The following is a 55,457-nucleotide window of genomic DNA, read 5'->3' on the forward strand; positions in this document are numbered from 1 at the left end:
AAATAAATAAAGAGGCGAGCGATGAGCGGTTGGCAGTCTTTGAAAAAGCTCCTTTTAAGGGGCAGCGAATGGCGACCTCTTCTAGAGGTGATAAAAAGCCACCCGTTTTCACGGGTGGATAATTACTACCATTTGCAGTTGTTTTTGTATAGAAATGCTTCACTACGAAAAAGTTTTGCTTCAAGTCAGCCGTGGAACCAATCAAATTGGCAACTGACCCTAATTCACATTGAATTCTAGGCACGGCGACAACGCAAATCTTTCTCTTCGTTACGCTAAAGGTAACCTTTCGATGACTACTAATAAGAATAATCTCTTTTTCATACTTAGCGAAACGTAACGACAAGGCTGCGACGTCACCGTGCCCAAGAGCCAATGTGAATTACTGGAACTGGTCGCTTCAGCGATTAGTTCCAGTTTGAAGCTTGGCAACCTTGAGACTTCAGGCTCAAGGTGGTCTCACGGTTGACAAAAGCAGACTTCGTTGTGTAGTGTAGCGATTCTAATAAAACAACCACGAATTCAACTCTTTCCACTGCTTACTTCGTATCGATTTGATACTTTTTGATTTTTCGATATAAAGTAGTTCGCGAGATATTCAAGATCTCTGCTGTTTTGGTCATATGGAAATTGGTTTGTTTTAATACACGCAAAATCAAATCCTGCTCATGCTCTGCTTTTGTCTTCATAGAAGCAGATTTATCAACTGGACGTTCATGAAGGCTTGGAAATTCCGTAAGTGTCCTATTTACCGACTGTGCCGCTTCTTTGCGAGGCTGTTCTTGTTGCTGCAGATCGATCAAGGTGACTTCGATCAGCTGGCGAATCTCACTGATCGTCGGTTTTCGGTGACTATAAAGCAAATACAAACGTTCCATAAAATGATTGAATTCTCGGATATTCCCATGCCATGGATATTGCTGGGCGACCTCTTCAATCTCTTTTTGCCAGTTTATTTGCCAACTGTGTTGCTGGCAGAATCGGCGGATCAACGGCAAGATATCCTCTCTGCGTTCACGCAATGGTGGGATCGACAAGGGGCAGACATACAATCGGTAAAACAGGTCCTGTCTAAAACGCTTCTCTTGGACAGCAGCCTTCAAATCCTGATTCGTCGCAGTCACGATTCGAAAGGATACCGGGATTGCTTCATTTCCCCCAACTGGCGTCACTTGCTTTTCTTCTAGTACACGCAGTAGTGCTGCCTGCATCTTTAATGGCATCGAATCGACTTCATCAAGAAATAATGTCCCACCGTTCGCCTGTCGAATTTTTCCCATGTAACCTTTCGGACTGGCATTGGTAAAAGCACCCGGAGCGTAACCAAATAATTCACTTTCCAACAGGTTTTCACTGATGGTCGCACAGCTCAAGCTGATCAATGGATTCTTTTTAAAGGGACTATTGTAATGGATCGTTTTGGCGATCACTTCTTTCCCAGTTCCAGACTCTCCAAAAATATGAATCGGGATCTCGCTGTCAGCAACCTGAAAGACCTGATCTAAGAATTGCGTATAGGCTGTGTTTTGACTCGTAACTCCTGGATAATAGCGATCATTCTCGACCTTCGTAGAATAAAAAGTATAGGTAAAACCAATCAGCTCACCTTCATGATACACTTCCTCCGAATCAAAGAGCCCTTGAAACTGGCGACAAAAAGCCAAAATCGATTCACCGATTTTCAATTGATGGTGCCCTCTCCATTCAGGTGGAAGATAGACGATTCGTGAACCTTCGTCACACAAGATCGCATTCGGCTGATCATCGACAACATAGGTCAACAGTGCCTGTTTATGATCCAGACGTTTTTTTAACAAACGATTCATCACTCGCTCAGCAATCAGTTGGATCACCGCCTGATGGGTGACCTCATCTTGTCCATAAACAGAGACGTCTAGTACAGCGACCAATTCATTGTCGTCAAAAATTGGACAGGCAAAACAGCTCCAATCATGTGATGCAACGGAATAGTGCTCAAACATAGAGAAGCTAGACGGCTTCTTAGTACGTAAGGTCACTCCGATGGCATTGGTTCCTACATCCAGCTCGCTCCAGCGACTCCCTTCGTAAAAACCCATGGTATTCGCATGCTCTTTGGCTCGAGGATTGCCATTTCGCCACAACACATAGCCTTCGTCATCTGTCAAAATAAAGATCGACTCACTCAATCGAAAATAATCAGCAATTTTTTTTGCCTCGTGGTCGACAGAGTCAATAATCGTTTGATTGATCCGTTTCTTGTTGCGTAGCTGCGCACTGGTCAGCAACGTTTTTCCAGCTTTTTGATAGGGATTCACCTGGTTCAATCGACAAATATCCCAGGATTCGGCTACTTTTTCTGGTAGTCTGATAGCAATATTTCCATTGTTTTCAACATACTGTTTCCATAGTTTATCCATGCTTGATCACACCCTTTGGTAATGGATAAAGCCTTGCGTTTTGAACCAACTATCTTTTCTTGAGTTACTCTAAAAAACAGAAGTTGTGCACGCTTACAAATAAAATTAATCATTCAGATCTGAACGACTCTCCATTGTTCATTATACTACAATGCTTCTCGTTTAAACACGGTCTTTCTATAAACTTTAGAAATCCGTCACTAATTCCAAGTTGTTTTTTCGGACTCTAACTTTGACCTTGCTACCTGAAAGAATCTCTTCAGCAATGATCCCTTCAGCAACCGCCGTCTCGATCTCTCTTTTGATCAAACGCTTCAAATGGCGTGCACCGTAGACTGGATTGTAGCCACTGTCAGCCAACCATTCAACTGCTTCAGCATCTAAAGACAATTCGATCTGCTGCTCAGCTAATCTCGCACTGACATTGGCCATCATTTTATGAACGATCTGCACCATGTCATTTCGACTAAGTGAAGCGAAAAACAAAATGTCGTCGATTCGGTTGAGAAATTCAGGCTTGAAATGCTCTGTCAGATTCTGATTGACTGCTACGATCGTTTGTTCATCCAGTTGTCCCTCGTTATTGGTTCCTTTTAAAATCAATTCTGAGGAAAGATTGCTTGTCATGATCAAAATCGTGTTTTTAAAATCAATCAAACGTCCCTGCGAATCTGTCAATCTCCCTTCGTCTAAGACTTGTAGCAGAAGATGGAAAACATCCGGATGTGCTTTTTCAATCTCATCCAGTAAAAGAATCGAATAGGGTTGGCGTCTGACAGCTTCTGTCAACTGCCCCCCTTCTTCATGTCCTACATAACCGGGAGGTGAGCCGATCAGGCGGGAGACATTGTATTTTTCCATATACTCCGACATGTCTAAACGAATCAGTTGATTTTCATCATCAAACAGTTCCTCTGCCAGAGACTTCGCCAGCTCTGTTTTTCCTACCCCTGTTGGTCCAAGAAACAGAAAGGAACCAATCAATTCTTGGGGATTTTGCATCCCTGCTCTTGCTCGTATGACCGCTTGTGTCAAACGCAAGACAGCTTCATCTTGACCAACGACTCGCTGCTTCAACCTGTCTGACAATCCTAAAAGTTTACTTCTTTCGGAGGCGATCAATCGCTTTAGAGGAATGCCCGTCAGACGTTCTACGACCTGTGCAACCTCTGAACCAGTGACCTGAGCTTGGATCAACCACTTTGCTTCATTCAGCTGTTGTTCAAGAGCAGAGAGGTTCTTCTCCAAACTAGGTATTTCCTGATGCTGAATACTCGCTGCTTGTTCATATTGATGACGCAGCTTTGCTTCATCCAAACGTTGCTGTGCAAATTCGATCTGCCGTTTCAAATTCAAGATTTGATACAGCAATTCGATCTCGTGTTTCCAGTTTCTTCGCAAATCATTTAGTTGCTGTTCCAAATCTTGACGTTCCTGCTCCAAGTCTCGTATTGATTCAACTTCTGCATCCTTTAGCTGTGTATTCGCGATCTCAATTTCCAATGCAATCAACTGCTGATTGAGTGTCGTGATCTTTTCAGGAACAGAATTCAGTCGCACTCGAATCGTTGCACAGGCTTCGTCGATCAAATCGATGGCTTTGTCTGGTAAAAACCGATCCGTTAAATACCGCTTTGAAAGTTTGGCAGCAGCTTCTAAACCATCCTCCTCGATGATAATCCCGTGATGCAGTTCAAAACGCTGTCGCAGACCCTGCAAGATTTTTAAAGTGTCCTCGACAGTCGGCTCTTCCACCTGCACTCGTTGAAACCGACGCTCTAAAGCCTTGTCTTTCTCAATATTTTCTCGGTATTCATCCAAAGTCGTTGCTCCGATACAATGCAGATCTCCCCTTGCCAACATGGGTTTCAATAGATTTCCTGCATCCATCGCTCCTTCTGTTCTACCAGCTCCAACGATCATGTGGATCTCATCGATAAATAAAATGATTCGACCGTCCGCCTGTTTGATCTCTCTTAATACAGCTTTCAAACGCTCTTCGAATTCTCCTCGATATTTTGCTCCAGCTACCAATTGTCCCAAGTCTAAACTGACAATGATCTTGTCTTTTAAATTTTCAGGCACCTTTTGTTGGCTGATCAAATGAGCCAAGCCATCCACGATCGCCGTTTTTCCGACTCCTGGCTCGCCGATCAAGATCACATTGTTCTTGGCTTTACGAGACATGATCCGTACGACATCTCCGATTTCAGCAGTTCTACCGATTACTGGTTCTAGCTTGTTTTCCTTAGCAAGTTCATTCAAATTGGTGCCAAACTGATTCAACGCTGTAAATTCAGACAGCTTTAAATCTGTCAAAGTCGTTTCTGAAAGACTCCACTGATCCAAATGACCTGTCAATACAGATTCATTCACTCCTGCTTTCAGAAGGTTTTTTACCATCGGCAGCTCTGGATGTTGGAGAGAAACAGTCAGCAAATCCTCGACCGTCACGCTTTCAGCCTGCCTTTCTTGTGCTAGATGCTCTGCTGTTTTCAAAAGCTCCTGTAATTTCCGACTATTTTTCTGACCATAAGTGACTGTTTTACCATAAGCAATCGCTAATTTTTTTAACTCTAGTTCAGTAGCGCTTTGCAGCTGATCGATCGGCAAGGATAAGCCTCCCAGCAAACGAAAGACACTGTGTTCTGGCTGTAGCAATATCAGCCAGACATGTGCAAGGTCCACTTCTTGATGCTTACGGTCAACCGCTGCTTTCCTTGCCTGTCTCAAGGTTTGACGCAATAACGGACTAAAAAGAAGATTGCTTGAACTATTTTCAGGAAACTGTTTATTTGTCATTCTTGATCGTTTCCTTTCTCTACTATTTTTCTTTACAGCACAGAAAACCACGTCGAGTTCTTCCCGGCGCGGTCTCCCTGCTTCATTCTACTCCTTGCATGTTTTGAACAAGGTCATCTATTCCCGCAAAAACTCTTTCACAGCATCAACAGATAGGGGTTTTCCAAATAATAGATAATACTGTTAAAGAACTCTGCTGAAGGTGTGCCATCCAGGATCTGATGATCGGTTGTTAAGCTCAGTGGTAATTTCACTTTTTCCGTTACGTCTCCTTCTGCAGTCAACGCAAGCTCCTTCAACAAGCCGCCGACACCGAGAATACCTACTTCAGGTGTATTCAATACCGGTGTAAAGTATTCGATCTGCAAACTACCCAGATTAGTGATCGTAAAGGTCGATCCAGATAACTCATCACTCGTTAAGCTACCTTGACGACTACTGCTGGCCAAACGTTCCACACTCTGGCTGATCTGTGTCAAGGTCATTCGATCCGCATCTTTGATCACAGGTACGATCAGACCGTCATCCAAAGCAACCGCCATACCAATGTGAACTTCTTTGTGCGTCACTAATTCTTTGCCATCATACCAAGAATTTACATTTGGATGATCCTGCAATGCCAAGACGACTGCCCGGGTGAGTAAAGCCGTGATTCCCAACGGATTTCCCTTAAGAGGCGAATTCACTGAATCTTTGATTGTTTTCCGGAAAGCCATCAGCTCCGTGATATCTGCTTTACGATGGAAGGTCAATTGAGCGGTATTCGCAAGACTGTTGTACATTCTTTGCGCGATCGTTTTTCTCATTCCTTCAAGTCCCGCACCGATTTGAACTGGAGCTGCTACTTGCCCCTCAGCTGTTTTGGTGGTTGCCACTGGTTGATAGCTCTCCACATCACGACGAGTGATCCGACCATTGCCACCAGTTCCATTGATCAGGGCTAGGTCGTAGCCTTTTTCAGAAGCAATTCTTCGTGCCAATGGTGTAGCAAAGATTCGTTCTCCAGCTTCACGAGTTGGTGCTTCCGACGTTGTTGTCGGAGGTGCTTCAACGGTTGACTCTTCTTCCTCCACAGTTTCCGATGTTTCAGTAGTTTCTGCTGTATCAATATTTTCTCCTGGTGAACCGATATAACCGATCGGTGTGATACAAGGAACTTCTGCGCCAACGTCAGCTGTTATTTTGATCAACGTACCCTCTTCGGGTGCTTCTACGTCGTAGGTTAATTTCTCAGAACTGATGGTACAGATCGGCTCGCCTTTTGTTACAGCATCCCCTTCTTGCTTCAACCATTCATCAACAGTTCCTTCAGTCATTGTTAGGCCTAATTTCGGCATTAAAACTTCTACTGCCATCTATCTTTCACCACCTTTATTATTTTTTTAGATCATCGATCAACTCTGCTGCTTGTTGAAGAACTTTATCAGCAGACGGTAAATATTCTTGCTCCAGATTTGCTGCAAATGGAACCGGTGTGTTTGGTGCGCAAATACATTTGACTGGACCATCCAGATAATCGAATGCTTTGTCACCCACCACCGAAGCAATGTCAGTTGCTGTATTATTATGAGGATTGGCCTCATCGATTACTATCAGACGACCGGTCTTCTTCACAGAATCGATGACTGTTTCCTGATCCCATGGAGCGACGGTGATCAAATCGATCACTTCCACTGACAGACCTTCTTTTTCCAGCTTCTCAGCTACTTCTAAGGCAATATAGACCATTTTACCGATTGTAACGATCGATAAGTCAGTTCCTTCTCGTTTGACTTTCGCCTTACCAATCTCTACGGTATAATACCCCTCTGGAACTTCATCTTTTTGACCATAAAGTGTTTTATCTTCAAAAAACATCACTAGACCGTCATCTTCGATCGAAGACAACATCAAGCCTTTAGCATCATGTGGATTAGACGGTACTACAACCTTGACTCCCGGAATCGAACCAAACATTCCATAATAAGAGCCTGAATGTTGGGCTGCGGCAGACGCTCCTGCCCCATGACAGGTCCGCACAGTCATTGGGATTTTTGCTTTCCCGCCAAACATATACTGCATTTTGGAGCCTTGCGTAAGGATCGTATCGAAACACCAGCCCATAAAGTCATTGAACATCAATTCAGGTACCGGTCTCAACCCAGTAGCTGCTGCACCAACTGCGGCGCCCATATAGCCCATTTCTGAAATCGGTGTGTCGATTACCCGCTCACGGCCATGCTTTTCAACTAAACCCTTTGTCACACCAAAAACACCGCCCCAAGCGCCTTCATTTTTTTCTTCCAAATGGTCTACATTTGCTCCGCCTGCAATGTCTTCTCCTAAAAGAATGACATGATCGTCTCTTTCCATTGCGATGTCTAGACCTTCGTTGATTGCTTGTAAAAATGTAATCTTTCTACTCATTATTTTTTTCACTCCTGTCTTTTTCTCTTAATGGTGTACGTCTGCATACAACGCTTCTGCGTCTGGCAAAGGACTTTCTTTGGCAAACTCAATAGAATGTTCCACTGCATCGTGTGATTCCTGTTCTATTTGGTCAGCTTCATCATCTGTCAGCAAACCTTGACGAATCGCTGACTCACGGAATTCTACAATACCATCGCGTTCGGCAAGAGCTTTTTCATCGCCTTCTTGAGCTTTGTATTTTTGTTCATCGCCTTCAAAGTGTCCATAATTACGGTAAGTCACACATTCAACGATCGTTGGGCCTTCGCCATTTCTGGCACGGTCGATTGCTTCTCCAGCAGCTTGATACACCGCTTCGACATCTTTTCCATCTACTCGAACTCCAGGAATGCCATAGGCGACCGCTCGTTCAGCGATCGTTGGTGATCCAGAAGAATAGTGCTGCGGTGTCGCTTCAGCAAAGCCATTATTCTCACAGACAAAGACAACTGGCAGTTTCCAGATAGAAGCCATATTGATCGATTCATGGAAGGTTCCTTCGTTCGCGGCACCATCACCAAAGAAACAGACGGCCACACTGTCTGTCTTCAGATATTTATTACGCAGAGCGGCGCCGGTCGCGATCGGAAAACCACCGCCAACCATTCCGTTGGCACCGAGCATCCCTTTATCGATATCAGCAATATGCATCGAACCGCCCTTACCTTTACAAAGACCGGTAGCTTTTCCATAGATTTCTGCCATCATGCCATCCAAATCACAGCCTTTAGCGATACAATGTCCATGCCCACGGTGCGTACTAGTAATATAATCTGCATCTGTCAAATGAGCACAAACGCCGGTTGCAATCGGTTCTTCACCTGCATACAAATGGACAAAGCCAGGAATTTCTCCTCGTACAAAAATCTCATGAACTCGATCTTCAAAATTACGAATGTCTAGCATGTTTCGATAAATCCACTGTGCTTTTTCTTGACTGATCGGTTTCACAGCCGTTTCTTCTTTGACTGCCACCTTCTCGATCGTTTCAGTCTTTGTTTGTTTTTCTTCATTTGTTTTCATATATATCCTCCTCGTATATCCTTTAGTTGTTGCTTTTAAGGAAAGTCGACAAATTATTTATTCATGCAAGGCTTTGAACAGTACACTTTTGGCTGATTCACCCATAACTTCACTCAAAGTAGGATGAGCAAACACCATGTCGGCTAGTTCATGGACCGTTCCTTCTGATTGCTTGATAGCTAACGCCGTATGGATCATTTCGGTCGCATGTTCTCCAACGATCACGACTCCTAAAATCTGCTGGTACTGCTGTTCGGTGATGATCTTAACAAAGCCTGTCGTTTCTGAAGCAGAAATCGCTTTGCCATTAGCAGAAAAGGGTAGCTTGCGGACACTCACTTGATATCCTTGGGCCTCTGCCTCGGCTTGATTCAAACCAAAACTGGCAATTTCAGGCGCTGTATATAAACAGCGTGGAACCAATTCTGCTGCCAGCGGACGTTGCGGCTGTTGGCGAATCGCCTGCACTGCTCGCAGTCCTTCCTCACTTGCTACATGAGCAAGCATGTAGCTATCAGTCAAATCTCCAATTGCATAGATATTCGGTTGGCTTGTCTGATAGTGATGATCGACTTTTACAAAACGTTGACCCTCTGTCAGCTCCACATCAAGCTGTTTTGCCAAACTTAAATCCGGTTTGCGACCTGTTGCTACTAGCAGTTGATCAAAAGCGATCTTTTCAGATGTCTGTAAGTCGATCGTCTCTTCGGTTACTTGTTCGATCGATACATCTGTATGGATCTTGATCCCCATTTTGATCAATTGCTGCTTCACGATTTGACGAGCCTCTGGATCTTCTGTCAGCAAGATATCCTTGGCTACTTCGACAACCGTGACATCGACGCCTAAAGGTTTCATTGCAAAAGCCAATTCGATGGCTATGATCCCACCACCGATGATCGCCAGACGGTCTGGTAATACATCACGGTCAAAAAATGTATCTGTCGTATCGAAGGCTATTTGATCCAATCCTTTGATCGGTGGCACAAAGGGTTGGCTGCCTGTTGCTAGAATCAGATGTTCATAAGTCAATCTTTGGTCGGAAATAATGACTTGCTTTTGATCGATCCTGGCTGTCCCCTCATAAAACTTGATCTGATGTTTGCTGAATAAATGCTGGATCCCTCCTTGTAAGGTTTGGATCACTTGGTTTTTGCGTTCCACTAATCGTTGAAAATCCAGCTCCTTCAATTCATAAGTGATTCCAAACTTACCTGCTTCCTCGGCAGACAATACCCAGTTGGAATGTTTGATATAGCTTTTAGAAGGAATACATCCTACATTCAAACAAGTTCCCCCAATGGCTTTTTTCTCGATAACTGCAACTTTCATTCCATATTGAGCAGCCCTGACGGCAGCAATATAACCGCCTGGTCCAGCACCAATGACAATTAAATCATAGTGTGCCATACTCACCATCCTTTCTAAAAATTAATCGTTGATCCATATTTTTCTATTCCTTCAACTTTTCATTTGCTCCTTTCACTCTTCTTTACACTTTATATTTAGCAAGTACTGTGCCAATTTTCTACCACTTGAATTGTAGGCGTTTCCAACTTTTTGTATCAAAAAAGGAGTGGAACAAAACGTTGCATTTTGTTCCACTCTGATACAATCGTGATACAAAGTAGTTGTATGTTACAACTTGATACTTTGTTCACAATACAAAAAAAGAAATGGTTTGTCTCTCGTACAAAACAAGAGGCAAACCATTCTGTCAGCTAGATAAAACCCCCGTGTAGGTTCAGCTTCACCACTACTAACTCTTTATTTACTTATCCACATTTTTATTTTCGTCCAAATTTTTTTCTACAGGTTTCACAGAATTTTTCGGCTATTTTCGACAAGAAAAACGTTTCATTTGGTCACTTGTTCCGCTTTCAACCTTTTGTGTTTCATTATTCTCGTGAAACAATAAGAATCAATCAAAAAAGTCAGTTGTCAAACTGTATTGTTTTCCTTCAACGATGTCGTATTGGATCAGTTCGTATTCTTGATAGATCTCTTGCTCTTCCTGACTTAAGGACAATTCTTTTTCCCATACATCCTCTTTCAAATACATTCCTTTTTCAAAAGCAGGCAACACTTCCTCTAATTTCAACAATAGCTCGTAAAATGCGGTAGTTCTGATCCCACTACGTTGAAACAAGTTGGGTGCAAAATAAAAGGGACTGGTGATCTGGTCAACTTCATAAGACCAATCGTTTTGAGAATCCCACATCAAAAATTCTGTCTCTCGTAAAGTAGTTGCTTCATTTTCTTCCTGAATCTCTTCAGAATACAGACCCGGTAAATGATCGCCCCAAAAAACAAGCAATGTCCTTCTTGGCAATGAGTCTATTTGTTCGATGAACTCTTTTAAGAAACGACTGCTGTAGGCAATATCCTGTAAATAATTCTTCATACTTTCTGTATTCATACCGCTGGCACTATAGTCCAAATCCGAATATTTTCCTTGATACGGCATATGGGTCTGCATCGTGACCAAATGGATGAATTGTGGATCCTCACTGTTCTCAAGAATATCAAGAATTTGATGATAAGCAGCTTCATCAGAAATATACGGATTGTTGTCAATCGTGTCCCTATAATGCATAGAATCCTGATCAAAGAAATAATCGAAGCCAAGTGTATCGTAGACGTCTTTTCGTTTATACATCGTAGTGTCATACGGATGGATAGCGATCGTATCGTAGCCTCTTTCTTTTGTTAACGAAACGAGCGAAGGAATTTGATCCATCTTGGGAACCAGCATCGTGTAAGGTGTCGTCATTTGCGGATTGAACAGCTCCATTGAAAAACTAGTCAACGCCTCAAATTCGATATTGGCTGTGCCGCCGCCATAATTTTGAGAGAGCATTTTGCCACTGTAGGTTTGCTGGGCTTTTTCATAATACTCAGCTAAAGGTTCTCCCAATACCTCGATCCCGGTCAAATGATCTGGATCAGAGAAGCTTTCACTCATGACATAGATAATATTTGGCTCCTCAGTCTCCGATGATTCACTCTTTGTTTGATATTTTTCGGCAATCTTTTCAATCGTAGCTTCTGAGTAGCCCTCTGGTTCAGCCATCGCTTCCACTCGTAGATTAAACAAAAAACCGCCAACAAATCCTGTATTATAGTAATTCATTTTTTGTGAATAGGGAATCCAGAGTGCCGAACGATTGTAGGCTTTTCTCAAAAGATTGGCTTCGTTGTTAAAATGACTGATGTAAAGCAGTCCGATGATACTCAAGCCCAGTGTGATCAGTCGTAGTCGCTGTTTGTTCTTGTCTAAGCGAATACTGCGATACAACTGCCAGAAAAACAGTGCGATCGCCCCAATGATCGCCAGAAGTGCCAAAAGAAAAGGTAGGGTACCGATCATTTCTCTCAACAGTCCAAATTGAGTGACCATTTTCAAGTCATCTGGATAAATAGGTTCTTGTCGATACAACATTTTTAAATAGGTTGCGTAACCTAAAAGACTAATAAACACTCCATAAAAAGTTGCCCCAGCAATCAGTGAACCTGCCAAGCTGGCTAAAAATAAGTACAAAATCAACAGTACCAGACTACCTAGAAAAAATTTTTCTGCATGCCAGGAAAAAGCAAATTTGAGCATCAGCTCCGTGGACAAGTTATTCTGACACCACTGCAAATATAAATTGCTCAAAATAACCCCTATGACGACGAGGAGTCCGATCCCCAGATAACGTATCACAGGATGAATCTTCTTCAAATAAAAACCTCCTTTTGTTCTCATGTAGTTTATTGTAATCTTCCAGCAACCGAAAGTAAAGAATCCTGAGAGCTAGAGAATAATCCCTTATCATTTGTTTACAGTCACCTTTTATTAGAGCTGCTACTCTTCGTTACGTTCATATTTTCAATCATAAATAACATTCATGATGAGGAGGACTACAGACTCACGTTGCTTTTAGGACTGACTTGAATCAGCCCCTCTCCTAAGTGAAACAATTAAAAAAGAACCTTATGAAATCTATTTTAAACCAATGATTTCATAAGATTCTTCAATTTCTACTATTCAAAAAATAGTAAATTTTGGCTGTTCACGCGGTAGTTTAACTATTTCTTATTTCCAAAAATCGTCAAAACGAGTAATTGGTAGATGGCGTTTGTGCTCGCCTTTTTTCCACCAATTTTCTAGTCTTTCTTGTGCTTCGCTGGAGATCGTCTTCCCTTCAAGGTAGTCATCGATCTCATCATAGCGTAGTCCCAAAGCCGTTTCGTCAGCAATCAATGGCTTGCCATCTTCCAAATCAGCTGTTGGTGTCTTCGTGTAGATTTCTTCAGGCGCTCCTAGCTCAGCCAACATTTGTTTTCCTTGGCGCTTGTTGATGCTCCCTAGTGGCAAAATGTCGGCCCCGCCGTCACCAAACTTCGTGAAGAAGCCAGTAACATTTTCTGCCGCATGGTCTGTTCCGATCACTGCACCGGAATATTCTCCTGCAATCGCGTACTGTGTCACCATCCGTTGTCTAGCTTTCATATTTCCTTTATTGAAATCTGAAACACTCATACCGACTTCTTCTAAAGCGGCAACCTCTGCATCAACTGCCGGTTTGATGTTTACCCGTAGTTGACTGTCTGCGTTGATAAATTCCATCGCACGTTTTGCATCTTCCTCATCTGCCTGCTCACCATAAGGCAGACGGACAGCAATAAAGTGGTAGTCCGCATCGTTGGTTTCTTGACGTAGTTCTTCCATTGCCAGCTGTGCCAAACGACCCGCCAATGAAGAATCCTGTCCTCCACTAATTCCCAGTACATAGGTTTTTAGAAAAGGATGTTTCTTCATATAGTCCTTCAAAAACTCTATACTTTTGCGAATCTCCTCGTAAGGCTCGATCGCTGGTTTAACATTTAGTTGTGCAATGATTTCTTCTTGTAAACTCATATTTTCGTCCTCCTTATTCCGTTAATTCCCTGACTTGCTGGCGAACCTTATCCATGATCGCCATTTTATGATTCCAGCATTCTGTAGACAGATCTACTGGGTAAGGCTGCGGATTCAAATCACGCTTGTATTCCTCCCAAAGTGAATCTAGACACTCATGAGAATAAGCTTTGATGTGTTCAAGATCCGGCAGCTCGTAAATTAGTTGTCCATCAATAAATATATCATGCAACAATGGGCGTGCCTCAAAATCCGTGACCGTTTTATTGATGTAGGTATGGACCGGATGGAACATATAGATACTTTCCTGCTCGACCGGATTTTCATCCCACAAAGTCACATAGTCTCCTTCTGACTTACCATCAGATTTGCGAGTAATTCTCCAAACTTGCTTTTTACCTGGTGTCGATACTTTTTCAGCATTGCTTGACAGCTTAATCGTATCCATTAATTCCCCTTGGTCGTTTTCAATAGCAACCAGCTTGTACACAGCTCCTAATGCCGGTTGATCGTAAGCCGTGATCAGCTTGGTTCCTACCCCCCAAACATCGATTTTTGCCTTTTGCATCTTCAAACTCAAGATCGTGTTTTCATCCAAATCATTTGAAGCGTAAATCTTCGCTTCGGTAAAACCAGCTTCATCCAGCTGCTCACGAACCTTTTTGGAAATATAAGCCATGTCACCACTATCGATTCGGACCCCAAGGAAATTGATTTTATCTCCCATTTCTTTTGCCACTCTAATCGCGTTTGGTACACCTAATCTCAAGGTATCGTAAGTATCTACTAGAAAAACACAATCCTTGTGCGTCTTAGCATAGGCTACGAAGGCATCGTAGTCATTCCCATAGGATTGAACAAGTGAGTGAGCATGTGTACCGCTCGCAGGGATGCCAAAGATTTTCCCAGCTCGGACATTACTTGTTGCATCTGCTCCGCCAATAAAGGCTGCTCTTGTACCCCAGATCGCTGCTTCTAATTCCTGCGCCCTTCTGGAACCAAATTCTAACAATGGATCTTCGCCGATCACAGATTTGATACGTGCTGCCTTTGTTGCAATCAATGTTTGGAAATTCACCATGTTCAATAATGCCGTCTCGATCAGCTGTGCTTGTGCCAAAGGACCCTCCACCTGAATCAATGGTTCATTGTTAAAGACTAAATCTCCCTCTTTAACCGAACGAATCGTACAGGCAAACTCAAAGTTTTTCAAATAGTCCAAAAAATCTTCTGGATAGCCACCGATCTCTCTCAAGTATTCGATGTCTGTATCTGTAAACTTCAACGTCTCAAGATAATGGACCAAGCGTTCCAGTCCAGCAAAAATGGCATAACCATGTTTGAAAGGCATTTCTCTAAAATAACATTCAAAAATGGCATGCAGATCTGCCCGTCCTAACTCCCAATAGGTTTGCATCATATTGATCTGATATAGATCCGTGTGTAAGGTCAAACTATCATCTGTATAAGTTTTTTGCATACCGCAGTAACTCCCTCATTAAATTCTAGTACTATTATAACAAAAAAAGTCGAAAACACCTAAAAAGCGACAGAATATTTTTCTTTCTCCCGCTTTTTATCATTTGTTCCATTTACTAAAACTGCTTTTGCTCTTGATTAAACAAACTTAAAAAAATCTCGACAATCATTGGGTCAAACTGTGTTCCTGAATTGTGCTTGATTTCCTCCAAGGCCACTTCTTTACTACTGGCTGACCGATAGACACGATTGTTTGTCATCGCATCAAAGGTGTCCGCAACTGCCAAAATACGACAAGCAAGCGGTATTTCTCCAGCCTTCAAGCCATGAGGGTAACCTTTACCATCCCAACGTTCATGATGAGACAAGATCAAATGTGCAAAAGGTGCTAATTCTGGCGTCGCCTGAGCAATCCGATAGCCGATCTCCGGATGGGTCTTCATTTCCTTCCATTCGTCTTCTGTCAGTTTTCCTGGTTTATTCAAAATAGCTGGATTGATCCCAACCTTGCCGATATCATGGAGTAATGAAAGTAGCGCAAGATCATCCATTTCCCGTGATGACAAACCCAATTGACGACCAATACCATGGCAATGATGCAGTAAGCGTTGGGAATGTTCCTCAGTCTCCGTACTATTTTCAAAAAGGGTAGCCAATAACGTATTAATGATCGAATTTCGGTAACTTTGTCCATCTAACAGCTTTTGGTGATACATGTGTTCTTCCGCTTCCTTCAAAGTTCGAACTATCGTTTTGTCCTCAGAATGTGCAGTTGCAAAACCTAAAGAAACACTGGCATCCAAACCACCATTTTGTGATAATACGATCTTGGTTTCACGAATTTTACCAACGATTTCTTCTGCCTCACCGGGAGAAGTTTTGGGTAAAATCAACACAAACTCATCTCCGCCCCATCGAGAAACAATGTGATGTTCTTGACAGGCTGACTTGATGGCTTTCGCTGTTGCCTTCAAAAGCTCGTCCCCCGCTTTGTGCCCAAAAACATCATTGGTCAGTTTCAACCCGTTGACATCTGCCATGACCACCGTGATTGGATAGTTTTCTGCTTGGGTAAAACAGGTGAAATGTTCTTCAATGTAGTGTCGATTGTACAATTTCGTCAAAGGATCATGATAGCTCAAAAATTCGATTTGTTTCAGATGTTCGTTTTCTTTTTTCGTGTCTCGAAAAACCATGACCGCTCCCTGGATCTTTTGGGACTGGTCTTTGATCGGCGCAATACTATTAGCGATCGGGATCCATTGGTTCTGTTTAGTCGAAAGCATCGCCGTATTGCCAGAAACGATTTTTTCACCTTTATGGATCACTTGATCAATCGGTAACTTAACCTTTTCTTTTATTCTTTCATCATACATAGTGAAAATGTCTGAGAAAAGTTGTTGCTGGACTTCTTCGCTACTCCAGCCAGTAATTTTTTGCGCAGCATTATTCAAACTAGTAATCCTGCCCTTGCGATCCATCGTAAGCACACCGTCTGCGATCGACTGCAAAGTCGTTCTCAATAGCTCTTCTTCGTGAACGAGCATTTGGCGCAGTGTTTCTCGTTCCGTCACATCAAAAGCGATCGAGAAGCTAAACTGCTGAGTGCCATCCCAGATCAAACTTGAATAAATATCAAGCAGTCGAACACTGCCATCTTTTAAAATGTGTGGCAGTGAAGAAAACAGAATACTTCCGTGCTCTTGCTTTTTTTGATGATCTTTTTGCAGATCCACGGGATTCAAATTCAGATCTTGGATATTCAATTGTAGAAACTCTGCTTCTGTATAGCCGTAAAAGGCACTGGCAGAAGGATTGATATCCAAGACTTTCCCCGTGTTCACATCAAAAATGATTTTGATCGCTGCGTGCTGATTGAACATCGCACTCAAGCGATTGTTGAGCTGCTGGTTTTCTTTTTTGAATTTGTTTATTTCCGAAATATCTTTACTGTAGGACAAAATAAAGGGAATGCCTTCACTACTTAAAATAGAGGTCAACTCTGTTTGTAACGTAAATTTTCTATCTCCCAACTCATAATCCCGTTCAAAATGGACCAGTTCTGTGCTGCTGATCGCTTGATCCATCGTCTGTTTCACAATTTGGAATAAGTCCCCTTTGAAAATCTCTGAAAGTTTTTTCCCCGTGATCTCAGATACTCCAGTCAATTTTAAGTGCAACGGATTGTTTTTGATGTAGCGGTATTCTCCGCCAGTAAACTCAATCAAAGCCACCGCAAAATTTTTGCTACTAAATAAAGGCTCAACCATTCGCAGTACTTCTTTGCGTGCATTTTGTTCCTGTTGCTCTGCAGAAAGCACATCATTCGGACGCAAAAAGAGTACTAGCTTTTCTTCATTCAAAGGAATTGCGGTCATGGTAGATACTCGACCGTCTTCTGACATCCAATAAGTCAGCTCCTGTGTTTTTTGCATAGACACGGCATTCGTACACAATGCCTGCCATTTTTTGAAATCCTGTGGCCATTGTCTAAAGACATCAGACCCCTTCAAATCTTCGCTTTGGTTCCCCTGCCAATTGAGCAAAGACAAGAAAGTATCGTCCATCTCTAGGAAACGAAAGTCTTTACTTTCTCCTTTTGAATCCAAAATCAACTCAATGTAACAGCTTCCTGCTTGATAATCTCTTTGTTGAGCATTGATCGTTTCGTTTCCCATTATTTACCACCACTTTACAATTTTTCAGAGTCGTTCTGTAGGTGTACTCACAGTTTCATTTATTTTATCAAGCGCCTTTGATAAAAGCAATTCTTCCTTACTGAACGCTCACTTTTTCCTCACTTATAATCGATAAAAAAGCCGATCACTTGAAGGCGCTCCTTCTCAAGTGATCGGCTTTTGATTAGTATTCTTTTATCTCTTTTACGATATTAGGCCGAATTATTTTCTAATGTAAATAATTCTTCCACTGTCGTTTCCAACAATTTAGCCATCTTCATCGCCAATTCAAGTGTCGGATTGTATTTATCATTTTCGACAGCAATAATCGTTTGCCGAGTCACAGACAGTTTTTTTGCCAGATCTTCCTGACGTAGACCCTTTTCCTTACGTAATTGCTTGATTTTATTCTTCATCGCTCAATTGACCATTTTTTTGGATAGATAAATTTTATATCCAAAAAAGAGCATATTTTGCACAAAACTAAGGATTAGCGGTATAACCAACAGTTCTCCACTAAGAATTTTATGAAGCATCACCCAAAGAATCAAAAAAATATTTACAGCAATCCAAGAAAATCTTGTTGCTTTAAAATTTATTGTCATTTCCATTTCATCCGCTTTTTTCATATTGACCTCCTAAAAAGTAAAAACTTCTTTACATTAATGATTTTAGTGAATTATCTGCAAAATGTCAAGAATCTTTTACTTTTAATGATACGAGAATGGACAATTTTTTCTCAAACGATGAAGATGGATTGGCTTAGAGATGTTTCCCTTTTTATGACTCTACTCATGGCCACTTCAGCACCAGAAGATCCTGTTGTGCCCCTTTTAGATGAAGATAAACAAAAATAAAACGACAAACCCTTGATAAATTAGGGTTTGTCGTTAGTGATTACATCATGCCGCCCATCATTGATGGATCCATTGCTGGAGCTGCTGCTGGTGCAGCTGGCTCTGGCTTGTCTGCAACGACTGCTTCAGTTGTTAACAACAGTGCCGCAACAGAGGCTGCATTTTGCAAGGCTGAACGAGTCACTTTCGTTGGATCAACAATTCCTGCATCTAGCATGTTTACCCATTCACCAGTTGCTGCATTGAAACCAATGCCTAATTCTGCATTTTTCAAACGATCGATAATGACAGAACCTTCGTAGCCTGCATTTTCAGCGATTTGACGAACAGGTTCTTCCAATGCGCGTAAAACGATTTTCACACCGGTTGCTGCATCGCCTTCTGCTTCAAGTTCCGCTACTTTATTGATCACATTGACCAAAGCAGTACCCCCACCTGAGACCATGCCTTCTTCAACCGCTGCGCGTGTTGCGTTCAAAGCATCTTCAATGCGTAATTTTAATTCTTTCAATTCGGTTTCAGTCGCTGCGCCGACTTTCACTACTGCGACACCGCCAGCTAGTTTTGCTAAACGTTCTTGTAATTTTTCACGGTCAAAATCAGAAGTTGTTTCTGCGATTTGATTTTTGATTACTTGAACACGTGCGTCGATGGCTTCTTTGGTACCCGCACCTTCAACGATTGTTGTGTTATCTTTGTCAACAACCACTTTGCTTGCTTGACCCAAAGTATCGATCGTTGCATCTTTCAATTCTAAACCTAAGTCTTCAGTAATGACAGTTCCGCCAGTTAGAACAGCGATGTCTTCTAACATTGCTTTACGACGATCACCAAAGCCTGGTGCTTTCACTGCCACGACGTTGAATGTTCCACGAATTTTGTTCAAGACTAAAGTTGGCAATGCTTCACCATCAACATCGTCTGCAATAATCAACAATGGTTTTGATTGTTGTAAAATTTGTTCCAATAAAGGTAAGATATCTTGAATATTTGAGATTTTCTTGTCTGTGATCAAGATGTATGGATTTTCTAGGTCTGCTTCCATTTTGTCGCTGTTCGTTACCATGTATTGAGAAAGGTAACCACGATCAAACTGCATTCCTTCAACTACTTCCAACTCTGTTTCGATTCCTTTTGATTCTTCAATAGTGATCACGCCGTCATTGCCGACTTTTTCCATAGCGTCTGCAATGTATTCTCCGACTTGTTCGCTACCAGAAGAAACGGCAGCTACTTGAGCGATTGCTTCTTTAGAATCAACGATAGAAGAAATAGTGTGTAATTCTTCCACTGCTGCTTTAGTTGCTAATTCGATCCCGCGGCGAATGCCTAATGGGTTCGCACCAGCTGTCACATTTTTCAAACCTTCACGAACGATTGCTTGCGTTAGGACAGTGGCAGTCGTTGTACCGTCACCAGCGATATCATTGGTTTTAGATGCTACTTCAGAAACTAATTTCGCACCCATATTTTCAAAATGATCTTCTAGTTCGATTTCTTTTGCGATCGTTACCCCATCATTTGTGATCAATGGTGATCCATAAGATTTTTCTAAAACAACGTTACGACCTTTTGGGCCTAAGGTAACTTTTACTGTATCTGCTAATTTATCTACGCCACGCAGCATTGCTGCACGAGCATCTTCTGCAAATTTGATTTCTTTTGCCATGATTTGATTCACCTCAAAATTTTTTTATTATTCTACAATTGCGACGATATCTTTTGCTGAAAAAATTAGATATTCTTTACCGTCGTATTTCACTTCAGAACCAGCATATTTTTCAAATAACACTGTATCGCCAACCTTGACTGACACAGCTGCTAATTCACCATTATCCAAAACTCGGCCTTCACCGACAGCGATAACCGTTCCTGTTTGCGGTCTTTCTTTGGCTGCAGATGCTAAAACAAGTCCTCCGACAGTTTTTTCTTCTTCTTGTGCGACTTCGATCATCACACGATCACCTAATGGCTTCAACACGATAAATCCCTCCAATTAATCTTTTGATACTTTTTTATCATTAGCACTCTCTTAACTAGAGTGCTAACTTACAAAACTAATATTACTCATTTTCCATTCAGATTGCAAGTCTTTTGAATCATTTTTTTCATAAAAGTCAAAATTGGTTAAACTCAATAGCTGATCCAAAGGCTACCCCGTTTTTCGTCTATTTGCTATAATAAAACAAATAGACGAAAGGGGGTTCCCTATGTCGATCAAAAAATACAGTCTACTGACCATCGGCATTTACGCAGTTGCTTATTATCTCCCTTCGATCGCTACAGATTTAGACGGTCAAGTAATCCTGACAACGATCACTTATTTATTAGGGGCAGCTTGTTTGACGGGGCTGTATCTCAAACAAAAGAAAAAACTTTCCTTTGAGACCACTCAGTTCTCATGGATCCTGTGTCTTCTTTTAGGTTTTTTAGGGATTTTTGCAGCGATTTATTTACAAAATATTGTCTTGTATATCGAGCAATTTTTGGGACAAGACATCACTTCTGCCAATACCTCTGGTGCAATTCAGATCATCCTGCAACAACCGCTATTCATGACAGCGGTGATGATCGGTGGACCGATCATGGAGGAATTCGTGTTTCGCCGAGCCTTGGTTGGGTTGATGGAATCATCTATCAATGTCTGGCTAGCAATAGGAATTAGTTCGGTTTTATTCGCCTTGATCCATCAAGACGGACATCTGCTGCTTTACTTTTCACTTGGTTTTTTTTTCAGTTCGCTCTACTATTTGACCGGCAGGATCTGGACACCGATCCTGGCCCATGTCGGGATGAACAGCCTTGTGGTGATCGTACAACTGTTTTATCCATTTTAATTTCGACAAAAAAACACCTCAATCCTGCAGGCCTTGAAAGTTACAAGCGTCTTACAGAATGAAGGTGTTTTTTTATTTAACATTTAGTTCACAACAGACAATTCCTCTATTGAGATGTTTTCAAACGTATCTCAAGCATCCTTGAGATAACCAAAATGTTCATGAATATAGGTCTGAATTCGATACATAGATTTTTTACTAGGGATATTTTCCCAATACAAAATTTTATTCTTATCAAATTCAATGTCTTCGTATTTACGGTCTGTAATCACCAAATCGGTCGTATCATCAATGTCACCTGACACAATCACCTCAAAATCCATTCCCTGAAACGCATGCCTCTTGATCATATCCAAATACTCTTCACCAAACACGGACAATACGCAGACAGACAAGGTTTTTCGCTCTTGCTCAATGTATTGACTAATCAAAAAACGATAATTGTCCAGCAAGAATTGTTTGTTTTTCAATAAGCCCGGAGAATCCTGAGCTAATTGATCAAAAATACGCACGATCCGTCGATTCATCTCAGGATGAACATAGACGGAGGCTCCTAGATCAATGCCACTCAAACTCCCTGCTCCTTTAAAAGTCAAGGCCTTTACATGTTTGTGTATCAAATTAGCATAAAGCAGACTGTAATCTTTGGCAGACGTAGTCAAAGGAAAATTCTGATAGAACATTTGAAACCAACGATTTGTTATTTCTCCAGCTTGCAAATGATGCGTCTGGCAATAAAACAACATTTCTCCAATATTTTTGTTGTCTTCCATATGATACTCTTGTGCAAATAAAAAGATATAGGCAAAAGCGATCTCCGCTTTCATTTGAACATTGCTAATGCTTCTAATATCCGATTCAAACAATGGCTGGAAGAAACGCTCAATATAGTTGAATTGCCAGCTATCTTTCAAAAATTCATGTCTTAATATAGACAAAGGAATAAAATTCCCTTGCTGAATACGAGTCAGACAAATCGCCAAATCGTAAAAAATTTTTCTTTTTCAACGATTCCTAATTTTTTTCCACGAATGTGTTCAATCGGTTCCACAAAAGATTCCAAACTCTCTCTGGGAATATTATGAAAAGACCAGCTTATCCCACTATAAGAGTACCAAAAGAATTCTGAGCAGAAAAAACGCAGTTGTTTTTCACTACCTAGTAATTCTGCTTGTTTGTTCGTCACAAATTTTAAATCAAAATTCTTTAATACCTTATTCAGGCTGTTCAATTTTTTATAAAGTGAATTATAAGAAACAAAGTGAGTTTCTGTAAATTCACGTAAATGAATATGTTAAAAAATGAAAAATTTCTACTAAAGCCTGATATCGTAGGTTTTCATTCAAGTAATTTAATACTATTTGATGAATGGAAAAATTTTCTTTAACAATCAGATAGACTGTTGTTTTACGGATAGCTATCGCCGCTTCTGTCACTTGCCATTCATTAAATTTCGTTTGAATCTCTTCCAAGTCGCGCAGGATAGTCGGACGTGACACACCTAAACTGCGACTCAAAACATTAAAAGTAATGTCGTTTTCTTTATTCAACAAGATCAGTAGTTCAACTTTTCTTCGACAATTACTATCTAAAAATGCTCGCATGCTATTTTATTTCTCCTTCTAATCTTTTTTATCGAAGTCAAGACTTTAACACCTAACTTTAAATAAAACCATTGATTGCCTATCTGTTAAGTATAATTTAACTTTTACCACTCAATAATGATCACACGCCATCAATGATCGTCTAGGTAATCGTTCCTTGATAGCCAGTACCAGCTTTGATCGTTGAAGGCTGTACCTCTTCTTGAGCAGTGAAGGTCAATTCAAATGGCCCTTCATGGAGCTCATTATTTGTGTAAATAGTATACTCATTAGCCACCGAGAGAGGATTTTCACCTAAAAATAACTACGAGTCCAATTTTTCTCCTGCTAGGTTCTGTAAATCAGTTGCTTTGACTGATAGCTGCCAATTTTTGATGATTGGATGTTCATCGACTCCTTGAATCACTTGGGAGGCGCTTGTGCTTAGATCCATTTCCTGTGACTGAATTTTATTTTGACCAAAATCAAGATCTGGAACAGATACTAAAGACAATTGTGGTTTGTTAACGACAAATGATGTCCTTTCCATAGAAAGTTCAGGTAAGGCATATTTTCTTTCTACATCACTAGTACCTTTTAAGAGTCCTGTATAATCAAACGTTCCAATTTGATTAAACTGAACAGGAAGACCTAGCGATAAAACATCTCCTGGTTTTAAAACAAGTTGAGACAGATCTACCAGAAGCAAGCTTTTCGAGTGTTGGTTCCGTCGTTTCTTCGGTCGAAGTCTCTGTTTCACTCTCCGTGGTTTCCGATTCTGAGGTTTCAACAGAGGATTCCGTTGTTTCTTCGGATGTTTCACTCGTTTCGATCGGAGTACTGCTCTCTGCTGTCGATTCTTCACTCTCAGTGGTCGTAGCGGTTTCTGAAGTCTTGTTGCGGGGTTTCCGATTCACTGGTCTGCTCAGTCGCTTGAGAACTTTCTGTTGTCGTTTCTGCCATTACTGGAACGAACGACGATTGGAACATCAAGAGAATAGTTACAGCTGCAATTGCTTTTTCATTCGTTTACCTTCTTTCTATCTGATTTTCAAAACTGTATTCTTCAAATTCATATTTTACTGAAATTTTTCAGATAAAATTTGTATGTTTTTTACATTTTTTATCGACTAAAATAAAAGTTTTGAGAAAAAAAGAAAGATAAACTTCATATATCAACATTTCCCGGCCGTTCCATTCTAAAAAAGGACACTTTAATGCATTGACGAACAAATCGATTCCCAGTATCTTTACAGCGAGAGGCCTCAACCAATCTATGTATCGAATGGAGGAAATCCGTGAAAAAAACGTTTATCTTTATCTTAGCTTTTGTGTTTTTCTGCCAAACATCCCTCGCTTACGGTGAAGAAACACAAGTTGACTATCAAGTTGCTGCGCAGTTGTCTGAAAATCAAATAAGCAAAGAAAACACTTATTTTGATCTTCAGGTTGAACCTGGGGAAACACAAAAAATTTCTGTCACACTTGAAAATACAAGTGAACAGAAAAAAACATTTCTTGTTGAAGCAAACGATGCCACGACAAGTGATGGTCTTACAATCGCCTATAGTAGAACCCAAAAACCACTGATAGGTACGCCTACATTTTCACAAATCGTAGACGAAGAGCAACAACAACGAGTGATTGAAGCCGATCCTCAAGAAACAAAAACTATTTCCTTTGATTTAACCTATCCCGAAACAAACATTCCTGGATATATCTTAGGGGGAATATATATTTATGAACAAACATCTGATACATCTAAAGAAAGCAACATCAACTTTTACAATCAATTTGCTTATGCCATTGCTGTAAAACTGCAAACGAACGATGAAGTACTAACACCGTCACTAGAGTTGGGAGACATCACTCTTGACTCTGAAAACAATCACCCTGTCGTCAAAGCAGAATTGAGCAACCCTGTAGAAACAATGATCAGTGATTTGACTATTGAATCATCTATTTCAAAAAATGGTGAAGTCATTGAAACCCATCAATTTCAAAATGGTAAAGTCGCACCTATTTCAATGTTTCATTTAACGATGCCTTTAGAGAATGGTTCGCTGGAACCCGGAACCTACTTGTTTTCAGGAGAAGCTAACTCTGGTGAGCATCATTGGGAATGGAGTCAGGAATTTGAGGTAACCGACGATAATTATCAGAAGGTTGAAGAAGAAATGTCGAAAAAGCTTCCCCGAAAAACTGGCTGAAGATTTTAGGATGGTTCCTACTGATTCTATTTATCTTATTGCTACTGTTCATCTACTTTAAAAAAAGAAAGAAGGATACACATGAAGAATAAATTAATTCGAGCAAGTCTATTATTGAGCACTACACTACTTTTTGTACCACAACTGGTACAAGCAGAGACCTCTGAGGCAACAGTTAGCTTTACCGGTGATGATACTACACCAACGAAGCCTCTAGATCCAACCGATCCCGGTGACCCTACCAACCCTGGAACTGGCTCTGCCGGCCCTTTGAGTTTAGACTATGTTTCTAATTTTGATTTTGGAACAAACCAAATTCCATCTTCAACTCAAACCTATACGGCAAAGGCTCAATATCCTCGTGTTCAAGTAACTGATAAACGTGGAACAGGTGCTGGTTGGGAAGTGCAAGCAAATATCTCTCCGATTGCATCAGCTGATGATGAAACTTTAAAAGGTGCTAATATCATTCTCGTTAGTAGAGAAGTTGTAACCAGTCCAGGAAATACGAGTACTAAACCTACTGCGAGTGATATTACCTTAAAAGCAAATGACCAAACGGTTTTCTCTGCTACTAAAGATACTGGTATGGGTACTTAGCTAAATAATTTGGGTTGCACGAAGTCTGTCTTAACCGTTTATGGTGGAACGGCTAAAGCGAAAACCTATGATGCAACAATCACTTGGACACTAGCTGCTGCCCCTGTGGAATAAAGCAATCTAAAAAAGTATGAGATCATCTCCTTAAACGAGGAAATCTCATACTTTTTTTACTATTTAAATCGCGAACAATGTTGTCGCTTTATCAGGATCCGTATCGCAAACATGAATTGCCTCGCCAACGGCAAAATCATGTTCTCTTAACACATTCTCCATCGTCATGTGTGCCAGTTCTTTCAGATTGTTTTCTCGACTCAAATGTCCCAAATACACTCGTTGCGTATTATCCGTCAAAATGTCAGTCATGACTAGCGCGCCATCTTCATTGGATAAGTGCCCTCGGTCGCCTAAGATACGCTGCTTCAAATTCCAGGGATACGCCCCCATCCGCAGCATTTCCAAATCATGATTGCTCTCCATTAAATATGCATCAGCTCCACGAATGACTCCTCGTAGATAGTCACTGCAATAACCGGTATCTGTCAACATAACAAAGGACTTGCCATCCTTGTAAAAACGATAGAACTGTGGAGCTGCCGCATCGTGCGAGACTCCAAAGCTCTCAATGTCCAGATCACCAAAGGTCAAGACTTTGCCCATTTCAAAAATATGCTGCTGCTCAACAGCAACATTACCAATCAATGGTGACATCGCCTGCCAAGTTTTTTCATTGGCATAGACATCCAGCTTGTACTTGCGAGCTAGCACACCCACGCCATGAATATGATCACGATGCTCATGCGTGATCAAAATAGCATCCAGTTCCTCAGGATTTCGGCCAACTTCACTTAGCAGAGACGTGATCTTTTTGCCACTCAAACCAGCATCCACCAAAATTTTCTTTTTTTCGGTTTCAATAAACAGGGAATTACCAGAGCTTCCACTGGCTAATACACTGATTTGAAATGCTTTTTGTTTCTCCATTCTGCGTGACTTCCTCTCTCATTAAAAAACTATTTCCATTATACCTGTCTTCTTACGTATTTTCTACCGATTGCATCGTACTATTTGTAATGATTCGATTGGTAAAGGCATTGACTCGTTCAATCTGGATCGTCCCATCTGCTTCTTCGATCGCGACAAACCAGGCAGGTACATACACATTCTTCCCGCGAACATTCAAGGTCAGCGTATAAGCCAGCTGTTGCCATTTCAACGTAGCATTTCCCGGAACTTTATTATTCACATATAAAGTATTGACGGCATCTTCTTCAGAATATAATCTTATTGCCTCACGAAGTGGCGTTAGATTGGAAATATGCGTTTGCGTGTAGCTAACAACTTCCAATAATTCATCCTTTGATTCCAAAGACAACATCAAGCTGCTGGAAGGATCATTGATTGGGATTCCCTCATAGCTTTGAGCAGCAAAAACATCTGGATGCTCATCGTTCCAACGTGTCCATTCAGGAATATAGGTATATTCACTGCCGAACAAGACTTTATCCTCTCGATCAAAGTAACTGCGTAAAACATCATTCATACGATTACTGTCACTAACATAGGTACCATCACTGACTCTGTGAATCAAGGTTGTGTCCTCAATCACGGTCGCCTCTTCCAGTAAGTTAGGCATGTTCAGCCGTTCCTGTTCTCTCTGCAACGCTTCTTCCATGTCCGTTGGTTCACCACTTAAATAATAGCCCTGCAACCGTTCATTAGAAAAAGCACCCTCTGATTTGATGTTCTCAGAAGCTAACCGCTGCTCGATCGGTACTTTTTGATTGGAACGGGAGACGATGTTCTGCTCTGCGCTAGCTTCACGGTAGATATTAAAGAGAAAGACATTGACCCCTAGGAAAGCTAAGAAAAAAATCCATTCGATTCGTTTAAAATCCATCTTACTGCTCCTCGCCTTCCTGTAAATGCTTCAGTAGTCCTTCATAGCTGTACCAGGCATCATCGTATTCAATGTACCAATCCGGTTGCAGATCCACAACGCCCGTATCCTGGAGATTCTTCCAGCTATAGCCAACAATGATCGCTTCCAGTCTGCCCACTTCTGCTCCATTTCCATAAAGGGTCTGGGCAACATCGTAGCTGGCAGGAAGCTCCACTTCTTGATCAGAAGGAATGGGTACCTGAATCGTATTCAAATTGGCAGTAATCTCTACGTTTGCTTGACTGGTTTGACCGATCTCTGAAAACTGGACCATGATCCGGCCTTCATCCTGTTCACTAAAAATAGGGAAGCCTTCAACAAAAATACGATAATCCATCATCTGCTCTTTTTGATCGAACAAGCGCATCGATCCATAGTTGGTACCTAATCCGCGAATATATCGGTAGCTCGTCTCATAAATCGAAAATTGTTCATCGAGCGGAACACTTCCACGAAAATCAACTTGCTGTCTGTTTTGCTGGATCGTCATCGATTCTGATCCATCATAGAGATTCAAGTTCGCTGTTCCATCACTGCTCCGAATATTTTTAGGATTAGAGAAAAAAGAATCTCTAAAGATCGTGTACGGCCTTGTTGAAGAAATGTAGCTATACATTTTCAGTTTTACAGGTTCACTTGTAAAGAACTGACTACTACTAAGGTATTCGTCCCGAAAGACATCGATCCACTCTGCTGAATTATCTTCCAGTGTATTTTCGATGTTCGTCACAGAAGAAATCGTTGCTTCTAAAATCGTCTGCGTCTGAGAATTCAACAAACGAATCTTTTTTCTGGCAAAATCAAGTTGGACTCGAAAGAAGGAAAAACCTTCCGCTTCTTGATCCTCTATCGGCACGTTCACATGAAAGGTCTCCATATAGTCCGTGATCGGCATGTTCGCTGTGTATGCCAACTCAATTCCGTCCGTCATCCGCGACTGCTCTAAAAACTCTTCTCTTGTATGATAGCTTCTGATCTGTCCATCTGTGTAACGCGCATCAGCTACTTCCTCCTGAACTTTTCTGATCAAGCTCTCTGTATTCGTTTCGGCTGCTGAATCCTCCTGAATACGCGCCAATCTCAGTGGTAGGAAGATGTCTGAGGCCTCTTTGTAGTTGAGGTTCTCCTGAATCTCTGTGTCGGTTTGATTCTCTACAGTCCCGTCACGATTGGTAGGACCTAGCCAAATAAGATACGTCAGATAAAAGCTTACAGCAATCATCAGGATCAATCCAAAACGAACAAATCTTTCGGATATCTTCATTCCCACCAGTCCTCCTCATACGGTTCATACGGCAAACTAATAAAAAACGTAGAACCTACATTTTCGCGACTTTCTGCCCAGATCGTTCCACCGTGGGCTTTTAAAACTTCTCTGGAAATAGCCAATCCAAGACCTGTCCCGCCCTGCTCTCTGGCACGAGCCTTATCCACTCGATAAAAGCGGTCAAAAATTTTAGACAAGTCTTTTTTGGGGATACCTAGTCCTTGATCGGTCACACTTAAAACGATGTTGTTATGGGTCTCGACCAAGCGTACGGTGATCGTTCCTCCATCAGGAGAATACTTGATCGCATTGTTCATAATATTATCGATCACTTGGATCATTCGATCCGCATCTACCTCTAACCAAAGCTCTCTTTTCGTGAATTCTCGACGAATAATATAATTCTTCTCATGATTATTAACCATCATGTCAAAACGATCCAGAACAAAGTTGACCAAATCCTTGAAATTGATCAATTCTAGCTGCATTTCAGAATTGCCGCTGTCCATTCTCGACAGATTTAGCAGATCATTGATCATTCGAATCATTCGGTCCGTTTCGTCCAATGTAACCTTCAAGAAATTCGGTGCGATCTCTTCGTCTTTCCAAGCGCCTTCATTCAAGGCTTCAATATAACTTCTCATACTTGTTAGTGGTGTTCGTAGTTCGTGAGAGACGTTTGATACAAATTCACGACGTTCCTGTTCGGTTTTTTCTTGTTCGGTAACGTCATGAAGTACCGCAACCAAACCTGAGATAAAGCCTGATTCCCGTCGGATCATCGAAAAATCGACACGTAAAATCAATTGATCCAAATTCTGGACATTGGAGGGTCGTTCCAGTAAAATCTCATCCGGATTTTCCAGCAACTTCCGCAAGGTATAGTCTTCATCCATTTCCAATAATGTCAAAATTGACTGTCCAATGGCTTCTTCTTGCGTGACATTCAATAAGGACAACGCCATTTCATTGATCGTAATAACTTTCCCGCGACGGTCAGTGGCTACGACACCATCGGTCATATGTGCCAATACACTGTTTAGCCGATTTCTCTCAGACTCCATCGCTTCCTGTGTTTCTTCGATTCGTTCTGCCAGCTGATTGAAGGTCTCCGCCAATTGTCCCAACTCATCTTTTCCTTTGACCGCTACTTTTCGACTATAATCTCCTTTAGCGATACGCAAGGCTTGTTCCCGCATCTCGCCAATCGGTTGAGTGATCGAACGAGCAATCAGTACAGCAACAATCATCGTGATCACAGCTGCGATCAGTGAGGCTGTTACAAAAATAAGGGCAATGTTGTTGATTTCCTGATATTTTTGCTCTAGATTGCTTTTGACATACAAAACACCGATGATCGTGTCCCCTTTGGACTGGATCGTCTGCACGTTGATCTGGATCCGGTCACCGGTCGTCTCATCGAACGCAGAAAAACTGCGATTCGCGAAGTCTTCAATATAAGAAATTTCATTTTTCTTCCCTATAGAACCTTTATCACTGACATTCGTTGTCGCCCGAATAATGCTTTTTTGATCCACGACGCGCATTTCCAGAATGTCTGACGAGTCACTGTTGTCTAATACCCGCTGAATCTCATTGTCGACCTGTTCATTGTCGGCACTGTCTTGTCGGTCTAAATAATTGCCCAGCGTTCCAGCAAGTGTCTCGACTTGGGTATTCATTCCTGTTTTAAAACTTTCAATAGTAGATTGTTCCAATCCGCGAATAAAATACGCCCCGATAATCTCGATTGAAATCAACAAAATCAAGATAAATGTCAGGGCGATCTTAAAGTTCACTGATTGATAAAAGCGAACTTTGTTCTTCATAAACCTTTACTCCTGTTCCGGATTGCGCAAATAGTAACCTACGCCACGTCTGGTTACAAGATAATTTGGATGACTTGGACTGTCTTCAATTTTTTCTCTCAATCGTCGAACGGTCACGTCTACTGTACGTACATCACCAAAATAATCATAGCCCCAGACTGTTTGGAGCAAATGCTCACGAGTCATTACTTGACCAATATGTTTTGCTAAATAATGAAGTAATTCAAATTCACGATGGGTCAACTCGATCACAGAACCATTTTTGGTTACCATATAAGCATCTGGATGGATCGTTAAATCACCGATCGGTAATTCACTGTTTGCCGGCTCTTCAACTTCTTTGCCTGCGGATGAACCACGGCGAAGATTGGCCTTCACACGAGCAACCAATTCACGATTAGAAAAAGGTTTGGTTACATAGTCATCTGCGCCCAATTCCAATCCCAACACTTTGTCGATTTCTGAATCTTTGGCAGTGACCATGATGATGGGCATGTCATACGTTTTTCGGACTTCTCTAGCAACTTCCAGTCCATCGATTTTAGGTAACATCAAATCTAGCAAGATCAGATCTGGTTCTACCTCCTGAACTTTTTCCAGCGCTTCTTCTCCGTCATAAGCTGTATAGACTTCATAGCCTTCTTTCGTGAGATTGAATTTCACGATGTCTGAGATTGGTTTCTCATCATCAACAACTAATATTTTCTTCACAAAAAGTCACCTCGTTTTTATAAGTATACTTTTCTCCATCTTAAGTATCGTACCCATTATACATGATTTTACGTTGTGTTTCATTAAAACACTGTTTTCATTAGAATTTCTAAAGCGAATCAAAGAAAAATATTACAATGACATCGCTTTTTTTCTTATAAAAGTACCGTATGGCGACAACACAAGTCCGGCTCTTTGTTACACTAAATACTCTCTGTCAACCATTCGTAGCTTACGTGATAAATGATTGACAGAGAGTATTTATATTTTAGCAGAACAAAACAACTAGACAGCGGTGTCACCTCGTTCAAAAGACCCTGTGAATCAATGAATGGTACGCAGCATTTTGATTAAAGTAAAAAGAAAAAAGCCGTGAAACGCTAGGCTCACGGCGGTTCCACGGCTGACCTGAAATAAGTCTTTTCCATAGTAAAGCATTATGATACAAAATAGATTGTTCACTGTAACAAATTTTAATTTTTTTCAAATAGGAGGCTTACTTTGGCCCCTACTTGTCCATTTTGGAGAATGACTTTTCCCTGATGCTTTGCAGCGATCTCCTTGACGATCGCCAGCCCCAATCCGTGGTGCTCTTGATCGGTATTTGTCGTATAAAAACGCTCTGTCCCCTGATCCAAAGCCTTTTGACTAAAGCCAATCCCTTCATCTTCAACCGTGATTCGATAACAAGATGGTTCGTCATCAAAAGAAAGTAAGATTTTCGTTCCTGCATCTGAATGCTCCAAGCTATTGACGAGAATATTTTGCAGCGCTCTGGCAATTTGTTGCTGATCGAGCTGGACTAAGCTTGGATCCTGACCTTTGATTATTAATGAATGTTTGGCATTTTGTGTGAGTTCCTCTGCCAATTGAATCCATTCTTTGATGATCGGCATGTTCACCGCTGTTTTTTGGAGATGGGGCGGCACACTCATTTTTTTCAACTGCTCGATATACTGTTCTAGGCGCTGAACACCTTTGTTCAACAAAGGTAAACTTGGATATTGCTGTTCATCCAATTCTTCTTCCAGAAGCTCCAGATGTCCTTTGATCAAGGTGATCGGTGTGCGAATATCATGGGTCACTGACTGTACTAATTCTTGCTGCTCTTGCTGAGTTGCCCATTGTTCTTGCAGAGAAAGTTTGAGCTCTTGACTCATTACATCTAAGGAATCGAGTAAGTCTTGAATTTCTTTATACGTGCTACTTTCTCGCTGATAATCCAGATTCATTTTGCCAATGGCTTCGTTGGTCCTTGTAACCTTGGCAAGCTCCGCCCGTATTTTCTTGATACATCGTCGGACCAAACCTAAAAAGCCAGCGATCCAAACCACGAAAAGTAAGATACTACACATGAGTTCAGCATTTGGAATCATCCGATAGAGTCTTTCATTCGTAAAAATCAAGGTCACTTGATAACTGAGGACAACCTCGCGGTACGGATTTTTTTCATAGTCAAAATAACGTGTTCCAATAAAACTGTTCGTTTGACTACGCCCTTTCTGTCGGGCTTCTTCAATATATACATCGTATTTAGCCGGAATCGATTGTTCTGTTTGCCCTGCTTCCACAAATTGATATTCGTAAAAATAAGGTAATTCTTCTACCTGAAACGTTTCCTTTGCCAGTTCCTCTTTTACTTCCGATAGTTGAGACTGTGCATAATCCGCCCGGTAAAAAACTCCTAGTATAGCAAGCAGATCAATGACAACTAGAAAAAATACAACCAGCAAAAGAGAATAAAGCAATTCCAAAAAAGAATATTTGATGACCACTTTACCTAAAGATGAACGACCTTCCATTTATACCCCACTCCCCAGACTGTTTGGATCGGATTGATTTGTTCTTTTTGAAATTTACTGCGAATCTGCTTGACACGTTCTGTTATCGTGGTATGACTGTCCCCTAAAGCATCTATTCCATAAATAGAGCCATAGATCGATTCTTTCGAGAACACCTGCCCTTTGTGACGTAGCAATAGTAAACAGAGCTCATATTCGGATGGTGTGAGCTCCAATACTTCTTCTCGGATGTAAAAGGTCTTGGCAATCAAATCACAAGAAATCTCTTCATCGATCAGACGCTGACGTTTCTCTCTTTTCTCTCTTCGCAAATGAGCATCTACTCTTGCTCGCAGCTCTTTGATCGAAAATGGCTTGGTGATATAGTCATCACCACCTGATGCAAAGCCTTCTAGTTTATCTTCTTCAAAATCTTTGGCTGTTAAAAAGAGAACCGGGACATCGATCATTTCCCGATAAAGACGTAAAAATTCAAAGCCAGACATTTCCGGCATCATTACATCTAACAAAATCAAATCAAAATATTTTAACGAATTGGGATCGACTGTTTTTGCCTGATCCTCAGTCGTGACCTGATAGGCAGATTCCAATGCCCGCTTGATCAACTGTAACAGATCAAGATCGTCATCAATGACTAAAATGTTCATCACTATTCCTCCAAAGTGGAAATACCTTCCCAACGATTATACCAAAACAGCTCCAGTAATAACAAAAGCAAACTAAGCAGTAGACAGCCCCAGATGACTGCCCAATATTCCTGAAAAGTCTCCTGAATGACCTGTTGCGGCATGACTTTATAGATTAATCGAAATCCCCAGGTCCAGGGAATAAAAAACCAGATGCTCGCACCTAAATCTGTGGTTCCCAATAAAATGCCTGACAGTGTGAACAAAATACCAGCCACAAGACTTCCTGCTTCATTGAAAAGCAATGCTAAAAATAAATAAAGCAAAATGATTGGCATCAAACTAACAAATATCCCGAATAAAAAGAAGAAATTGACAGACAAACTAAGGACTCGTCCCGACAAAAGAAATTGAAGTCCTGAAAAAACAAGAAAAGCCACTGCTTCGATCCAACCTGTTAGTCCTAAAAGAAACAAATATCTACTCACAAAAAGTTTCTTACGGGATACACCGATACGCAGTTCATTTCCAAAAAAACCTGCTACTTTATCAAGACTACAAAGTAAAGGCACATAGAAACTAAGTGAAAATAAAGCAGCCATTGCAAATAAAAGAAAGAATGCTTGGAAATCCTGATATACATTGAATCGTGGACCTGACCGTGTGAAAAAATACAGGAACAAAGCACTCCCATAAAGAATGGGTAAAAGCCAGCTTAACCAGCGAAGAGGCGTTCTTTTCGTTTTTAACCAGTGACCATGAATGAGCCTAAACATCCTTCCTCCTCCTTTCCAGTAATAATTGAGTTCCGAGCGACAAAAGATAGACGCACAGCGACAATGTGATCCCCACCCAGATCACCTGTGGATCACGCAATGGCTCGTTCTCAGCTAAAAAAGTCCCGTTCGGATGAAGACCTAAAACCGGGCAAAGCATTCTTAAGGTGTAATTCCACGGAAAGACCCACCAGTTAGCTTTCAAAGAAAAAGTAGTCGCAATAAAAATACTGCAAATAAAATTTACTAACAATGTTGCGGAGCGTGGCAGAAAATGATTCAAGACAAAAGTCATGCCCACAATAGGCAAACTTCCGATAAAAAGAATCAGCGTAGCGGCGATGATTTCTCCTCCAACAATCGTTTCACCAAGTATGAAACGGCCTAAAAGAAATAACAGGACGCTGGAAAATAATAAGATGACAACAACTTCTAACAGCACTACAACATTTTTGGCGATTACCTGTACCCCTGTTTTTCTCCCAAGTGAGCGGTAAAAAATTTGATTGACTGCTTTTTCTTTGGCTCGGCTGTTGCCTACCAATAAAGACAAAACAGCAGGAAGAATCATCGTTGGATACCAGTTGAATCCTGCTGCTACAAGGTAGCTTTGATTTGCAGGACTTTCTCCCATCAACAGGGTCATCAAAAAACTAAAGAGCACAAAAATAGAGGGAATCCAAAAAATCAATTTTTGATTGGCTGCTCGTTTTTCTTTTAAGCTCTCTGCTTTGATCTCATTGAACATCTTGCAGCCTTCTTTCTTTTTGAATAATCTCCAAAAATAACTGTTCCAAATCTTCATGTTTCTGATTATTTCTTCCTTCATAACTCAAATGACCGTTACAAATGATGCCTACCTCGTCAGCGACCTGCTGGACCTCACTTAAGATATGACTAGAAAGAATGACCGTCATTCCCTGATGAGACAACTGACGAATCAATTCCCTTAGCTCCTGGATGCCGACAGGATCTAAGCCGTTGGTTGGCTCATCCAAAATCAAAAGCTCTGGTTCGTTCAGTAAGGCCATCGCCAGACCCAGTCGCTGTTTCATCCCTAAAGAAAAATGTTTGACCAGTTTGGAACCTGTTCCTTGCAGATCAACGACACGCAAAACTTTTACTATTTGTTCCTCTTCTATATCTAATAAGGTCGCCAATACTTTTAAGTTTTCTTTCGCTGTTAAGTTAGGATAAATGGCCGGACCTTCGATCATTGCCCCAATCTTTTTTAAGTCTTGTGGTTTCCACAGATTTCCTTGATACAAAATCTCCCCTGAATCAGCTTTTAAAACACCCGTCAAAGTTTTTAAAAGCGTTGATTTTCCAGCACCGTTGGGACCTAACAAACCATAAACACTGCCTTTGGGTACTTTGATAGAAACATTTTTTAAAACAGTGGTTCCTTTAAATGCCTTTGTTAACTGTTGCGTTTCGATCGTATTATTCATATGACTCTCCTCCTATCTTAACGATAAATGAAGAAAATAATTAAAATCTAACGGAACAAAAAAATCCAAATCTTTTAAAAAGACTCAGATTTTTTATTTATCCATTTTTTGATTACTCAATCCAGTAATTGGACAGCCATTCCCAACAAGCCTGGACCTGTATGAACAACTAAAGCAGGTGAGATCATACCAAATAGGATCTCCTCCACTTGTGGAAAGACTTTTTTCAATTCGTCTCGTAATTTTTGGCCTTCTTCCAAGGCATCGCCATGAGCAACTGCTAAACGAACTTTTGAATGATCACCAACAAACTCTTTCACGATCTTGACCATTTTCTCGATACTTTTTTTGCGTCCGCGACTTTTGGCAACTGTATAGTAAATGCCCTCTTCATTGCAGGAGATCGTTGGATTCAATCTCAAGGCTGTTCCCACAATCGAAGCAACTAGACCGATACGACCACCTTTTTGCAGGTATTCCAACGTAGCAACGTTAAAATAAACACTTGATTCTTTGACCTTACGTTCCAAAATTGGGATCAATTCTTCCCAAGAATAGCCTTGATCAACCAATTCCGCAGTAGTGATCGCCTGTAGACCCGCACCGATCCCTACACTTTTTGTATCAAGTACATAAACCTCTAGATCCTTCTGCTCTTCTCCTAACAAACGTAATACGTTGTGGGTACCACTAAGTCCGCTGGAAATCGTTACTGCGACCACTTTCGTATATCCTTGTTCTTTGATTTGTTCAAAAATGGCTGCAATTGCTCGCCCTTCCGGCAAAGAAGTACTGGGAACTTCTTCGTGCAAGCGGTCATAGACTTGTTGAGGAGTGATGTCGATCTTGTCTGTATATGTTTTTTCTTTATAGATAATTTGTAGTGGAATCATGAAGACACCGTACTTGTCCATCACCTCTTGTGGGACATCCGTTCCTGAATCCACTAACACTGCGATCTCTTTATTTGCCATTTTTTTCCCCTTTTTCTAAGTATTTACTTTCCAATTCAATCATTTTTTCTGCTAACAATTTATTGGCAAAGGATGATGTTGTCGCTTTGACTGCCAAATATTCCACTGTAATACTTGCGTTGGCCGGAGTATCCGGTTCTCCCATCGCCTGCAAACAAATTTGACGAACGGCATTTTCCTGTTCTTCACAAAATAAATTGTAGGCATTGCGAATTCCGATCACCTTTCCCTGAAACAAAATGCCATCTTTTATTTCTTGGATCGTCAAAACTTGCTTCAATAACGTAATCGCGACTAAAAAAGCGACATGCTTACGATTGTAGCGTTTATTATCTGGAGCTGGAATCATATCTTTTTTTACGTAATTATTGACCATCGATGCTGTCAATAACGGATGTTTCTCGGATTGAATAACTGGTGACAAGTATTTGTCGATCAGAGTGATCACTTGATCCATGTACAATTCTATGTCAGGAAATTCATCCCAACGGGGCAGATGAAAAGCAATCAAGGATTCCGCCCATTCTGAAATTTCTACTTGCATTTTTTGCAAAACAAAAACCTCTTTTCTAAAAACACTTCGTAAGTTTTACAAAATCATTATACATAGTTTCGGAAACTAGGTAAAGAAGAAATAAAAGATGCCTGTCGACGGGGATCGACAGGCAAGGAGTAAAAAATGAAAAAGTGTTAGGGTTGTCTTTTTTCAAAGACGTTTTGTTGGTATGAATAAATAATAGCGAACAAATGTGAAAAAAATATGAACGAAAATCTTCTTCCATGTAAAACTTTTCTTATAGAAAAATAAACTTTCTGATTTTTTAATCTCTATTTCTTTATCTTGCAATGCTTCGTAGCAACGGGTATCATAAAACCATCTTAGTTTAAAATCAAAGGAGAAATCTATGGCAATCCAATTAAAAAAATGTACACTCAAAGATCTGCATATCCTAAAGGAATTGAGCTTGATCACTTATACCGATACGTTCGGTCCCTACAATCCTCCAGAAATCATGAAGGCGTATCTGGACGAAGCTTATGCAGATGAAAAGCTAGCTGACGAACTGAATGATCCTCTCTCTGAGTTTTACTTCCTTTATGAAGAAGAGGCTCTTGCCGGCTATCTCAAGATCAATTCTGGCGAAGCTCAAACCGAAGAAATCGCCGAAAATGCGTTGGAGATCGAACGGCTTTATGTTCATCCTGTCCACAAAAGAAAAGGCTTCGGTCGCTATCTGATTACTCAGGCAATCCAATTCGCTGTAGAAAAGCAGAATACCTCCGTCTGGTTGGGCGTTTGGGAACATAACGAACCTGCTAAAGCTTTTTACCAAGCGATGGGTTTTCAGCGACAGGGAGAGCACTCCTTTTTTATGGGGGATGATGAACAGACAGATTTTATTATGGTCAAAACGCTTGAGGAGGCATAGATAAAGCTCATTTTTTTACATGGGTTAGGGCAAACAGCCTATGCGTGGCAACCAGTCATTGACCGTCTCCCTACTGTTGATAGTCTGGTTTTCAATTTATTCGATCAAGAAACGAATGAAGAACTTACCTTGGAAACTTTGAGTCGCTCAGTTTCCGAAAAGCTATCTGCCATCAAAGAACCCTACGTCTTGTGTGGTTTGTCGTTAGGAGCCATTTTAAGTTTGCAGTACGCAATAAAAGGAGCAGCTTTTCTCCAAGGCGTGATTCTATCCGCTCCTCAATTCGAGACACCTCCTCATGGTCTGCTGTTACTACAAAATACTGTTTTTCGTTTCCTACCCAAAAATTTTTTTGCTAATATCGGAATCACGAAAAAACAAATGCTTGAACTAATGGCTTCACTGACTTCTTTGGACTTAAGATCGGTTCTTTCTGACCTCGCGCTTCCGACGATGATTCTTTGCGGAGAAAAAGACAAGCCCAATCTTCCAGCAGCGAGGGAATTGAACCTTTTGATCCCTCATAGTAAGCTGGAGATTCTTCCAAATGGAAAACACGAACTCAACATGGAACAACCAGAAGCATTCGCCACCTTGACCCAAGAATTTTTAGCAACAATCACAGAAAACGATCGAAGAGAAAGCTAATCTGCAGAAGCTTTCTCTTCGACCGTTTTTATTTGTATAGAAAATGAGAGAAAGAAAGGGTTCAAAAAGTGACTCCAACCGAAAAAATAGTTACTAGGAATCCTTGACGACCATTCTGTTAGGAAAGTCTGTCATGATTTTTAGTAACTATTTATCTGCAATACTCGGTAATAATGTGTCCAAAACTTGACTTAAATTCATTTAGATAGTTGTCATATATATACTCAGTTCTTTTTTTAATTGTGGTTGCACATGAACACCAACGATTTGCTTTACCAACTGTCCGTCTCTCAAAATAAGCATCGTAGGAATGCTTTGAATGCCGTATCGTCTAGCAATTTCTGGATACTCGTCTATATTCACTTTACTAATTTGTAATTCTGCTTCCGTATATTCTTTCTCCAGTTCTTCCAAAATTGGGGTTTGCATTTTACATGGTCCGCACCAAGGAGCCCAAAAATCAACTAGATGTAAGCCTTTTTTGATTGTTTGATCGTAGTTTTTTTCTGTTAATTCTTCCATATGTTTTTCCATCCTTATTTTTTGATGATCATATTAATAGCTTGCTCCACTTTCTGTGATTGTTTATCTGAATCTAATTCCGGATTATCTAAACACGACTTCAAATTTTCAGCAACAATCATTCCCATAATCCGGTCAACACTCGATCTAACAGCACTTAATTGGGTGATTACATCAATACATTCTTTTTCTTCTTCAATCATTTTCTGAATCCCACGCATTTGACCTTCTGCGCGCTTTAAACGATTCAGAATACTTTTATCACAAGTCCCCATAGGTTAATTCTCCTTTCCACGCTGACATCCCCCCCATTACATTGACTACTTTATATCCTTCACTACTTAAAAAATCACAGGCCATTGCTGAACGTCCGCCAGATTGACATATAACATAGTATTTTTCATCTTTATTTAACTGATCGATATGTTGTTCTAATCCGCTTAAAGGAAGTGCTTTAGCGGATGGAATATGCCCTCTTTCAAACTCATCGGCTTCTCTAACATCAACAATTGTCAATGATTCTGTTTTGGACTTTTGATAAAATTCATCTACACCAATTGAACTAAACATAGTCTACATCCTCCAATCTCACTGCTTTATATAAAGAAAATGCACCATCTAAGTTTTCTACTTTAAATCCAGCTTGTTTTAAAATTCTCTCGCCGACATAACTTCTCAAACCACTATGACAACTTATGATATATTCCTTTGTTGGATCTAATTCAGAAACACGGCATCGTAAATCATTTAGCGGAATATTAATTGCTTCTTTAAAACGCCCATTGGCTAATTCGCTTTCTTCTCGAACATCCAATAAGATCTTTCCTTTAGCGAGTTCGTCTGTCAATTCATGCCATTGGATCGTGTTACTTAATCCTTCAATCTGATTTAAAGCGACATACCCAATCATATTGACCGGATCTTTTGCAGCTCCAAATGGTGGTGCATAAGAAAATTCTAATTCAGGTAAATCAAAAACAGTAAGCCCGCCTTTAATCGCTGTAGCTAGAATATCGATACGCTTATCAACCCCTTTTTCACCAATTCCTTGAGCGCCATAAATTTCACCCGTTTTGGGATTATACATTAATTTTAAAACTATTTCTGTCGCTCCAGGATAGTAACCTGCATGATCTTTTCCAGAGATATGAACAACTGCCACATCAAGTCCAGCCAGTCTAGCAACACGTTCACTTAACCCTGTGGAAGCAGCACTCAAACCAAATACACGAACAATTGCCGTACCAATACTTCCTTTATTTTTGCGATTCAATCCAGCAATAACATCTGCTACCTGTCTGCCTTGTCGGTTAGCTGGAGAAGCCAAAGAAATAAGGGCATCTTCACCAGTGATTTGTTGCTTGACTAAAATCGCGTCTCCTACTGCATAAATATCTGAAAGATTCGTTTGATAATTATTATCAACCAAAATTCCTCCACGTAATCCTAATTTGATTCCTGCATCTTTTGCTAAAGTATTTTCAGGTTGAACTCCTACTGACAAAATAGTTAAATCTGATTGCAACTCAGTTCCATCTTCTAAAATAACTAATTTTCCTTGATTTCTAAATTCTGCAGCCGATTGAGAAGTAATCACTTCTACTCCTTTGCTAACTAATTCATTTTTAACAAAAGCAGCCATTTCTTCATCTAACGGAGGCAAAACATGAGGGGCTTTTTCAATAAGAGCTACTTCCAAGCCACGTTTTTTTAAATTTTCTGCCATTTCTAACCCAATGAATCCAGCACCGACCACAATTGCTTTTTTAGGATTTTCCTGATCTATGTTAGTCATGATTTTATCCAAATCTGGTACATTTCTTAAACTGTAAACATTCGTTGCTTCGGCTAATCCAATAATCGGTGGAATAAATGGCTTGGCTCCTGGGGATAGAATCAACTTATCATAAGATTCTGTCGTTATTTGACCACTGTGTTTAATTGTGACCGTTTTATCCACGGGATTGATTGCTATCACTTCATGATGTGGTCTCACATCTAAATTAAAACGTGCACGTAAAGCCTCTGGTGTTTGAACTAATAAACTTTCTCTCGCTTCAATTTCTCCAGATACATAGTAGGGTAATCCACAATTGGCAAATGAAACAAATGGCCCCTTTTCTAAAACAACAATTTCAGCATCTTCCATTAATCGACGTAATCTAGTCGCAGCTGACATTCCTCCAGCGACTCCACCTACGATAATAATTTTTGTCATAATTATTTTCCTCCTCTTATTTGACCGGTCCATTGGCTCATGCCACCACGAATATTTACTACGCTATAGCCTTTTTTTTGTAATATTTTTGCGGCTTTTTTACTGCGCATCCCAGATTGACAAATCACATAAACTTCCTCAGTCAAACTTCCTTTATAGCCATCGACATTATTTAGCGGAACGTTTTTAGCTTTCGATATATGCCCTGACCGGTACTCATTTGGTGTGCGTACATCAAGTAAATGAATTGTGCCTTTCATTTTTTCTTGCAACTCAGTTACTGAAATGCTTGCTACTGTATTAAAAAATTTAAACATACTATTTCCCCCTTATTAAAACATCTCAATATACCCCTTAAGGTATATTAAACTACGAGTCCAATTAAATGTCAACTTAAATGTCAACAGGATTTATTTTCTAATAAATAAACGCAGTGTTTTCAAAGCAAAACTTGACTTACATACCCATAAAGGGTATATTTTTCTTTGTATATAAAGATAAACTATACGTATCAATATTCCTTTTAGCAAAGATAGGAATTAATTAACTACAGAATAGGAGCTAAAAATATGTCTAAAAAAATTGTCATTATTGGCGGTGTTGCAGGTGGTGCAACTGCTGCGACTAGACTTAGAAGATTAAATGAAAAGGACGAAATCATTCTTTTTGAAAAAGGAGAATATATTTCATTTGCTAATTGTGGTCTACCTTATCACATAGGTGGTACGATTAAAAATCGTGAAGATCTTTTATTACAAACCGTAGAAGGTATGAGCGAGCAATACAATTTAGATATTCGCAATTTTTCTGAGATTACAGCCATTGATCCCCAGAAAAAAAACGTTTCTGTTTTAAATCATCAAACAAAAGAAACCTATGTAGAGTCTTTTGACAAACTAATTATTTCAACAGGCGCCAAAGCAATTATCCCTCCAATTGAAGGTATTGAACAGGCAAAAAATGTCTTTAGTTTACGAAATATTCCTAACACGGATCAAATCAAAAACTATATTGAAAGAAACAAAGTGAAGGAAGCAACGATTGTAGGTGGAGGATTCATTGGATTAGAAATGATGGAAAATCTGATTGATTTAGGAATTCAAGTGAATCTTGTAGAAATGTCTTCTCAAGTTATGCCAAACATTGATTTTGAGTTAGCTCAGATTCTTCATTCTCAAATAAACCTGCACGGCGTCAATTTGATTCTAAATGATGGTTTAAAAGCTTTTTCAAAGCAAGGAAATGAACTAATACTAACTAGTGGAAAAACGTTAACAACTGACTTAACAATTCTTTCTATTGGAGTGACTCCTGAAAGCTCTTTAGCAAAAGAAGCAGGTATAGATATCGGACTTCGTGGTGCTATCAAAGTAAGCAAGAAATTAGAAACGAACTATCCATATATTTATGCAATAGGAGATGTTATTGAAGTAACTGATTTTGTTAATCAACAGCAGACGATAATACCTTTAGCTTGGCCAGCTAATCGACAAGGAAGACTTGTAGCAGACATTATTAATGGGTTTGATGTAGCATACCCTGGAACTCAAGGTACTTCTGTCGCCAAAGTATTCGAGCTAACAGCTGCTTCTACTGGAAATTCTGAGAATACATTGAAAAGATTAGGCATTGATTACAAAAGCATTCATATCCATCCCAATTCACATGCCAGTTACTATCCAAATGCAAGCCCAATCGCTCTAAAACTATTGTTTACTCCAGACGGAAAAATATTAGGGGCTCAAGCAGTCGGAACAGACGGTGTGGAGAAACGAATTGATGTTATTTCAACTGCAATGAAGTTTGGTGCAAAAGCTGACCAATTAGCTTCTATTGAATTAGCTTACGCTCCTCCCTATTCTAGTGCAAAAGATCCAGTTAATATGCTAGGCTATACTGCTGATAATCTATTGAATCAAAAGATAGAAACATTTGACTGGCAGGAGATACCTGCTCTTCTTGAAAAAAATGCTTATCTACTAGATGTACGAGAAGAATTTGAATTGGTAACGGGTGAGCTACCAAATAGTCATGTAATTCCTTTAGCAAAACTTCGTTCTAGGATCGATGAGATCCCTAAAGATCAAACAATCTACGTCTATTGTCAGGTAGGCCTAAGAGGATACAACGCCGCACGAATCTTAATGCAGCGTGGTTACTCTGTTAAAAATCTTGATGGCGGTTTTAAAACATACAAACAAGCAACTTATCGCCTTAGTACACCAAATACTAACATCACAAGCAATCAGAACAGTGACATAGATTCAGTTGACTCAAGTAAACTAATCTCTATTGATGCTTGTGGCCTACAGTGTCCAGGGCCCATTTTAAAAGTAAAAGAAACTATTGATAGAATGAAAAACGGAGAAACACTAGAAATCCAAGCTAGTGATTTTGGATTCATCACAGATATTGAAGCTTGGTGTAAAAACACTGGTAACACACTAATTGGCAATCAATTGATCGGTTCTAAAGTAGTTGCTAAAATTACCAAAGGAACCGTAGCAGCACATGAAACTAAAACCCATTCACTTCCCTCCGAGGGAATACTTCATGAAACTAAAAATGGTGCTACGATGGTTGTTTTTAGTGGTGACTTAGATAAAGCCCTTGCTTCAATGATTATTGCTAGTGGTGCGGCAGCTATGGGAAAAGAAGTCACTATTTTCTTCACATTCTGGGGTCTAAGTATTCTGAAAAAACAAAAAGTAAAAAAACGTGGGCTGGCAAAAATGTTTGATATTATGCTCCCAAATAGCGCTAAAAATCTGCCTATTTCAAAAATGAATATGATGAGTATAGGCTCTAAAATGATGCAAAATGTCATGAAACAAAAAAATGTTGATTCTCTGGAAGTAATGATTGAAAAAGCAAATAACTTAGGTGTTAAATTCATTGCTTGCACAATGAGTATGGACATCATGGGTATTGACCGTTCGGAATTGTTCGATTTTGTAGAGTATGGTGGTGTCGCAACGTATCTTGGTGATAGCGAACATTCTAATTTGAATTTGTTTATTTAAAAGTAACTGGTGCATTTTATCGGCTTAACTTCTCTTTCTATTAACTCCAAGCGTAATGTTCATCTTGATTGAATTCAATCATTATTAGTTTAAAACTTCTTCGTACCAGGGCATAAAAATTTATCTATTCGTAGAAAAGCCAGAAAATAGTTCGGTTTGATTTCTGAGAAAAAGTTAGATGAAATTACAAAAGAACACGGAAAATTTGAACAGCTTTCTACTAAAATATCAAGTCTTTAGAAAGCAGAACCGGACAAGAAGCTTAAAGGAAAAAATAGAAAAGGGATTTGGGATTATCCATAAAAATATGTTGAAAGTATTATTTTCAATTCAAATGGCGTGTTTCTTTTCGCGATATTCAGGTGAACTGTTCAATTTTGATAAACTTTTTTGCACTGCTTTTCGGAATAATCGGGGTTAGAAGAAATTTTGTAACCACTGGAAGCAACTTTTATATAGGACAATGAAATTTACTCAAAAATAGTTGGATGATTTTTCTACCACATTTTTTCTTATTTTCTTTATACTGGTGCCAATAATCAAGAGCGGTCTTGCCTTGCTTGAACTTATTGACTACATTATAAATGGTTTGTATAGCACGTCCCATTCGGTTAGCGATTTCAACCGGTTTCTTATGTTGAAGATAATAAGATTCTATCATTGTCAGTTCGTCTATGGTAAGATGTTTGTAGGTCATTTATGGTTACACTCCTTTGTTTTCTTTCGTCGGAAATACAATTTGAGTGTACCATAAATGCCTTTTTATTTTTCTAACTTAATTTTACAATTCGCGTTGTTAAAATACCGCTAAAGCCTGTTCCAGATCCTTGATCAAATCGTCTACCTGTTCGATCCCGACCGAGATTCTAAGCAAATCAGGTGTTAATCCGTAAGACTCTCTGACTTCTTGAGGAATGTCTGCATGGGTTTGTGTTGTTGGATAAGTGATCAAGCTCTCCACTCCTCCTAAACTTTCTGCAAAACTAAAAACCTTCAACGCTTGGAGAAAATCACCAATTTTGTGCTGATCCGCGACAAAAATGCTGATCATCGCGCCCACACCGGTATACAAGACTTTCTTGATGGCCGGATGTTTTTCCAAAGTTTGAACGATCTCCTGTGCATTTTTTTCCTGTTGATTGAAGCGAACCTCCAGAGTCTTCAAGCTACGGATAAACAACCAGCTATCAAAAGCACTCAATGTCGGACCAGTGGTATTTGCCAACCAAGCCAACTTTTCACCAATTTCTGCTTCTTTGGCAATCACTACACCCGCTAAAATATCATTGTGTCCCGAAAGATATTTGGTTCCAGAATGAACCACGATGTCTGCGCCTTCTTCCAAAGGACGCTGGCGCAAAGGCGTTAAGAAAGTATTATCCACGATCAACAAAGCCTGGTTTGCCTTTGCCAATTGTGCCACTTCCTTGATCGATACTTCATTCATCAAAGGATTGGTCGGTGTTTCCAAGAAGATCCCATCTACCTCTTCAGATATTTTCTCCTTCAGATCCTCTACTTCGTTAAAATAATCAAACGAAGCAATCCCTTTTGACTCAATGTCATCAAAGAAACGGAAACTACCGCCATATAAATCTCTAGAAACCAAAAATTTACTACCCGCAGAAAAATAACTAAAAACAAGCTGGATGGCACTCATTCCTGAGCTAGTCACTACAGCACGAGCGCCAGCTTCAAGCTGGGCCAAGCCCTCCTCCAAAATATCTCGTGTTGGGTTTTTTGTACGAATATAATCATAGCCTGTGCTTTGACCCAGCCCCGGGTGTGCATAGGTCGTTGATAAAAATAAAGGCGCACTGATCGAACCATTTTGTTGATCCGTTCGATTTCCTAATTGGGCCAAGATCGTTGCGATTTGTTTATTACTCATGATTCATCCTCCTATGCGTCTTGCCAAATTTCTTCTGCAATGGATTTAATGAAACGAATTTTTTCCCATTGCTGTTCTTCTGTTAAAATATTGCCTTCTTCTGTGGAAGCAAAACCACATTGAGGACTCAATGCCAAACGATCCAAATCAATATACTTGCTCGCTTCTTTGATTCGATCGATGATTTGCTGGCGATCTTCCAACTCACCATCCTTACTCGTGACTAAGCCTAAAACGACTAGCTGGTCTTTTTGAACCTGTTGCAATGGTTCAAAACCACCAGAACGATCAGAATCATACTCCAAGTAGTAAGCATTGACTTTTTCTTTGGTGAATAGTGGATCTGCTACCCCATCATATGGACCACTGAATGCCCAGGTAGAATGATAATTACCTCGGCAAACATGCGTGTTGACTGTCAGATCGTCCGGCAGTCCCTCAATAACCGCATTGTTGACAGACAGATACAATTCTTTTAAGGAATCACGAATCTCCTGATCGCTACGAGTATCTTCTGGAGAAATGAAACCGTCAGGGAAGGGTGCAACCAAAATTCCCCACGTACAGTCATCTAATTGTAATGTTCTTAAACCAGCATCGTAGAAATCCAGAATCACTTGCTTATAGGCTTTAACTAAATCTGTCAGTAATTCTTCATCGGTTGCATAAATTTTTCGAACATCTTCCATATTATCAGGACGGAACAGTTCACCTAAAATTTGTGCCGGTGCCGGAATCGTCTGCTTCACTTCCGTTCCTTCAGCCACATGTTCCTTAACAAATTTAAAATCTTCCAAGAATGGATGCTTCTCTCCCGTGATTTTGCCAGTCAGTGTGACTGTTCCCGGACGTGTTTCTTCATGATGGAATTTATAGCCATAAGCAGGAGCCTTAAACTTGACTCCTTGCAATCCCCAAAAGAAATCCAAATGCCACCAGCTGCGACGAAACTCACCATCAGTCACTGCCTTCAAACCAAGTTCTTCTTGTTTTTTAATCAAATCGATGATTGCCTTGTCCTCAACTTTTTTTAGTTCCTCTTTGGTCAGATCCTCTGCTTCAAAAGCGATCTTAGCTTGTTTTAATTCGATCGGTCGCAAATAGCTCCCTACGATGTCATAGCGAAATGGTGATGTCGTGCGTTTTGTCATAATTGTTCTCCTCCTAAAAAATAAAATAAAAAAACGCCCCTTTGTTCAAAGCGCATGCTTCAAACAAAGGGACGAAAAAATCGTGTTACCACCCTAATTTGTATTATTCTCACAAATAATACCTCGACGGTTCCTGTTGAAACCCGGCGAGATAACGGTCGCGACCGCGTAAATAGCGTGAACTAGTTACAAACTCAGAGCTCATCTTCGCTTCTCTCTTCAGTCCCCGTTCTCACCAATCCGGGTTCTCTTTCCTGAATCCTTAAGCTACTCTTCTCTTCAATGTTTTAAATAATTAGAATTACATGAAATCTTGATGTAAGTATATCGCTGTTTATGAGAAATTGTCAACCCGATTTTCCATTTTATCAAAAGAACACTTATTTTTGATAGTCCGTAAAATTCCAAAGAAGCTCCTGAAAGTCCTTGCCGTCTTCGGTTTCCATCACACTTAAACTAGCATTGTCCAATACACCATTTTCACGAATTTGGTGCAGGGCTTTTTTCTTCATCGTTTGCAAAAGTGTCATCAACGTGACACCGTGACTGACGATCAAATAGTTCTCCTCTCGATCCAACTCCAATTTCTTCAAAAAGGCGGTGCCTCGCTGGATTACTTCTGGATAAGACTCTCCACCAAAAGCTGTTGGATCATATTGATGCGGAAAGAATTTAAGATTTTTAAACTGCTCTTCCTGTTCCTTTTGAACGATTGGTACACCGTCCCATTGCCCAAAGTCGATTTCTTTTAGTAATGGTTCTTGAATGATCCTTTTTTCAGAAGAATGATTTTCTCCCACGATCAGCTCGGCTGTTTCTAACGCTCGAATCTGCGGACTAGCATAGACGCTCGCAAAGCAGGTCTCTTTTAAATAAGTACCTAGCTGTTTGGCCTGCTGTTTTCCTTCAGGCAGTAGGTCATGATTGGACTGACTGCCATTAAACGCCATTCTTGCATTGTTTTTAGTAAATCCGTGTCTTACAAAATAAAGTTTTGCCATGATTTTCCTCCTGCATTTGAATTGGTTCTTTTTTATTATACTAAATTTTTTCTTTTCGAGCAGACATAAAAGACCATCGTATGTGTCAATAGTTTTGCGGTAGAAATATTTCACCATTAATTTTGTCAGATAGTTTGACCTTATTTTTTGTTTTTAGCCTTTGTTCGGTGCACTTGACAACGAGCCTCCGTCTTTGGATGGCCTGCCGTAAAAAACGCTTCACCATAGATGCATCAGGCGAATCATTGTCATCCAAAGACGCTCATTGTCAAGTGTTCGCAAGCCACCTCAAGCTTTTGACCTTTGTTTAGTATTGACCTGAAAAAGATCGCGCTAGTTTACTCATTCCTGTAGAAGATTTTTCTCTCCCAACAATTTTTACCTGATAGGCACCGATATGAGCTTCTCCTTTATTCCATTTTTTAGAAGTCGCTACTCGTACAGCTGCTTGTTCTCTTTTGCTTTTTTCTGGTAAGGAAAGACTTGGCGACAAATCTGAAAGAAACCATTCATCCAATTCCTGATTCTTCAAACTGGCAATGATTCGAAGCATTCCTTCGGCTCCTTCTTTTGTCCAATATTTCCCTTGTCCTTTCATTCGGTAGGTGTACTGTCTGTGATTACTTTCGCAGGTCCCTAGTGTTTTACTTATTCCCGTAGGTAAATTTCGTTGATAGAATGGGCATAACGCTTCCCAATGACGATCAAGATAGTTTCTTAACTTTCGAACGTGCTCTTGATTTCTAACCGTATCCAATTCTTCTACCAAGCAGCTTTCTGCCGTATCCATTAGTACTTGAACTTTATTGTAATCATACTTCTTCCAAATCGCTTCCATCAACGGCGCTTGGAGTTCGTTCAACCAACCTAAACGTTCTTTCACTTTTCGATTCACATGATAGGCATCCAAGAAAAATTCATGTCGTTTACATACGCCTGCCAATTCCTCGAACACCGCTTTTTCATAACCTGAACCACCATCACTATTGCTTAATACCACTGTTTCTGATAAATCGTACGTATTACCTAGATATTCCGTCATTTCTTTTAATGCAGTTTGACGATCCAATGAAACAAACTCTTTTGAGTAGATTCTCTGTTTTCGATTTTTCCCGATTTCAATACTTCCTTCACATACTTGAAAACGATGACCTTCTAATTTCTTGTTATTTTTTCCTTTGAATATAAATCCATCTCCTTCGATATATAACACTTTAGGAGTACGTTTCGGTTGTTTTAATTCAATGTATCGTTCAGCTGAAGTTTGTTGTTTTTTTAATTCTTGTCCTGCTTGATTCACCAGTTGGTTCAACTTTTGATGGCTAATGGTAAATGGGGCGAATAATCGAATCGCTAATTCGCCTGTGCGGTACGGAACTTTGGCCGCAAACTCACTCAGATTACGAACAAGAAGAAGGCTGTATCGACCATATTTCTGCCAGCCCATGGCTTCATCAAGAGGATAGATGGGTGTTTGATCAGGTTTGACATAGCGACGTCGAGTCGTTGAAACTTCACCAAATGTTGTTACGATGGTACGTGGTAATTTCTTTTCAATTTGATAGCCTTTTTCTTTCATTATTGGAATCAATGAATCATCAAACCTTTCGAACGCTTCACCAACCAGCTTTTTAACAGTTTCTTGTATGTAAGCACCGAGCTGTTTTTCTTTTGATATATTATCCGTACTACCCTTTAAAATAGCGACTAAATCATTTATAATTGTATCCATGAAGACCATCCTCTTTTTGTTATAGGCCGCGAAACCTAACATTAAGAATAATGGTCTTCTTTCTTTTTTTCTAGTCCTACCGCAATATATTTTACACTTAGAAGACCATCACGTCCGGATACATGATCTGCACATGATGGTCTTTTGCTTCATATTTTATTTTCTGGTCAGTAGAGTCTAATTGAACCAGCCTGAGAAGAAGGATCTGATCGTTTCCCACATATTTGCAAAGAAGCCTTTTGTTTCTTCGCTCGTCAGTCTATCTCTTGCGTTGTTGATAAAATCCTTACCGTTTGCCATTAAGTCATCTTTCAATGTGTTCAGCTGTTCGGTGATCTGTTCATTATCAATAACCGGTGCCTGAGAGAAATTATACATCGTATTGGACAAAGAATCGATTTGGTTCTGTGACAAAATGTCCCCCAGACCTTGAATGTTCAATTGTTCAATGACGATTTCTTTCACTCGTTCCCGACCTTCAGCCTCGTTCAGTTTTTCTAGCTCGTCTCTGATTTTTTGTAGCTCCAGTTTAATCTCTGCCAGTGCCACTGCTAGGTTGTCGTCAGAGAAATTCTCATTCTCTTGATTTTCAGCAGTGATTTCTGATACAACGGCACTTTCTTCCTGAGCAACTTCCCGGTTTTCAGCACGTTCTTGTTCTTCTTCTGCAGTAGCTGCGGGCTCTACTTCATCGTAGATTTTATAGATACCAGCTAGTGCACCACTTCCATCCATCACTCGCACGGAGGCGATACGGATATCCGCATCGTAGACACCACTTGTGATCGCTGCATTCCGATAGTTCGCTTCGGTTCTGGCAGTGATGTTCTCAGGTGTTTCGACCGTTACGTTCACTCCAGCTCCATCTTCCGTTCGTACCAAGTAAGCACTAGAATATGCCTTAGATTCTGAGGTGAAGGAGGAAACATCCGTCACGTATTTGACTAGATCGTCTCCATCTACGAAAAATTTATTATACGCCTCATCACTCTGTACTTTTAGTTTTTCTAACGTTTGTTGCTGCTCCTGTTCTGACAAACCATTTCCTAACGCCACACTCGGAACATCCCAGCCTTCATCCTTTACTTTTTGTGCCGCTTGGCTATCTGCAAAAACGCTGACAGTCGAAGCTAGCCCTACTGGAAGAATGGTTGTACACACCAGTACACCAGCAATCAATTTTTTTAATTTCATTTGTCTTCTCCTTTTATTCGCGATCATTTCTTGCTAGTTATTGTAACGTGATACCGTAAGATATTCAAAATTAAGGTGTTATTTTTTGAAAAATTTAATAAAAATTGACGAATCTTAATGAGTCACTCAAATTGGATGGGTCAATAACTAGCCAATTGGTGGTTTTCTTTTTATCGTCCTCCTCTTATAATACTAAAAAAGGAAGTGATGGCATGGTAAGAAAAACACTGACGATCGGCGGTTCAGATACCTGGGGCGGTGGTGGCATTCAAACTGATTTAAAAACATTTGAAAATCTACAAGTTTTTGGATTGAGTGCATTGACCTGTATTGCATTGGATGTCTCCGAAGATTTTACCATCCAAGCATTGTCCGCAGATTTGGTTGAACAGCAATTACAGACGATCGAAAAAAGTTTTCATTTGGATGGTGTCAAGATCGGGCTACTGGCAAGTATTGAAACAATCGATGTTGTTTTAGCTTTTTGCCAAAGAAATCAAGGAAAATTCCCAATCATTCTCGATCCTGTCATGGCTTTTAAAGAATCCGACCAGCGTTTATACACAAACTATCTTCAAAAAATAAAAGCACTGATCCCTTTCGCCGATCTGGTAACGCCCAATTTGACTGAAATGAAAATGCTGCTGGGTCTCAAAGAAATCAACACGGTTGCAGAAATGAAGAAAAGCTGTCAGCTTTTTATCGAGACCTTTGGCACAAGTGTTTTCCTCAAAGGAGGCAACAAGGTCGACACCACGTCAGCTGTTGATTATTATATGGACACTATTTCTAACCAACGACTGGATGGACCTATTTCCAGTAAAACAACGATTCACGGCGCCGGTTGTTGCCTGTCTTCCGCTATTTGCGGTTATCTGGCATTGGGCTTTGATCTGGATGAAAGTCTCGCTCTAAGCAAAAAATTTGTCTACGAAGCCATCGAACAAGGGATTTCAATCGATGAAGCAGGAAATGTTTGGCATCCTATCAATCAAAAGGAGAATATTTTATGAAACTACAAAAACAACTCGTACATATCGCAGTCCTCACTGCTTTAACTGTTGCTCTTTCTTTACTTTTTATTTTTCCAGTCCCGGCCACAAATGGCTTTGTCACCTTGTGTGAGGTCGGGATCTACACAGCTGCCTTTCTTATGGGACCTGTGGGAGGTTTTTGGGTCGGTGCTTTAAGTGGTGGAATGATCGATCTGCTTTCCGGCTATCCCCAATGGATTCTCTTCTCTGTACTGATTCATGGTGTTCAAGGAGGCATCGCAGGCGCTATTTTCCAAAAAAACTGGCGCTACAAAAACGGGATCAGCTTGATTCTTGCCAGCCTGTTTATGGTGGTCGGCTATGCTTTAGCCACAGCCTTCCTTTATACATGGCCAGCTGGGATCGCCTCTGTCTTTGGCAATATCCTGCAAAATGTTTTTGGTGGCGGATTGACCCTATTATTGATTGCTTCCCTGCGTAAAATCAACTTCCCTTTAATGAAAGAAGGTTCGAAATAATGGAAAAAGAACGACTTGTTCAAGAATTGACACAAATGACCAAAGAAATTCTAGCGGAGGCCAAACTTAAAGCTGGAGACATTTTTGTTTTAGGCTGCAGTACTAGTGAGATCACAGGAGGCGTGATCGGTAAAAATCCGAGTAAAGAAATCGGAGAATGGATCATTTCGACACTAAAAAACATTTTAGATCCTCAAGGTATTTATTTAGCGGTTCAAGGCTGTGAGCATTTGAATCGGGCATTGGTTGTCGAACGTTCCCTTGCTGAACAAAAAGAGCTAGAAATCGTTGCCGTTTTGCCTAGTCTACATGCTGGTGGAGCTTGTTCTGTTGCAGCCTTTCAATTTTTTGATGACCCTGTAGAAGTCGAAAAAATCGTGGCACAAGCAGGGATCGATATCGGTGATACCTCGATCGGGATGCATATCAAGCACGTCCAAGTACCTGTCCGTCCTTCAAAAAAAGAACTAGGCGCTGCTCATGTCACGGCTTTGCGTTCACGACCAAAATACATTGGTGGTCCAAGAGCCAGCTATCAGGACGTTTAAAAACTGGGAGATTCCCAGTTTTTTTGTGCCATCAATCTTGATTTATCAACATTTTTTGAATATTTCGTTGCTTTGACTCTCCTTATCACGTATCCTATAACTAGAAGACACAGATGATTATTTTAATGAGGTGATTAAAAATGAAAAGGCTTGCAATTTTAACAAGCGGTGGCGATGCACCTGGGATGAATGCTGCTGTTCGAGCAGTCTTCAACAAAGCACGAAAGTATGAAATAGAAGTCGTTGGAGTCAACTATGGTTTTCTAGGACTGGTCTGTAAAAATTTTGTTTCATTAAATCCAGAGTTTGTCCATGCTTCGATCGCTTCAGGAGGAACGATTCTCCATTCTGCACGACTGCCAGAATTCGCTGAAGCAGATGTTCAATTAAAGGCTTTAGAAAATCTACAGGAAGCAAAAATCGATGGATTGATCGTAATTGGTGGGGACGGTTCCTATCAAGGTGCGCTAGCTTTGGCTAAATTAGGTTTCCTATCGATCGGTGTACCTGCAACGATCGACAACGATATCGCCGGCACAGAATTTACGATTGGTTTTGACACAGCTGTTAATACGGTGGTCAGTGCCTTAGATAAAATTAGGGACACCGCCACCTCACATGTTAGAAATTTTGTGATCGAAGTGATGGGTCGTGACGCAGGAGATCTGGCTCTCTGGTCAGGAGTTGCTGGAGGCGCAGACTATATCGTTGTTCCAGAAAAAAAATTGGATATGGATGATCTGACCAATAAAATCCAGCGCAGTGTCGACAGAGGAAAAAAACACTGTTTGATCGTTTTAGCAGAAGGCGTGATGCCTGCCGCAGAATTAGGAAGAAAATTAAAAGAAGTCGGAATAGAACATATTCGTGAAGTGGAATTAGGACATGTTCCTCGAGGAGGGGCACCGACACCTTTTGATCGTGTACTTGCCAGCAAATCAGGTGCTGCCGCTGTTGATCTGTTCATGGAAGGCATCTCAGGACATTGCATTTGTATCCAAAACAACAAAATGCTGGCGATTCCTATCGACGTTGCGTTGAATAAATCGGACAAATTCACCGACCTTTCCCTGTATCCATTGAACCATTCTCTTTCCTATTGAACCAAAGCAAACATTGCTTCAGACAGATCAAAAGACGTCAAACTTTTTACAAAGAATGACGTCTTTTTACTTATCTCCGTGCGATCGCTTGTATCCGATCTCTGTTTCTTAACGCAAAAAATTTCTGTTCTTTTGCTTTTTTTGTTACAGTTAAACTATCCTAGATAATTCATAGTTTTATGAGTTTGCGCTCTAAAACCGTATTTCTTCAACATTTGTAAAGAGTTTCTTTTTTCACCCATTTGGTGCGTGAAAAAAGAACACCTTTCTGTTAATGTAGATTTGA

The 55,457-nt window shown here is 40.4% G+C and carries 51 protein-coding genes, 1 pseudogene and 1 other annotated feature; of the genes and pseudogenes, 10 read left to right on the top strand and 42 right to left on the bottom strand.

All coding sequences use genetic code 11. The annotated features are described in order from the left end of the window. Positions 1-539: 539 nt before the first annotated feature. The 14 genes from ACWODM_RS11830 to groES form a co-directional block, all read right to left on the bottom strand. The gene (locus ACWODM_RS11830) at positions 540-2,399 is read right to left on the bottom strand and encodes a sigma-54-dependent Fis family transcriptional regulator (RefSeq protein WP_455321580.1); all 1,860 of its coding nucleotides are present in this window, start codon (positions 2,397-2,399) and stop codon (positions 540-542) included. A gap of 186 nt (positions 2,400-2,585) precedes the next feature. After that, a complete protein-coding gene (locus ACWODM_RS11835; RefSeq protein ID WP_455321581.1) occupies positions 2,586-5,201 on the bottom strand; it encodes an ATP-dependent Clp protease ATP-binding subunit in 2,616 nt (871 codons plus the stop codon). Between the two features lie 137 nt (positions 5,202-5,338). Further along, entirely contained in the window at positions 5,339-6,556 is a 1,218-nt protein-coding gene (locus tag ACWODM_RS11840) for a dihydrolipoamide acetyltransferase family protein (RefSeq protein ID WP_455321582.1), read from the bottom strand. Positions 6,557-6,575: 19 nt separating this feature from the next. Continuing rightward, positions 6,576-7,607: an alpha-ketoacid dehydrogenase subunit beta gene (locus tag ACWODM_RS11845; protein WP_455321583.1), complete on the bottom strand. Its 1,032-nt coding sequence runs from the start codon at positions 7,605-7,607 to the stop codon at positions 6,576-6,578. Between the two features lie 27 nt (positions 7,608-7,634). Beyond that, positions 7,635-8,672, bottom strand: a complete 1,038-nt coding sequence (locus tag ACWODM_RS11850; RefSeq protein WP_455321584.1) for a thiamine pyrophosphate-dependent dehydrogenase E1 component subunit alpha — start codon at positions 8,670-8,672, stop codon at positions 7,635-7,637. Positions 8,673-8,729: 57 nt separating this feature from the next. Then, on the bottom strand, positions 8,730-10,082 hold the full coding sequence (gene lpdA / locus ACWODM_RS11855) for a dihydrolipoyl dehydrogenase (RefSeq protein WP_455321585.1): 1,353 nt from the start codon (positions 10,080-10,082) through the stop codon (positions 8,730-8,732). A 511-nt stretch (positions 10,083-10,593) separates the two neighbouring features. After that, entirely contained in the window at positions 10,594-12,420 is a 1,827-nt protein-coding gene (locus tag ACWODM_RS11860) for an LTA synthase family protein (RefSeq protein WP_455321586.1), read from the bottom strand. 330 nt (positions 12,421-12,750) lie between these two features. Then, a complete protein-coding gene (gene nadE / locus ACWODM_RS11865) occupies positions 12,751-13,575 on the bottom strand; it encodes an ammonia-dependent NAD(+) synthetase (RefSeq protein ID WP_455321587.1) in 825 nt (274 codons plus the stop codon). 13 nt (positions 13,576-13,588) lie between these two features. Beyond that, on the bottom strand, positions 13,589-15,055 hold the full coding sequence (locus ACWODM_RS11870; protein WP_455321588.1) for a nicotinate phosphoribosyltransferase: 1,467 nt from the start codon (positions 15,053-15,055) through the stop codon (positions 13,589-13,591). 115 nt (positions 15,056-15,170) lie between these two features. Next, complete coding sequence (locus ACWODM_RS11875; protein WP_455321589.1) at positions 15,171-17,732, bottom strand: HD domain-containing phosphohydrolase; 2,562 nt, start codon at positions 17,730-17,732, stop codon at positions 15,171-15,173. Positions 17,733-17,944: 212 nt separating this feature from the next. Continuing rightward, positions 17,945-18,148, bottom strand: a complete 204-nt coding sequence (locus tag ACWODM_RS11880; protein ID WP_455321590.1) for a helix-turn-helix transcriptional regulator — start codon at positions 18,146-18,148, stop codon at positions 17,945-17,947. A gap of 3 nt (positions 18,149-18,151) precedes the next feature. Further along, the gene (locus ACWODM_RS11885; protein WP_455321591.1) at positions 18,152-18,361 is read right to left on the bottom strand and encodes a hypothetical protein; all 210 of its coding nucleotides are present in this window, start codon (positions 18,359-18,361) and stop codon (positions 18,152-18,154) included. A 268-nt stretch (positions 18,362-18,629) separates the two neighbouring features. Beyond that, complete coding sequence (gene groL / locus ACWODM_RS11890) at positions 18,630-20,258, bottom strand: chaperonin GroEL (protein ID WP_455321592.1); 1,629 nt, start codon at positions 20,256-20,258, stop codon at positions 18,630-18,632. Between the two features lie 27 nt (positions 20,259-20,285). After that, complete coding sequence (groES, locus tag ACWODM_RS11895; protein WP_455321593.1) at positions 20,286-20,570, bottom strand: co-chaperone GroES; 285 nt, start codon at positions 20,568-20,570, stop codon at positions 20,286-20,288. 229 nt (positions 20,571-20,799) lie between these two features. Between groES and ACWODM_RS11900 the strand changes: the two genes are divergently transcribed. Next, the gene (locus tag ACWODM_RS11900; RefSeq protein WP_455321594.1) at positions 20,800-21,426 is read left to right on the top strand and encodes a CPBP family intramembrane glutamic endopeptidase; all 627 of its coding nucleotides are present in this window, start codon (positions 20,800-20,802) and stop codon (positions 21,424-21,426) included. Between the two features lie 131 nt (positions 21,427-21,557). Here the strand turns inward: ACWODM_RS11900 and ACWODM_RS11905 are convergent, their stop codons facing one another. From ACWODM_RS11905 to ACWODM_RS11925, 5 genes are all read right to left on the bottom strand, one after another. Then, complete coding sequence (locus ACWODM_RS11905) at positions 21,558-22,364, bottom strand: hypothetical protein (RefSeq protein ID WP_455321595.1); 807 nt, start codon at positions 22,362-22,364, stop codon at positions 21,558-21,560. 29 nt (positions 22,365-22,393) lie between these two features. Then, positions 22,394-22,657, bottom strand: a complete 264-nt coding sequence (locus ACWODM_RS11910; RefSeq protein ID WP_455321596.1) for a helix-turn-helix domain-containing protein — start codon at positions 22,655-22,657, stop codon at positions 22,394-22,396. Between the two features lie 46 nt (positions 22,658-22,703). Next, on the bottom strand, positions 22,704-23,030 hold the full coding sequence (locus ACWODM_RS11915) for an HTH domain-containing protein (RefSeq protein WP_455321597.1): 327 nt from the start codon (positions 23,028-23,030) through the stop codon (positions 22,704-22,706). Between the two features lie 142 nt (positions 23,031-23,172). Beyond that, positions 23,173-23,307 (bottom strand): hypothetical protein, encoded by a 135-nt coding sequence (locus tag ACWODM_RS11920; protein WP_455321598.1) that lies wholly within the window; start codon positions 23,305-23,307, stop codon positions 23,173-23,175. Between the two features lie 27 nt (positions 23,308-23,334). Next, positions 23,335-23,769 (bottom strand): hypothetical protein, encoded by a 435-nt coding sequence (locus ACWODM_RS11925; RefSeq protein WP_455321599.1) that lies wholly within the window; start codon positions 23,767-23,769, stop codon positions 23,335-23,337. A gap of 538 nt (positions 23,770-24,307) precedes the next feature. Here ACWODM_RS11925 and ACWODM_RS11930 point away from each other — a divergent pair. Both ACWODM_RS11930 and ACWODM_RS11935 read left to right on the top strand, forming a co-directional pair. Then, on the top strand, positions 24,308-25,219 hold the full coding sequence (locus ACWODM_RS11930) for a DUF916 and DUF3324 domain-containing protein (RefSeq protein WP_455321600.1): 912 nt from the start codon (positions 24,308-24,310) through the stop codon (positions 25,217-25,219). A gap of 81 nt (positions 25,220-25,300) precedes the next feature. After that, entirely contained in the window at positions 25,301-25,819 is a 519-nt protein-coding gene (locus ACWODM_RS11935) for a WxL domain-containing protein (protein ID WP_455321601.1), read from the top strand. 177 nt (positions 25,820-25,996) lie between these two features. On the opposite strand, the gene ACWODM_RS11940 is transcribed toward ACWODM_RS11935, so the two are convergent. The 12 genes from ACWODM_RS11940 to ACWODM_RS11995 all read right to left on the bottom strand — a co-directional run bounded on the left by ACWODM_RS11940 (position 25,997) and on the right by ACWODM_RS11995 (position 37,750). After that, on the bottom strand, positions 25,997-26,803 hold the full coding sequence (locus tag ACWODM_RS11940; RefSeq protein WP_455321602.1) for an MBL fold metallo-hydrolase: 807 nt from the start codon (positions 26,801-26,803) through the stop codon (positions 25,997-25,999). Positions 26,804-26,855: 52 nt separating this feature from the next. Beyond that, positions 26,856-27,719, bottom strand: coding sequence for a two-component system regulatory protein YycI (locus ACWODM_RS11945; RefSeq protein WP_455321603.1), 864 nt, complete (start codon positions 27,717-27,719; stop codon positions 26,856-26,858). A 1-nt stretch (position 27,720) separates the two neighbouring features. Beyond that, positions 27,721-29,025 (bottom strand): YycH family regulatory protein, encoded by a 1,305-nt coding sequence (locus ACWODM_RS11950; RefSeq protein ID WP_455321604.1) that lies wholly within the window; start codon positions 29,023-29,025, stop codon positions 27,721-27,723. After that, positions 29,022-30,857: a cell wall metabolism sensor histidine kinase WalK gene (gene walK / locus ACWODM_RS11955; RefSeq protein WP_455321605.1), complete on the bottom strand. Its 1,836-nt coding sequence runs from the start codon at positions 30,855-30,857 to the stop codon at positions 29,022-29,024. The genes ACWODM_RS11950 and walK overlap by 4 nt, the downstream gene beginning before the upstream one ends. A gap of 6 nt (positions 30,858-30,863) precedes the next feature. Beyond that, the gene (yycF, locus tag ACWODM_RS11960; protein WP_455321606.1) at positions 30,864-31,568 is read right to left on the bottom strand and encodes a response regulator YycF; all 705 of its coding nucleotides are present in this window, start codon (positions 31,566-31,568) and stop codon (positions 30,864-30,866) included. Positions 31,569-32,041: 473 nt separating this feature from the next. After that, complete coding sequence (locus ACWODM_RS11965; RefSeq protein ID WP_455321607.1) at positions 32,042-33,370, bottom strand: sensor histidine kinase; 1,329 nt, start codon at positions 33,368-33,370, stop codon at positions 32,042-32,044. Continuing rightward, positions 33,349-34,017: a response regulator transcription factor gene (locus ACWODM_RS11970; protein ID WP_455321608.1), complete on the bottom strand. Its 669-nt coding sequence runs from the start codon at positions 34,015-34,017 to the stop codon at positions 33,349-33,351. Before ACWODM_RS11970 ends, ACWODM_RS11965 begins: the two co-directional genes overlap by 22 nt. 2 nt (positions 34,018-34,019) lie before the next feature. After that, positions 34,020-34,772: a hypothetical protein gene (locus tag ACWODM_RS11975; protein WP_455321609.1), complete on the bottom strand. Its 753-nt coding sequence runs from the start codon at positions 34,770-34,772 to the stop codon at positions 34,020-34,022. After that, positions 34,765-35,520 (bottom strand): ABC transporter permease, encoded by a 756-nt coding sequence (locus ACWODM_RS11980; RefSeq protein WP_455321610.1) that lies wholly within the window; start codon positions 35,518-35,520, stop codon positions 34,765-34,767. Before ACWODM_RS11980 ends, ACWODM_RS11975 begins: the two co-directional genes overlap by 8 nt. Continuing rightward, positions 35,510-36,223: a lantibiotic protection ABC transporter ATP-binding subunit gene (locus tag ACWODM_RS11985; protein WP_455321611.1), complete on the bottom strand. Its 714-nt coding sequence runs from the start codon at positions 36,221-36,223 to the stop codon at positions 35,510-35,512. The genes ACWODM_RS11980 and ACWODM_RS11985 overlap by 11 nt, the downstream gene beginning before the upstream one ends. 116 nt (positions 36,224-36,339) lie before the next feature. Then, on the bottom strand, positions 36,340-37,197 hold the full coding sequence (locus ACWODM_RS11990) for a DegV family protein (RefSeq protein WP_455321612.1): 858 nt from the start codon (positions 37,195-37,197) through the stop codon (positions 36,340-36,342). After that, entirely contained in the window at positions 37,187-37,750 is a 564-nt protein-coding gene (locus ACWODM_RS11995; protein ID WP_455321613.1) for a DUF1836 domain-containing protein, read from the bottom strand. The genes ACWODM_RS11990 and ACWODM_RS11995 overlap by 11 nt, the downstream gene beginning before the upstream one ends. 352 nt (positions 37,751-38,102) lie before the next feature. Between ACWODM_RS11995 and ACWODM_RS12000 the strand changes: the two genes are divergently transcribed. Then, complete coding sequence (locus tag ACWODM_RS12000) at positions 38,103-38,627, top strand: GNAT family N-acetyltransferase (protein WP_455321614.1); 525 nt, start codon at positions 38,103-38,105, stop codon at positions 38,625-38,627. Between the two features lie 9 nt (positions 38,628-38,636). Then, a complete protein-coding gene (locus tag ACWODM_RS12005; RefSeq protein WP_455321625.1) occupies positions 38,637-39,275 on the top strand; it encodes an alpha/beta fold hydrolase in 639 nt (212 codons plus the stop codon). Positions 39,276-39,476: 201 nt separating this feature from the next. Here the strand turns inward: ACWODM_RS12005 and trxA are convergent, their stop codons facing one another. Genes trxA through ACWODM_RS12030 form a run of 5 tightly spaced genes read right to left on the bottom strand, consistent with a single transcriptional unit; the run spans position 39,477 to position 42,332 of the window. After that, a complete protein-coding gene (trxA, locus tag ACWODM_RS12010; protein ID WP_206903799.1) occupies positions 39,477-39,797 on the bottom strand; it encodes a thioredoxin in 321 nt (106 codons plus the stop codon). A gap of 14 nt (positions 39,798-39,811) precedes the next feature. After that, positions 39,812-40,072: a metal-sensitive transcriptional regulator gene (locus ACWODM_RS12015; protein WP_004271065.1), complete on the bottom strand. Its 261-nt coding sequence runs from the start codon at positions 40,070-40,072 to the stop codon at positions 39,812-39,814. Next, positions 40,059-40,367 (bottom strand): rhodanese-like domain-containing protein, encoded by a 309-nt coding sequence (locus ACWODM_RS12020; RefSeq protein WP_004271068.1) that lies wholly within the window; start codon positions 40,365-40,367, stop codon positions 40,059-40,061. Before ACWODM_RS12020 ends, ACWODM_RS12015 begins: the two co-directional genes overlap by 14 nt. After that, positions 40,360-42,015 carry an FAD-dependent oxidoreductase gene (locus ACWODM_RS12025; RefSeq protein ID WP_017866940.1) on the bottom strand — a complete coding sequence of 552 codons (1,656 nt, stop codon included), beginning with the start codon at positions 42,013-42,015 and terminating at the stop codon, positions 40,360-40,362. The genes ACWODM_RS12020 and ACWODM_RS12025 overlap by 8 nt, the downstream gene beginning before the upstream one ends. 2 nt (positions 42,016-42,017) lie before the next feature. Continuing rightward, the gene (locus tag ACWODM_RS12030; RefSeq protein ID WP_455321615.1) at positions 42,018-42,332 is read right to left on the bottom strand and encodes a rhodanese-like domain-containing protein; all 315 of its coding nucleotides are present in this window, start codon (positions 42,330-42,332) and stop codon (positions 42,018-42,020) included. A 252-nt stretch (positions 42,333-42,584) separates the two neighbouring features. Between ACWODM_RS12030 and ACWODM_RS12035 the strand changes: the two genes are divergently transcribed. Continuing rightward, positions 42,585-45,038: a CoA-disulfide reductase gene (locus tag ACWODM_RS12035; RefSeq protein WP_206903800.1), complete on the top strand. Its 2,454-nt coding sequence runs from the start codon at positions 42,585-42,587 to the stop codon at positions 45,036-45,038. A gap of 481 nt (positions 45,039-45,519) precedes the next feature. Here the strand turns inward: ACWODM_RS12035 and ACWODM_RS12040 are convergent. The 6 genes and pseudogenes from ACWODM_RS12040 to ACWODM_RS12065 form a co-directional block, all read right to left on the bottom strand. Continuing rightward, positions 45,520-45,735: pseudogene (locus tag ACWODM_RS12040) on the bottom strand (IS30 family transposase); the annotation flags it as partial. 99 nt (positions 45,736-45,834) lie between these two features. Continuing rightward, a complete protein-coding gene (locus ACWODM_RS12045; protein WP_455321616.1) occupies positions 45,835-46,929 on the bottom strand; it encodes an aminotransferase class I/II-fold pyridoxal phosphate-dependent enzyme in 1,095 nt (364 codons plus the stop codon). Positions 46,930-46,940: 11 nt separating this feature from the next. After that, positions 46,941-48,080, bottom strand: coding sequence for a 5-methyltetrahydropteroyltriglutamate--homocysteine S-methyltransferase (locus ACWODM_RS12050; protein ID WP_455321617.1), 1,140 nt, complete (start codon positions 48,078-48,080; stop codon positions 46,941-46,943). A 64-nt stretch (positions 48,081-48,144) separates the two neighbouring features. After that, positions 48,145-48,372: a binding site (T-box leader), on the bottom strand. 88 nt (positions 48,373-48,460) lie between these two features. Beyond that, on the bottom strand, positions 48,461-49,081 hold the full coding sequence (locus tag ACWODM_RS12055; RefSeq protein ID WP_455321618.1) for a histidine phosphatase family protein: 621 nt from the start codon (positions 49,079-49,081) through the stop codon (positions 48,461-48,463). A 307-nt stretch (positions 49,082-49,388) separates the two neighbouring features. Then, on the bottom strand, positions 49,389-50,813 hold the full coding sequence (locus ACWODM_RS12060) for an ISLre2 family transposase (protein ID WP_455321619.1): 1,425 nt from the start codon (positions 50,811-50,813) through the stop codon (positions 49,389-49,391). Positions 50,814-50,990: 177 nt separating this feature from the next. Beyond that, the gene (locus ACWODM_RS12065) at positions 50,991-52,007 is read right to left on the bottom strand and encodes a DUF1002 domain-containing protein (RefSeq protein WP_455321620.1); all 1,017 of its coding nucleotides are present in this window, start codon (positions 52,005-52,007) and stop codon (positions 50,991-50,993) included. 212 nt (positions 52,008-52,219) lie between these two features. On the opposite strand from ACWODM_RS12065, the gene ACWODM_RS12070 reads away from it, so the two are divergent. The 4 genes from ACWODM_RS12070 to pfkA all read left to right on the top strand — a co-directional run bounded on the left by ACWODM_RS12070 (position 52,220) and on the right by pfkA (position 55,171). Then, positions 52,220-53,020 carry a hydroxymethylpyrimidine/phosphomethylpyrimidine kinase gene (locus ACWODM_RS12070; protein WP_455321621.1) on the top strand — a complete coding sequence of 267 codons (801 nt, stop codon included), beginning with the start codon at positions 52,220-52,222 and terminating at the stop codon, positions 53,018-53,020. Beyond that, entirely contained in the window at positions 53,017-53,520 is a 504-nt protein-coding gene (locus ACWODM_RS12075) for an ECF transporter S component (protein ID WP_455321622.1), read from the top strand. The genes ACWODM_RS12070 and ACWODM_RS12075 overlap by 4 nt, the downstream gene beginning before the upstream one ends. Then, positions 53,520-54,068, top strand: a complete 549-nt coding sequence (locus ACWODM_RS12080) for a TIGR01440 family protein (protein WP_455321623.1) — start codon at positions 53,520-53,522, stop codon at positions 54,066-54,068. Before ACWODM_RS12075 ends, ACWODM_RS12080 begins: the two co-directional genes overlap by 1 nt. 140 nt (positions 54,069-54,208) lie before the next feature. Beyond that, a complete protein-coding gene (gene pfkA / locus ACWODM_RS12085; RefSeq protein ID WP_455321624.1) occupies positions 54,209-55,171 on the top strand; it encodes a 6-phosphofructokinase in 963 nt (320 codons plus the stop codon). Positions 55,172-55,457 lie beyond the last annotated feature (286 nt).

It is taken from the genome of Enterococcus olivae, assembly GCF_053760925.1.

Bases quoted from the DNA above. Each gene is read 5' to 3' on its own strand.
- ACWODM_RS11830 (WP_455321580.1), bottom strand. From the start codon at position 2,399: ATGGATAAACTATGGAAACAGTATGTTGAAAACAATGGAAATATTGCT.
- ACWODM_RS11835 (WP_455321581.1), bottom strand. From the start codon at position 5,201: ATGACAAATAAACAGTTTCCTGAAAATAGTTCAAGCAATCTTCTTTTT.
- ACWODM_RS11840 (WP_455321582.1), bottom strand. From the start codon at position 6,556: ATGGCAGTAGAAGTTTTAATGCCGAAATTAGGCCTAACAATGACTGAA.
- ACWODM_RS11845 (WP_455321583.1), bottom strand. From the start codon at position 7,607: ATGAGTAGAAAGATTACATTTTTACAAGCAATCAACGAAGGTCTAGAC.
- ACWODM_RS11850 (WP_455321584.1), bottom strand. From the start codon at position 8,672: ATGAAAACAAATGAAGAAAAACAAACAAAGACTGAAACGATCGAGAAG.
- lpdA (WP_455321585.1), bottom strand. From the start codon at position 10,082: ATGGCACACTATGATTTAATTGTCATTGGTGCTGGACCAGGCGGTTAT.
- ACWODM_RS11860 (WP_455321586.1), bottom strand. From the start codon at position 12,420: ATGAGAACAAAAGGAGGTTTTTATTTGAAGAAGATTCATCCTGTGATA.
- nadE (WP_455321587.1), bottom strand. From the start codon at position 13,575: ATGAGTTTACAAGAAGAAATCATTGCACAACTAAATGTTAAACCAGCG.
- ACWODM_RS11870 (WP_455321588.1), bottom strand. From the start codon at position 15,055: ATGCAAAAAACTTATACAGATGATAGTTTGACCTTACACACGGATCTA.
- ACWODM_RS11875 (WP_455321589.1), bottom strand. From the start codon at position 17,732: ATGGGAAACGAAACGATCAATGCTCAACAAAGAGATTATCAAGCAGGA.
- ACWODM_RS11880 (WP_455321590.1), bottom strand. From the start codon at position 18,148: ATGAAGAATAAAATCAAGCAATTACGTAAGGAAAAGGGTCTACGTCAG.
- ACWODM_RS11885 (WP_455321591.1), bottom strand. From the start codon at position 18,361: ATGAAAAAAGCGGATGAAATGGAAATGACAATAAATTTTAAAGCAACA.
- groL (WP_455321592.1), bottom strand. From the start codon at position 20,258: ATGGCAAAAGAAATCAAATTTGCAGAAGATGCTCGTGCAGCAATGCTG.
- ACWODM_RS11900 (WP_455321594.1), top strand. From the start codon at position 20,800: ATGTCGATCAAAAAATACAGTCTACTGACCATCGGCATTTACGCAGTT.
- ACWODM_RS11915 (WP_455321597.1), bottom strand. From the start codon at position 23,030: ATGCGAGCATTTTTAGATAGTAATTGTCGAAGAAAAGTTGAACTACTG.
- ACWODM_RS11935 (WP_455321601.1), top strand. From the start codon at position 25,301: ATGAAGAATAAATTAATTCGAGCAAGTCTATTATTGAGCACTACACTA.
- ACWODM_RS11940 (WP_455321602.1), bottom strand. From the start codon at position 26,803: ATGGAGAAACAAAAAGCATTTCAAATCAGTGTATTAGCCAGTGGAAGC.
- ACWODM_RS11945 (WP_455321603.1), bottom strand. From the start codon at position 27,719: ATGGATTTTAAACGAATCGAATGGATTTTTTTCTTAGCTTTCCTAGGG.
- ACWODM_RS11950 (WP_455321604.1), bottom strand. From the start codon at position 29,025: ATGAAGATATCCGAAAGATTTGTTCGTTTTGGATTGATCCTGATGATT.
- walK (WP_455321605.1), bottom strand. From the start codon at position 30,857: ATGAAGAACAAAGTTCGCTTTTATCAATCAGTGAACTTTAAGATCGCC.
- ACWODM_RS11965 (WP_455321607.1), bottom strand. From the start codon at position 33,370: ATGGAAGGTCGTTCATCTTTAGGTAAAGTGGTCATCAAATATTCTTTT.
- ACWODM_RS11970 (WP_455321608.1), bottom strand. From the start codon at position 34,017: ATGAACATTTTAGTCATTGATGACGATCTTGATCTGTTACAGTTGATC.
- ACWODM_RS11975 (WP_455321609.1), bottom strand. From the start codon at position 34,772: ATGTTTAGGCTCATTCATGGTCACTGGTTAAAAACGAAAAGAACGCCT.
- ACWODM_RS11980 (WP_455321610.1), bottom strand. From the start codon at position 35,520: ATGTTCAATGAGATCAAAGCAGAGAGCTTAAAAGAAAAACGAGCAGCC.
- ACWODM_RS11985 (WP_455321611.1), bottom strand. From the start codon at position 36,223: ATGAATAATACGATCGAAACGCAACAGTTAACAAAGGCATTTAAAGGA.
- ACWODM_RS11990 (WP_455321612.1), bottom strand. From the start codon at position 37,197: ATGGCAAATAAAGAGATCGCAGTGTTAGTGGATTCAGGAACGGATGTC.
- ACWODM_RS12000 (WP_455321614.1), top strand. From the start codon at position 38,103: ATGGCAATCCAATTAAAAAAATGTACACTCAAAGATCTGCATATCCTA.
- trxA (WP_206903799.1), bottom strand. From the start codon at position 39,797: ATGGAAGAATTAACAGAAAAAAACTACGATCAAACAATCAAAAAAGGC.
- ACWODM_RS12015 (WP_004271065.1), bottom strand. From the start codon at position 40,072: ATGGGGACTTGTGATAAAAGTATTCTGAATCGTTTAAAGCGCGCAGAA.
- ACWODM_RS12020 (WP_004271068.1), bottom strand. From the start codon at position 40,367: ATGTTTAGTTCAATTGGTGTAGATGAATTTTATCAAAAGTCCAAAACA.
- ACWODM_RS12025 (WP_017866940.1), bottom strand. From the start codon at position 42,015: ATGACAAAAATTATTATCGTAGGTGGAGTCGCTGGAGGAATGTCAGCT.
- ACWODM_RS12030 (WP_455321615.1), bottom strand. From the start codon at position 42,332: ATGTTTAAATTTTTTAATACAGTAGCAAGCATTTCAGTAACTGAGTTG.
- ACWODM_RS12035 (WP_206903800.1), top strand. From the start codon at position 42,585: ATGTCTAAAAAAATTGTCATTATTGGCGGTGTTGCAGGTGGTGCAACT.
- ACWODM_RS12045 (WP_455321616.1), bottom strand. From the start codon at position 46,929: ATGAGTAATAAACAAATCGCAACGATCTTGGCCCAATTAGGAAATCGA.
- ACWODM_RS12050 (WP_455321617.1), bottom strand. From the start codon at position 48,080: ATGACAAAACGCACGACATCACCATTTCGCTATGACATCGTAGGGAGC.
- ACWODM_RS12055 (WP_455321618.1), bottom strand. From the start codon at position 49,081: ATGGCAAAACTTTATTTTGTAAGACACGGATTTACTAAAAACAATGCA.
- ACWODM_RS12060 (WP_455321619.1), bottom strand. From the start codon at position 50,813: ATGGATACAATTATAAATGATTTAGTCGCTATTTTAAAGGGTAGTACG.
- ACWODM_RS12065 (WP_455321620.1), bottom strand. From the start codon at position 52,007: ATGAAATTAAAAAAATTGATTGCTGGTGTACTGGTGTGTACAACCATT.
- ACWODM_RS12070 (WP_455321621.1), top strand. From the start codon at position 52,220: ATGGTAAGAAAAACACTGACGATCGGCGGTTCAGATACCTGGGGCGGT.
- ACWODM_RS12075 (WP_455321622.1), top strand. From the start codon at position 53,017: ATGAAACTACAAAAACAACTCGTACATATCGCAGTCCTCACTGCTTTA.
- ACWODM_RS12080 (WP_455321623.1), top strand. From the start codon at position 53,520: ATGGAAAAAGAACGACTTGTTCAAGAATTGACACAAATGACCAAAGAA.
- pfkA (WP_455321624.1), top strand. From the start codon at position 54,209: ATGAAAAGGCTTGCAATTTTAACAAGCGGTGGCGATGCACCTGGGATG.